At 44.2% G+C, this 47,262-nt stretch carries 41 protein-coding genes and 1 riboswitch; of the genes, 16 read left to right on the forward strand and 25 right to left on the reverse strand.

All coding sequences use genetic code 11. From position 1 onward, the window contains the following. Positions 1-838, reverse strand: an 838-nt coding sequence (pta, locus tag VK080_RS06190; protein WP_324223899.1) for a phosphate acetyltransferase, incomplete at its 3' end; no start/stop codon positions are given. 276 nt (positions 839-1,114) lie between these two features. Here pta and hemQ point away from each other — a divergent pair. Next, positions 1,115-1,855 (forward strand): hydrogen peroxide-dependent heme synthase, encoded by a 741-nt coding sequence (gene hemQ / locus VK080_RS06195; RefSeq protein ID WP_324223900.1) that lies wholly within the window; start codon positions 1,115-1,117, stop codon positions 1,853-1,855. Between the two features lie 136 nt (positions 1,856-1,991). On the opposite strand, the gene VK080_RS06200 is transcribed toward hemQ, so the two are convergent. Further along, the gene (locus VK080_RS06200) at positions 1,992-2,255 is read right to left on the reverse strand and encodes a hypothetical protein (RefSeq protein ID WP_324223901.1); all 264 of its coding nucleotides are present in this window, start codon (positions 2,253-2,255) and stop codon (positions 1,992-1,994) included. Between the two features lie 309 nt (positions 2,256-2,564). Here VK080_RS06200 and VK080_RS06205 point away from each other — a divergent pair, with 309 nt between their 5' ends. The 3 genes from VK080_RS06205 to VK080_RS06215 all read left to right on the forward strand — a co-directional run bounded on the left by VK080_RS06205 (position 2,565) and on the right by VK080_RS06215 (position 3,934). Next, positions 2,565-2,987: a cell wall hydrolase gene (locus VK080_RS06205; RefSeq protein ID WP_324223902.1), complete on the forward strand. Its 423-nt coding sequence runs from the start codon at positions 2,565-2,567 to the stop codon at positions 2,985-2,987. 18 nt (positions 2,988-3,005) lie between these two features. Continuing rightward, positions 3,006-3,461 carry a spore coat protein GerQ gene (gerQ, locus tag VK080_RS06210; protein ID WP_324223903.1) on the forward strand — a complete coding sequence of 152 codons (456 nt, stop codon included), beginning with the start codon at positions 3,006-3,008 and terminating at the stop codon, positions 3,459-3,461. A gap of 221 nt (positions 3,462-3,682) precedes the next feature. Then, a complete protein-coding gene (locus tag VK080_RS06215) occupies positions 3,683-3,934 on the forward strand; it encodes a hypothetical protein (protein ID WP_324223904.1) in 252 nt (83 codons plus the stop codon). Between the two features lie 3 nt (positions 3,935-3,937). On the opposite strand, the gene VK080_RS06220 is transcribed toward VK080_RS06215, so the two are convergent. From VK080_RS06220 to VK080_RS06240, 5 genes are all read right to left on the reverse strand, one after another. After that, positions 3,938-4,306 (reverse strand): DUF423 domain-containing protein, encoded by a 369-nt coding sequence (locus tag VK080_RS06220; protein WP_324223905.1) that lies wholly within the window; start codon positions 4,304-4,306, stop codon positions 3,938-3,940. A 178-nt stretch (positions 4,307-4,484) separates the two neighbouring features. Further along, positions 4,485-5,651, reverse strand: coding sequence for a transposase (locus VK080_RS06225; protein WP_324223906.1), 1,167 nt, complete (start codon positions 5,649-5,651; stop codon positions 4,485-4,487). A gap of 149 nt (positions 5,652-5,800) precedes the next feature. Next, positions 5,801-6,091: a DUF5327 family protein gene (locus tag VK080_RS06230; protein ID WP_324223907.1), complete on the reverse strand. Its 291-nt coding sequence runs from the start codon at positions 6,089-6,091 to the stop codon at positions 5,801-5,803. A gap of 296 nt (positions 6,092-6,387) precedes the next feature. Next, the gene (locus tag VK080_RS06235) at positions 6,388-6,522 is read right to left on the reverse strand and encodes a hypothetical protein (RefSeq protein ID WP_324223908.1); all 135 of its coding nucleotides are present in this window, start codon (positions 6,520-6,522) and stop codon (positions 6,388-6,390) included. Positions 6,523-6,650: 128 nt separating this feature from the next. Continuing rightward, positions 6,651-6,965, reverse strand: a complete 315-nt coding sequence (locus tag VK080_RS06240; protein WP_324223909.1) for a hypothetical protein — start codon at positions 6,963-6,965, stop codon at positions 6,651-6,653. Between the two features lie 317 nt (positions 6,966-7,282). On the opposite strand from VK080_RS06240, the gene VK080_RS06245 reads away from it, so the two are divergent. Continuing rightward, entirely contained in the window at positions 7,283-8,632 is a 1,350-nt protein-coding gene (locus VK080_RS06245) for a YjiH family protein (RefSeq protein ID WP_324223910.1), read from the forward strand. Positions 8,633-8,966: 334 nt separating this feature from the next. Here VK080_RS06245 and VK080_RS06250 read toward each other — a convergent pair whose 3' ends face one another. Continuing rightward, positions 8,967-9,989, reverse strand: coding sequence for an acyltransferase family protein (locus VK080_RS06250; RefSeq protein ID WP_324223911.1), 1,023 nt, complete (start codon positions 9,987-9,989; stop codon positions 8,967-8,969). 124 nt (positions 9,990-10,113) lie between these two features. Beyond that, entirely contained in the window at positions 10,114-10,956 is an 843-nt protein-coding gene (locus VK080_RS06255; protein WP_324223912.1) for a Ku protein, read from the reverse strand. 104 nt (positions 10,957-11,060) lie between these two features. Here VK080_RS06255 and VK080_RS06260 point away from each other — a divergent pair, with 104 nt between their 5' ends. Then, a complete protein-coding gene (locus VK080_RS06260) occupies positions 11,061-12,854 on the forward strand; it encodes a DNA ligase D (protein WP_324223939.1) in 1,794 nt (597 codons plus the stop codon). Between the two features lie 146 nt (positions 12,855-13,000). Here VK080_RS06260 and VK080_RS06265 read toward each other — a convergent pair whose 3' ends face one another. Continuing rightward, positions 13,001-14,395, reverse strand: a complete 1,395-nt coding sequence (locus VK080_RS06265) for an L-cystine transporter (RefSeq protein ID WP_324223913.1) — start codon at positions 14,393-14,395, stop codon at positions 13,001-13,003. A gap of 249 nt (positions 14,396-14,644) precedes the next feature. On the opposite strand from VK080_RS06265, the gene VK080_RS06270 reads away from it, so the two are divergent. Next, positions 14,645-15,208 carry a helix-turn-helix domain-containing protein gene (locus VK080_RS06270; RefSeq protein WP_324223914.1) on the forward strand — a complete coding sequence of 188 codons (564 nt, stop codon included), beginning with the start codon at positions 14,645-14,647 and terminating at the stop codon, positions 15,206-15,208. A gap of 87 nt (positions 15,209-15,295) precedes the next feature. On the opposite strand, the gene VK080_RS06275 is transcribed toward VK080_RS06270, so the two are convergent. The 6 genes from VK080_RS06275 to VK080_RS06300 form a co-directional block, all read right to left on the reverse strand. Continuing rightward, positions 15,296-16,510 (reverse strand): MFS transporter, encoded by a 1,215-nt coding sequence (locus VK080_RS06275; RefSeq protein WP_324223915.1) that lies wholly within the window; start codon positions 16,508-16,510, stop codon positions 15,296-15,298. Between the two features lie 177 nt (positions 16,511-16,687). Next, positions 16,688-17,128, reverse strand: coding sequence for an OsmC family protein (locus tag VK080_RS06280; RefSeq protein ID WP_324223916.1), 441 nt, complete (start codon positions 17,126-17,128; stop codon positions 16,688-16,690). 13 nt (positions 17,129-17,141) lie between these two features. Next, positions 17,142-18,320, reverse strand: coding sequence for a chromate efflux transporter (gene chrA, locus VK080_RS06285; RefSeq protein ID WP_324223917.1), 1,179 nt, complete (start codon positions 18,318-18,320; stop codon positions 17,142-17,144). A 262-nt stretch (positions 18,321-18,582) separates the two neighbouring features. After that, positions 18,583-18,942, reverse strand: coding sequence for a DUF488 domain-containing protein (locus tag VK080_RS06290; RefSeq protein ID WP_324223918.1), 360 nt, complete (start codon positions 18,940-18,942; stop codon positions 18,583-18,585). 48 nt (positions 18,943-18,990) lie between these two features. Next, positions 18,991-19,779, reverse strand: a complete 789-nt coding sequence (locus tag VK080_RS06295; RefSeq protein ID WP_324223919.1) for a TerC family protein — start codon at positions 19,777-19,779, stop codon at positions 18,991-18,993. A gap of 348 nt (positions 19,780-20,127) precedes the next feature. Continuing rightward, positions 20,128-21,855, reverse strand: a complete 1,728-nt coding sequence (locus VK080_RS06300; protein WP_324223920.1) for a phospho-sugar mutase — start codon at positions 21,853-21,855, stop codon at positions 20,128-20,130. A gap of 188 nt (positions 21,856-22,043) precedes the next feature. Here VK080_RS06300 and VK080_RS06305 point away from each other — a divergent pair, with 188 nt between their 5' ends. Both VK080_RS06305 and VK080_RS06310 read left to right on the forward strand, forming a co-directional pair. Beyond that, a complete protein-coding gene (locus VK080_RS06305; protein ID WP_414672221.1) occupies positions 22,044-23,123 on the forward strand; it encodes an AI-2E family transporter in 1,080 nt (359 codons plus the stop codon). A 353-nt stretch (positions 23,124-23,476) separates the two neighbouring features. Continuing rightward, positions 23,477-23,662 carry an SE1832 family protein gene (locus VK080_RS06310; RefSeq protein ID WP_324223922.1) on the forward strand — a complete coding sequence of 62 codons (186 nt, stop codon included), beginning with the start codon at positions 23,477-23,479 and terminating at the stop codon, positions 23,660-23,662. A 288-nt stretch (positions 23,663-23,950) separates the two neighbouring features. Here VK080_RS06310 and VK080_RS06315 read toward each other — a convergent pair whose 3' ends face one another. Continuing rightward, positions 23,951-25,813, reverse strand: coding sequence for a sodium:proton antiporter (locus VK080_RS06315; RefSeq protein WP_324223923.1), 1,863 nt, complete (start codon positions 25,811-25,813; stop codon positions 23,951-23,953). Positions 25,814-26,246: 433 nt separating this feature from the next. Between VK080_RS06315 and brnQ the strand changes: the two genes are divergently transcribed. Then, complete coding sequence (brnQ, locus tag VK080_RS06320) at positions 26,247-27,536, forward strand: branched-chain amino acid transport system II carrier protein (protein WP_324223924.1); 1,290 nt, start codon at positions 26,247-26,249, stop codon at positions 27,534-27,536. Positions 27,537-27,600: 64 nt separating this feature from the next. Next, complete coding sequence (gene recQ / locus VK080_RS06325) at positions 27,601-29,748, forward strand: DNA helicase RecQ (protein ID WP_324223925.1); 2,148 nt, start codon at positions 27,601-27,603, stop codon at positions 29,746-29,748. A gap of 225 nt (positions 29,749-29,973) precedes the next feature. Here the strand turns inward: recQ and VK080_RS06330 are convergent, their stop codons facing one another. Further along, complete coding sequence (locus tag VK080_RS06330; protein ID WP_324223926.1) at positions 29,974-31,218, reverse strand: aminopeptidase; 1,245 nt, start codon at positions 31,216-31,218, stop codon at positions 29,974-29,976. A 317-nt stretch (positions 31,219-31,535) separates the two neighbouring features. On the opposite strand from VK080_RS06330, the gene VK080_RS06335 reads away from it, so the two are divergent. Beyond that, positions 31,536-31,865, forward strand: coding sequence for a helix-turn-helix domain-containing protein (locus tag VK080_RS06335; RefSeq protein ID WP_324223927.1), 330 nt, complete (start codon positions 31,536-31,538; stop codon positions 31,863-31,865). Positions 31,866-32,172: 307 nt separating this feature from the next. On the opposite strand, the gene VK080_RS06340 is transcribed toward VK080_RS06335, so the two are convergent. The 3 genes from VK080_RS06340 to megL form a co-directional block, all read right to left on the reverse strand. After that, positions 32,173-32,685, reverse strand: coding sequence for an acyl-CoA thioesterase (locus VK080_RS06340; RefSeq protein WP_324223928.1), 513 nt, complete (start codon positions 32,683-32,685; stop codon positions 32,173-32,175). A 111-nt stretch (positions 32,686-32,796) separates the two neighbouring features. Next, on the reverse strand, positions 32,797-34,239 hold the full coding sequence (cls, locus tag VK080_RS06345) for a cardiolipin synthase (RefSeq protein WP_324223929.1): 1,443 nt from the start codon (positions 34,237-34,239) through the stop codon (positions 32,797-32,799). Positions 34,240-34,539: 300 nt separating this feature from the next. Then, positions 34,540-35,724, reverse strand: a complete 1,185-nt coding sequence (gene megL, locus VK080_RS06350) for a methionine gamma-lyase (protein ID WP_324223930.1) — start codon at positions 35,722-35,724, stop codon at positions 34,540-34,542. A gap of 425 nt (positions 35,725-36,149) precedes the next feature. Next, positions 36,150-36,268, forward strand: a riboswitch (SAM riboswitch). A gap of 123 nt (positions 36,269-36,391) precedes the next feature. On the opposite strand from megL, the gene VK080_RS06355 reads away from it, so the two are divergent. From VK080_RS06355 to VK080_RS06365, 3 genes are all read left to right on the forward strand, one after another. Further along, positions 36,392-38,158, forward strand: coding sequence for a PLP-dependent aspartate aminotransferase family protein (locus VK080_RS06355; RefSeq protein ID WP_324223931.1), 1,767 nt, complete (start codon positions 36,392-36,394; stop codon positions 38,156-38,158). Positions 38,159-38,682: 524 nt separating this feature from the next. Beyond that, positions 38,683-39,597 carry an SGNH/GDSL hydrolase family protein gene (locus VK080_RS06360; RefSeq protein WP_324223932.1) on the forward strand — a complete coding sequence of 305 codons (915 nt, stop codon included), beginning with the start codon at positions 38,683-38,685 and terminating at the stop codon, positions 39,595-39,597. Positions 39,598-39,609: 12 nt separating this feature from the next. Then, positions 39,610-40,233 carry a YpmS family protein gene (locus VK080_RS06365; protein WP_324223933.1) on the forward strand — a complete coding sequence of 208 codons (624 nt, stop codon included), beginning with the start codon at positions 39,610-39,612 and terminating at the stop codon, positions 40,231-40,233. Positions 40,234-40,675: 442 nt separating this feature from the next. Here the strand turns inward: VK080_RS06365 and VK080_RS06370 are convergent, their stop codons facing one another. After that, positions 40,676-41,662 (reverse strand): WYL domain-containing protein, encoded by a 987-nt coding sequence (locus tag VK080_RS06370; protein WP_324223934.1) that lies wholly within the window; start codon positions 41,660-41,662, stop codon positions 40,676-40,678. Between the two features lie 53 nt (positions 41,663-41,715). Further along, positions 41,716-42,543 (reverse strand): hypothetical protein, encoded by an 828-nt coding sequence (locus tag VK080_RS06375; protein ID WP_324223935.1) that lies wholly within the window; start codon positions 42,541-42,543, stop codon positions 41,716-41,718. Between the two features lie 196 nt (positions 42,544-42,739). Here VK080_RS06375 and VK080_RS06380 point away from each other — a divergent pair, with 196 nt between their 5' ends. Then, a complete protein-coding gene (locus VK080_RS06380; protein ID WP_324223936.1) occupies positions 42,740-44,362 on the forward strand; it encodes an ABC-F family ATP-binding cassette domain-containing protein in 1,623 nt (540 codons plus the stop codon). A 307-nt stretch (positions 44,363-44,669) separates the two neighbouring features. Here VK080_RS06380 and VK080_RS06385 read toward each other — a convergent pair whose 3' ends face one another. Then, complete coding sequence (locus VK080_RS06385; RefSeq protein ID WP_324223937.1) at positions 44,670-45,602, reverse strand: L-threonine 3-dehydrogenase; 933 nt, start codon at positions 45,600-45,602, stop codon at positions 44,670-44,672. Positions 45,603-45,802: 200 nt separating this feature from the next. Beyond that, the gene (locus VK080_RS06390) at positions 45,803-46,993 is read right to left on the reverse strand and encodes a glycine C-acetyltransferase (RefSeq protein WP_324223938.1); all 1,191 of its coding nucleotides are present in this window, start codon (positions 46,991-46,993) and stop codon (positions 45,803-45,805) included. Positions 46,994-47,262: the final 269 nt, after the last annotated feature.

Here is a 47,262-nt window from a genome sequence, read left to right on the forward strand (position 1 = left end):
GGGCAATTTTATAACCGATATTCCCTGCTTCAAGACTTGGGAAAATAAAGACATTTGCATCACCTTGAATCTCTGAATCCGGTGCTTTTTTCGCGGCAACACTCGGCACAAATGCTGCATCAAACTGAAATTCACCATCGATTACAAGTGACGGATTCTTTTCCTTCGCCAATTTCAGTGCTTCGACAACTTTCTCAGTCTCCTCTGATTGGGCTGAGCCCTTGGTGGAAAAGCTGAGCATCGCAATTCGTGGATCGACATCGAACAGTTTAGCCGTATTGGCGCTCTCGACCGCGATTTCAGCCAAATCCTGACTGTCGGGATTCATATTGATCGCACAATCAGCAAATACATATTTTTCATCATTGCGAACCATGATAAACACACCGGACGTTTTCTGAATATCGTCCTTCGTTTTAATGATTTGCAATGCCGGGCGAACAGTATCCGCAGTCGAATGAGCTGCACCACTGACAAGCCCGTCCGCCTTATCCAAGTAAACGAGCATCGTCCCGAAATAATTTTCATCCAGCAGTGTTTGTCGTGCCTGATCAGTGGTCACCTTCCCTTTGCGCCGTTCAACAAAAGCATTAACCGCCGTATCAAACTCCGAAAAATCACGTGGATCCATCAATTCGCATGCAGAAACGTCCACACCAACAGCTTCCGCCTTTTGCCTGATTTCCTGTTCGTCACCAATTAATATCGGCGTCACAATTTCGGCAGCAGACAACTGACTGGCAGCTGTCAAAATCCGTTCATCGTGCCCCTCGGGAAAAACGATTTTTTTATGTGTATGTTGTAAACGATCTTGGATTTGTTCAAAAAGATGACTCATTACGAACACCTCCTATAACATAGGATACCGTGAACCGTGTTATCTTGAAAACAAAGACATTCAATTGTCATTCTTTTTTTGACAGAAACATGACAAGCATCCTATTCCCATGCTTAACATACCCTAAATATGATATAGTTAATACACATGGGAATAAAAGGCTGATCATTCGGCATCATTTCATTTGGGATCTTGTCGTCGAATAAGTCAGTACTGATAAGCAATCAAAGATTCATTTTGATAAATATAGTAAAAGAAATGAAGGAGCGATTTCATATGGCAGCTGAAGCAGTAAAAACACTAGACGGCTGGTATTGTCTGCATGACATGCGCACCATCGATTGGACATCATGGAAATTGGCATCGGCGGATGAACGCCAACAAGCTATTGATGAATTCAAAAACCTGCTGACAAAGTGGGAAGACGTTGAAGCTGCAGAAAATGGCAGTCACGTTCTCTACCAAGTTGTTGGCCAAAAAGCGGACTTGATGTTCATGTTTTTGCGCCCGACAATGAACGAATTGACCGATATTGAAACAGAATTCAACAAATCAAAATTTGCCGAGTTTCTACGTCCGGCTCACTCATATGTCTCCGTTGTGGAAATTTCGCAATACAGCGGCAACAGCTCAGCGGATGATCCAAAGATACGGGAGCGGCTCTATCCGACCTTGCCAAAATGGGAGCATATGTGCTTCTACCCGATGGATAAACGGCGTGCGGGAGACGAGAACTGGTACTCGCTTGATTTCAAAGAACGGACAAGACTGCTTTATGAACATTCAAAAACCGGCCGTCAATATGCCGGGGAAGTGAAACAAATCATTACCGGATCATTCGGCTTCGATGACTGGGAATGGGGCGTCACCCTGTTTGCCCATGATGCGCTGCAGCTGAAAAAAATCGTCTACGAAATGCGCTTTGACGAAGTGAGCGCCCTCTATGGTGAATTCGGCGAGTTTTTCGTCGGGAATCACCTGGCAAAAGCGGATATTGATGATTACTTGGAAGTTTAAACAGAAGGCAAACGTCAGTTTTTTAAGACGAATCGGTGGACAAGCCTAACGGGCTCCGTTAATGCATCTTATTTAATAAGCAAAACAGTTAAAAGGACCACACAGATGAGACATATCTAAATGTGTGGTCCTTATTTTAATCTGACTTGGCGTTGATTGTTTTTAGCGCCTTGCTTTCATCGTGTTTCTTAACATAAATTTTATAAACTTTTCCCAAGTCACTGTGAGGCCCACCACGTGTTGCGCTGTTATTGGCAGTGGTTATAGATACTCTATACTTCATGCGAACCGCTTCTAAACGAGAAATAATCTTATAATAATCTTGTTGTTTTACCGCCGTATAAACAAGTGTTTTTTTACTTGACAATAAGTATTCAATTATATTTATAAAGAATTGCAAAGTTTATCCCCCAACAACTACTGTTCCGGTAAATATACGAATAACCTCTTAAGGATGCTTCAATAAATTCATTTTTTAACTTAAGTGCTGTCATCATGACTCATATCTTTATTTTAATAATATTATGGTTCTTTGAATCCAAATATACCTGATAACGTTACAATATGAAAGAGCAACAACATTAGCTCAAAAATTGTCGTAAAACTATCAGCAGTTTTTTCTCCGCATCTGTCATCATTTCCACCCGTCTCACATACATATAACGAGAGACCAAAACAGCTTGAGCTTCACAGAAATGAGGTATTCCGTTTGGCAGTTATCCCAGTTACCGAAAAAGGCGTTAAATTACTGGCACGATTAATGCGTGCAGAGGCTGAAGGTGATGGTAGACTCGGTATGCTGATGGTCGGCAATACCGGTGTTAACCGTGTCCGTGCCGATTGTCTCGATTTTACAAACATCAATAATCTCAATGACATGGTTTTCCAAAGCCCGGGCGGATTTGAAGCTACACAAAAAGGCTATTTTTACCAGCGTGCACGCCAGCAGGATATACGGCTTGCCCGGAGAGTCATAAATGGTGAGCGATTCCATCCGGCAACCAATTCATTGTGGTTTTTCCGGCCTGAAGGAAGCTGTCCGGCACAATGGTTCGGGCAATGGAATGCCGGCAGATATAAAGCCCACTGTTTTTATGCACCTTTATCGTCTGAATGTCCAAAAGTTTATTAAATTACAGGAGGTTTTTTCATGAGTGAGAAGGATAACAACGCAAATTACCCGTACGCAGACTACTATCAGCCATATCCCTATTACTATTATCCGCCGTCATCCCCGGCGTACTATCCTGTTTACGACCCGCGGCAAGTTCCGCAAAACCAGCAGCAACAGCCACAGCAGCAGACTCCCGGTCAGGGTATGCTACCGATGGAACAATCATACATTGAAAACATTCTGCGGTTAAACGAAGGAAAACGTGCGACGGTTTACATGACGTTTGAAAATAATGAGGAATGGAATGCTAAAATATTTCGGGGTGTTATCGAAGCAGCCGGCCGGGATCACATTATTTTGCGTGACCCGCAGACAGGCAGAAGATACTTGCTCTTAATGATTTATCTGGATTATGTCACTTTTGATGAAGAATTAAACTATGAATATCCATATGGCAATGACGGACAAATGTCACAATACCCGCCGAGATAATGCGGAAAGATTTTCACCGCTAACGCTACTTGAACGAGCCGGACTTCTTACGGGCACTGATCCTCACTACTTATCTGGTATCTGTTATATCTTGAAGTGAGGATCTTATTCCCATGAAAATAAATATTTTCAAGATGGTTGAATACTCATACCTGGTTGATAAAGCGTCCGGTATTAATTCGGGCGCTTAAGTTTGTTCTGGACACAAAGGGGCTATTCTTATGCACAACCCATATGAAAAATACATACGCATGGAATTACTGAGTCTGGCATTTGCTGTCATCATCGGAGTGATTGCTGTCGTGCAAGGCTATGTAATCATCATGCTGTTTTGTGTGTATCTGCTGGCTTTCAGCATTGTTTGCGAAGGGTTTCTTCACCTTAATTCCAATCATACTGCTGACGGCTTCAAACAATTTGTCAAAGCCGGGATGCTGATGCTGCTGGCGACGATCCTCTTTTTCTCGTTATAGCACTCACAAATATTTAATAACCGCATATCCGAGCAATACCCAGCCAATCAAAAAGGCAACGCCGCCAAATGGCGTAATCATGGCGAATATTTTGATTCCACTGGTTGAATAAATATACAGACTGCCGGCAAACAGAACAATACCGATAAAGAACATCCAGCCGGCCCAGACCAAACCGGCGCTTTGCAATTTCGCCAGCAGCAGGCCGGTAACCAATAAAGCCATTGTATGGAACATTTGATAATTGACAGCTTTCTCCCATGTCCCCAGAGCTTTTTCAGTCAATTTCCCTTCAAGTCCATGTGCTCCAAATGCGCCTAAAGCAACTGCCAAAAAACCGTTAATCGCTCCCAGTACCAGAAATAACTTCATATCTTAACACCTCTCATCGTGCAACTGGTGAACCTCTCCACCTAAATCAAAGATTTTGATGGAGCTTCCCTGTTCATGGACGTTCGCTTTGTTCTAAAGAACCAAGTCTTACATCATCTCCAAGGGCTTTGTTTTATACTGATCGGACAGGACCTTGCCCTACAGTTAGAACAATCGATTATGCAGTTGAAAGCAGACCCAAGGAAGCCAGTCCAGCTTTTTCAATATTGATGGCCGCATTATGGTCACGGTTAAGAATGGTTCCGCATGACTTACATACATGAGTTCTGACAGACAGTGACTTTTGTACACGTGCCTCACAGCCGGAACAGTCCTGACTGGTATAATGTGGTTTAATTTTTTCGAGCTTTCCGCCTTTATTGTTACATTTGTATGCGAGCATATTAGTAAAAGCATCCCAGCCAGCGTCATAAATCGCCTTTGCCAAATGACGATTTTTCACCATATTTCGGATTATCAGGTCTTCCACAAAAACAAATTTATAAGTCTTCGAAACACGGTAACTTAATTTATGGAGAAAGTCACGACGCTGGTTTGCAACTTTCATGTGTATATGCTGCACCTTTTGAAGTTGTTTCTTCCAATTATTTGAGCCTTTTTTCATACGGGAAAGTTTCTTTTGCGCTCGATTCAATTTCTTTTCTTCTTTCAAGAGGAACTTTGGCTTTTCGACTGTCGTCCCATCGGATAAGACGGCAAACTTTTGAATACCCACATCAATACCTGTTGATTGAACAGGGAAATCAACCGTTTCGTTTACGTGTCTTTCGACGCTAAATATCGCAAACCAACGGCTGCCCTGACGTTTAATGGTGACTTGTTTCACTTTGCCTTCTAATGGACGTTGAAAGTTTACATACACTGCGCCGAGCTTTGAAATCAGTAGATAATTGTTGTCGTCTAACGAAGCAGCGTAACGCACATCACGTACTTTGACTTTACCGGTTTTCTTGTCCTTTCTCTTTTGTTTATCAATCCCGAATTGTGTAAATGTCAGTGAATTATAATCTTTGTATTTCTTGATTTTCGGATAACGTGCACGCCCTTTAAAGAAGTTTTTGTAAGCCCGTTCCAAACGGAAGAAAACCTCCTGCAAAGGCTGTGATGGTATCGTTTTTAGAAGTGGGACCCTTTGTTTATCCGCTTTTTGCTGTTTTTGTAATTGAGTTCGGGATAATCCCGTCTTGTTCTTTTGGTAAAAACGCTGTTTGTCCAAAAGAGCGGAATTGTACTGCTGTCGGCAAATGGATAGCCACCTATCCAATGTTTGCATCTGTTCCTCGTTTGGAAACATTTCATATTTATAATTCATGCGTTCCAGCATTTGTTGTCACCGCCCGAACATTAGCTTTATCATCATTATATCAAACGTATGTTCGCTTGTCTAGTACTTTATAATTTTTTGTAAAAAAAAAGCACCGATTCATCCCCCACTAAATCACAGATTTTGAAGGGGACTTCTCGGCAAAGATGTTAAAAATCAAAAATGGATGCTCCGTTTGCCCCGTCATGATCAATTGTGTCATGTTTTGATTTCGGTTCGTGTACAGCCGCTTCCGCTTTATCTCCCATCATCGCTTTCATCTCACAAGCTGTCATATCACGTTCAGTACCGGGGGCAGACTGTTCTTCCAATAATAATTCACAAAGAAGCTGGATATTGGCAATGTGTTTCTTCATGGCAGCTTCATCTGCTGACATCTGCTGTGCTTCTGTCAATTCCCGCTTCATTTTATTCAGAATCGTATCCGTTGCCACTGCCATCATGACCTCTCCTTTGTCACTTTGACTACTATGTCTAAAACTGATACACACAGTATAACACGAACTGATTTATGGCCATATAAAAAGCCTTGGTTGATTCCAAGACTTTTTCGGTTTCTTTTTTTATCCCGCCATCCACAGCAATATATGGCAGAAGACAATTAAAATTGCTGGGGAGAGCAACTGCCAGTAAAGGTTCAATTCACGCCACAGGTTACAAAGACGTTGCAACAGGGTGCCCGGGAACTTAGCCTTTGTTCCTTATCGCTGTGGAGAAAATACACGCCACTTTATGATCAACTGGTGTTCATCTGCTGCTGCTCTTCTGTATAGCCCTCATAAACCCATTGGAGAAAAGCAAGCTCCTTTTCCCGAAGTTCCCTGCCAAGCTGCTCTTCCGTACTCTTTTTTATCTGCAAAAAGCTCTTCATAACGCTATAATCCCCCCAGAAAATACAACGCAGATAATTTATTATTCATTGTACTGGTAAAATTCAAGTGAATCAATACTAAAACTCAAATATACAAAATATACAGATAACTGGCAGATTTCAACAATTTACTGTTCCAGATGTTTTTGTGCTTCCAATTGGTTTTCCAATTCAGAAATCCGTTCACGCAATTCATTGATGTCTTCCTTTGTCGCAAGGCCGAGGTCTTTGGCCAGCTGTTGTGTCTGCTCATATTGTTTGGCGTTCCATTCATCCGTTTTCATTTCACCTTTATCGATAAAATTGCGCATAACCGTTCTTGCCTGTTCCTGCGTCAATTCATTTTTCTTAACCATTTCCTGCAGTTTGTTATCCAATTTTTCTTTTCCGGAAACAGCTGCACCAAGTCCCAGCAGAAATCCTTTTTTTAAGAAATCACTCATGATCAGCACTCCTTCTTTTATATGTCTTTCCGTTTTTCTGTGGGTCACTGCCCATTAAATCGAGATAAACTCTTAATGTTAAACCTAACATAACGGTAATTGTCAGCAAAAGCAAGCTGATCAACCCGATGGCCGAAAATAGTCAGTACCTTATAACTATTCCCGTCATCCAAAACCCCAAAACATAGAATCTCTACTATATGTTATATTTTTATCTTGTTTCAAATATGAATAGCAATAACCTTCCAAATTTATCTGGTTATCATCCGCCGCTTCCTATATAATGAAGACAAGGCAATTTGATGAGGGGGGAGAATATGGAGAAAAAATCATATAAACCCGGTGATCATTTAAAATTTATTATTCCGTCACTAATTGGCGTATTCCTATTTATGACACCTGTGAGCTCCGGGGATGGTCTCACCATTCCGATTGCGGTTTTAGCCGGCTGGGTTCAGGAAGCTTTGGCGGGACAACTTTCCGCTATTATGATGATAATCATTGTACTGACAGCTGTGATGACCGTTATCGCCAGAATGAAAGGCCCGGATGCTTTTCAGAAAACACCTTTCTTTCAAGGACTGTTTTATACAAGTATCTTTTGGACCATCACCCGGGTTGCAGCAGCTGTTTTTGCAGTCATGGTGTTCTTCCGGCTGGGGCCCGAAGCCATTCACAGTGAGGTTACCGGTCAGATGCTTTTAGGGGACTTATTGCATGTCCTGTTTGCTGTTTTTTTATTTGCCGGACTGTTCTTGCCGCTGTTGATGAATTTCGGTTTACTGGAATTATTCGGCACCTTGATGACAAAAATCATGCGGCCATTATTTAAACTGCCAGGAAGGGCGTCAATTGATTCATTGGCATCATGGATTGGTGATGGCACCATCGGGGTTCTGCTGACGAGCAAGCAGTATGAAGAAGGCTACTACACCAAACGTGAGGCTGCTATCATCGGGACAACTTTCTCTGTTGTGTCCATCACGTTTACGCTTGTGATTATCAGTGAAGTGGGACTTGGACATATGTTTATACCATTCTATCTGACTGTTATTGCCGCCGGGTTCATTGCAGCACTCATCATGCCCCGCATTCCGCCATTGTCGCGGAAAGCGAACACTTATATCAACGAAGCTGCAGACGGTATTGAAGAAAAAATTCCTGAAGGCCATACCATTTTTACATTTGGTTATCAAAAAGCTTTGGATAGAGCCAAAAAAGAAACTAGTGTCTATAAATTTTTTAAAGAAGGCGGACAGAATATCCTTGATATGTGGATGGGTGTAGCGCCAATTGTCATGGCATTCGGTCTGATTGCTTTGATGATTGCTGAATTCACACCGGTGTTCACCTGGCTCGGGCTTCCGTTCATCCCGCTTTTGGAACTGATGCAGGTGCCATATGCACAGGAAGCATCCGAAACGATGTTAATCGGTTTTGCCGACATGTTTCTGCCGGCTGTTATTGGTGCGTCGATTGAAGCGGAAATCACCCGTTTCATCATTGGGGCCTTATCCGTCACCCAATTAATTTATATGTCTGAAGTCGGGGGTCTTTTGCTCGGTTCCAAAGTGCCGGTTTCACTGAAGGATCTGTTTATCATATTCCTGCTGCGCACTATTATCACTCTGCCGATCATTACACTGATTGCGCATATGATATTTTAAAAACTGAATTCATTTGTTAATGAAAACCCCCGTGCCATTCTTGAAAGGCCGGGGGTTTTATCTATGATGATAAAGGAGGTATCATCTACCATACGTATTCAACGGAACTTTTGATTCACGACACATGTTTATCCATGCTCAATGCGGTATTATTTGGCATTTCCTCATCAGCCTTGCCTGTTCGGCCTCCTTTTCAAGAGATCCCAAGACCCTTTACTGTATCCATTCTTAAATGCTATAACTTTAGCCGCGGGTTCCAGACATATCCTTGAGACATCTGTATCCGGTCTTTTTCAATCATGAATAGCTGAAGAATCGATTGCTCCAATTACTTTCACGCGTTTTCACCGTATTGCTGCTCCTGTTTGCGGCTATGCATGAATTTATTTTTCAAAATGGACATTCTTCCTTCAATGAGCGGCTGCCAGATACCCTGGATTGGTCTGCTGGATAAAACTAACACAATCAATGCCGACATGACGGCAAGGCCAAGCAGATCAATCACATGGTTGACGGCAAACAAATCGGCTTCCCGGAAAAACTGAACAAAAAAGCCATGCAATAAATAGACGTAAAGTGTTCTGGTTCCCAAAACGGTCAGTCTGCTGCGCTTTTCCGGTATCCAGGCTAAGACACTGGCCATCATGAGTACCGATGTGACATAAACAAGCAGCCTGGCAATAATACCGTACTCAGGAAGTCCTAAAGTGCTGTACGATTTAGAGGCCAGCAGCCAGCCTGTGTTGAAATCAGGCGCGAAGTAGATGCCAACAGCTACAGCCATCATCACCACAACTGCCGCGGCCTTGAGCTGTATTTGTTTCAGCCACATAACCTGATTTTGCGTCAACCAATACCCCATAAGGAAGAATGGAAAAAAGACAAAGGTGCGCGATAAGCTGAATGTGTGGCCGACTTCGCCAAAATAGCCGACGATCAGCCCGATACCCACCGATATGGCCAGACCCATGGCAGCCGGTATTTTTTTGAACCAAATCAGGAGTATGTGCCAGCTAAATAAGCTGAATAAAAACCATAATGACCAATGTGGATAGAACATCTCCAGCTGCCAGCCATCTTTCCCGATCAGAAAATAATAGCCGGTATAGATAAGCTGGAAAATCATATATGGGAATAACAATTTTTGCGCTAATTTCGTTATATATTTTCGATTCCCCGAACCTTTTGCAAAAAAACCAGACAGAAAGATAAATGCCGGCATGTGGAATGTATAAATCCAGAGATACAGGGTATTCATGCCCTGGGATCCATCAACAAAAGGCTGGATAACGTGACCAAACACGACAAGGAAAATTAACATCAATTTGGCGTTATCAAAATAAGCATTCCGTTCCACTTTCCTCATCCCTTTACGTTTATAATCCTTTAGTTCCCACTACCACTATACCCGATGTGAAACAAAAATACGTCAGGCAAGCGTCATTTGTTATTGAAATGTAAATGGAACGAAATGAATGACATTATTTTGCCACTTTCTTCTTTTCTTTTGGTGAAACGGCTGTTTTTCGTTTTGTTTTTGATTTTTTATCTTTTTGGGCACGGTCAAGCGATTCCTGAAGAGCATCCATCAGATTGGTAACATTATCCGGTTTTGGTTTTTCCTCAGCTGTTGTCACCTCATTACCGTCTTTCTTCGCTTCAATCAGGTCCATTAAAGCTGTCCGATATTCATCCTTATATTTTTCCGGGTCAAACTCAGCCGACATCTGATCAATCAGCATTTTCGCCGTTTCCAGCTCTTTTTCTTCGTTATTGGTTTCTGCCGGAACGTTCGGGACATCCTTGACATCTCGCACTTCATCCGGATAATGAATTGTTTCCACAACGAGCGTATTTTGATAAATTCGGATGACCGCCAGCTGTTCTTTTGAGCGGATCATTATTTTGGCAACACCAATCTTGCCGGTTTCTTCAAGGGCCGAGCGCAGCAGCCCATATGATTTGGACCCGCCTTCATTTGGTGATAGATAATAGCTTTTTTCAAAATAAATCGGATCTATTTCGTCCAAATCGACAAAGTCCATGATCTCCACAGCTTTGTCCCCTTGCTCCTTTTTTAAATTCTCCAGCTCCTCATCATCGAGCACGACAAATTTATTTTTGGCATATTCATACGCCTTGACAATCTCATCATTTTCCACTTCACGGTCACAGTTCGGGCATACTTTCTGATATTTGACCGGCGTTTGGCATTCCTTATGCAGGTTGCGCAGTTTGATATCTTTGTTTTCCGTGGCAGCATGCATTTTCACCGGAATGTTGACAAGCCCGAAACTGATCGTCCCTTTCCACATCGTATGCATGAAAAAAACAACTCCTTTTTTCGTTTAGTTTGGCATTTGGTGCGTGAATTTATCCGGTTGTTGTGAGGCATTTTATAAAGAGAGGTGTTTTGATTGTGAAATTAATGAAGCCGATTGCCAGTGAGGATATACCTGCGGGTGCGGATTGGGTGTACGAGGTGAAATATGATGGTTTCCGCTGTGTGCTCGATTGGGAGACAGATTCAGTACGGTTAATCAGCCGCAACGGGATCGATTTAAGCAGCAATTTTCCCGAGATTGTGGAGACGTGTCTGGAGCAGGTGTCGCTGGTTGAGGATTATTTGCCCCTGAAAATGGACGGTGAGCTGGTCGTGCTGAATAACGCTTATCAGGCGAATTTTGGGTTGATTCAGAAACGTGGCCGGTTGAAAAAACGAGATCTCATTAAGAAGCAGGCAGCTGCACGTCCGGTCAGCTTTATGGCCTTTGATCTGTTGGCGTGTGAGGGCGCTGCGTGTGTTGAACAAACGTTTGATCAACGGAAAAAGAAATTGGCGGATGTTTTTGCTGGCGAGTCTGAACTTGGAAAGCGGGTACATTATGTTGATTTTGCCGAAAATGCAGATAAAATGTGGGACGAGATTTTTGTTCACAAAGGAGAAGGGGTGGTTGCTAAGCGCAAAAACAGCCGCTACCAGCCTGAGAAAAAACATCACGACTGGGTTAAAACCAAAAACTGGCGGACGATTGAAGGGTTTTTGACGTTTTACGATCCGAAAAATGACTATTTTACTGTTTCGGTTTACCGGGATGATGTGGTGCAGGAACTTGGCAAATGCAAGCACGGCCTTGATGAAGAAGCTTTTGCTGTGTTGCGGGATTTGTTTTTATCAAAAGGTACGAAAGAAAAGGATGGTTATCGTCTCCCGCCGGCCATATGTGCTGAGATACATACACTGGATTTGTTGAAGGGCGAGCTGAGGGAACCCGAATTCAGCCGCCTTGTTCCGGATCGTGAGGCTGGGGGTTGTACATGGAAAAAACTGCAGCTGGACCTCGCCATGCTGCCTGAAAAAATTGAGGTTTCGAACACCGATAAAATGTTCTGGCCGTTACCTGGTCTGAAGAAAGGCGATTTGCTCGTCTATATGCGGGAGATTGCCCCATATATGCTGCCATTTTTAAACGAGCGGCTGCTTACGATTATCCGCTGCCCGGATGGTGTAGATGGTGAATCTTTTTTTCAGAAACATCTGCCGGATTATGCACCGGATTTTATGGGCGGTGTGGAGGGCGACGGCGAGATGCATTTTGTCTGCAATGATCTCGATTCGCTCATCTGGTTTGCCAATCACGGGACGCTGGAATACCATATTCCGTTTCAGACGGTGGGAAGTGAAAACCCGTGTGAAATCGTCTTTGACCTGGACCCGCCAGACAGGAAGCGATTTTCACTTGCGGTCAAGGCAGCGAGGTTATTGAAACAACTATTGGATGATCTCCGGCTCGTATCGTTTGTCAAAACATCCGGCGGCAAAGGACTGCAGGTGCATATTCCCCTGCCTGATGATAGGATGACCTATGAAGAGACGGGGGTATTAACGCAAGCGATTGCCTGGACACTGGAAAAAAGCCATCCGGACTTATTTACGACGGAGCGGTTTAAGAATAAGCGCGGCGATCGGCTCTATATCGATTACTTGCAGCACGGGGAAGGTAAAACGCTGGTGGCCCCTTATTCCCCACGGAAGCGGGAAGATGCCACGGTTGCCGCGCCATTGTTTTGGGATGAGGTTGATGACGCTTTGCAGCCCGATATGTTCCGGATCGATAATGTAGTTGAGCGTGTGCAAAAGACCGGGTGCCCGTTTGACGGATATTTTAAAACGGGTAAACAACAAGTGCTGGACGACGTTTTAGCGATGATTCGAAGTTGATGATTTTCGGCGGAGGCCGAAAATCAGCCGGTTGAGGTTTGGGTGCGGTGTCGCGCGATTTGATGTTTTTGCGCCTTCGTAAACTCGGCGCAAAAACACCAAAATTAAACAGCCACCCCGAGTTGGAGCGGCTGCTCAACATTCCATTAAACAGCTGTTTCCTGTTCAATGGCTGTTTGGTCATTATACGTTTTTAAGTTCAATTTTTTCATGATCCGGGCTGTCAACGTACCTGTCAGCATCGCATCGTTAACATTCAATGCGGTACGGCCCATATCAATTAATGCTTCAATCGATATCAAAAGACCCGCCAATGCGACAGGCAGCCCCATCGATGAGAGCACAATCAATGCTGCAAACGTTGCACCGCCGCCGACACCTGCTACACCAAACGAGCTGATGCCGATAATCAGAACAAGCTGAATGATAAATTCCGGTGTAAGTGGATTGATGTCGACTGATGGTGCGATCATCACGGCAAGCATCGCCGGATAAATACCCGCACAGCCGTTTTGCCCGATGGTTGCCCCAAAGGATGCTGACATATTGGCAATTCCCTGATCAACACCAAGCGAATTTTTCTGTGCCTGGATATTTAACGGAATCGTTCCGGCGCTTGAACGTGACGTGAACGCAAAAGATAGTACCGGAAGCACTTTTTTCAAATAGGTCATTGGATTCAAGCCGAACACGCCAACCAGTACGAGATGGATGATAAACATCACTATCAGGGCAACATAGGATGCGATCACAAATTTACCAAGTTCCAGAATGCCCGCGACATCCGTTGTGGCGACAGTGTTTGCCATCAAAGCCAGTATACCGAATGGCGTCAGACGAAGGATCAACGTCACAATCCGCATTACCACTGCAAACACAGCGTTGACACCTTTCGTAAATAGTGCTGCTTCATCCGGTTTTTTCCGGCGCAGTCCCAATACGGCAATCCCGACGATCATTGAGAAAATAACAATCGCAATGACTGATGTCGGCCGGTCCTGGGTCATATCCTGAAAAATATTGGATGGGATAAAACTCAAAATCTGCTCAGGTATGGTCATCCCCTCGACATCACCCAGCTGTGATTCCATAGCTGAACCCCGTTCCTGTTCTTCCTGACCAGCTTCAATTTCACTCGCGTTCAAATCAAATAATGCCGCACTGCCGATACCGACCAGCGCTGCGACCATGGCAGTTGATACGAGCAGCCCGATAATCCAGGCGGACATCTTGCCAAGATCGGATGATTTTTCCAAATTGATAATTGATTGAATGATCGATACCATAACAAGTGGAATGACAATCATCATCAATAACCGAATATAGCCGCTTCCGACAATATCATACCAGGCAGTTGTCTGTGTCATTACCTCTGAATCCACACCATACAATGCCTGTAAAGTCGCGCCCAACACGATACCAAGTCCAAGCCCGGTAAAGACACGCTTCGTAAACGAATAATGCTTTTGCTGCATGCGGATTAAAAGTCCTATCAGTGCAACCAAAACAGCAACATTCAGAACAATAAAGAATGTATCCATACGCGTTTCCCCCTCTTGCTGTTAATTAATTAGTTTATGCGGAAGCCATCAAAATGCCACATTCTACTGAACCTCTTCCCGGAATATTATATATAATTCCGATAAAAATAGTCTACTTTAGATACTATACAAGCGGACGTTAATTTATGTCAACTATAATCTGTTGTTCTTTTTTACCTGTATCTTTGCGGCCACACCACCAAGTGGTAAAATGGATGTAAAGGATCATATGAAAGGAACGGTTTCCACATGAAGGACATTTATTATGTGAAGGACCTGGAACAATTAAAAATATTAAGCGATCCACTACGAGTCAAAATCTTATGGGAACTGGATCATGGTGCCCAAACTGGAAAGATGCTGTCAGTCAAGCTCGATTTGCCCGCTTCCAAAATGCGTTACCATCTGACGGCTCTTGAAAAAGCCGGTCTGGTTAAAATCGAACGGACAGAAGTGATCAATGGCATTGTGCAAAAATTTTACCGGCCAATTGCCAAAGAGATTTCACTTGAGAAAGTGTCCCCGCTTATTAACAAACATGACAATCCCTTCAAAGACAATACACTGACGGAAAATGCACTTGAAAGTTTAAAGCGAACGCAATATATGTTAAAAAAACAGGGTAAGGACAACCTGAATACAGAAGAGTTGATCCAGGAATTTATGACAACTTCCTTAACTGAAGATGATTTTTTAGTCGTTAAAGAAAAACTGGCCGAAATTGCTTTATATGTGAAGGAACATGAACAACAATCTGATACCGCTCAAACGTATCACTTTAACATAATCGGTTTCCCGGCCAATGAGGGGTAAAGTGATACATCAGCGGGGTATTTTTCCCCGCTGATAAAAAAGAACAGCGGCGCAATTGATGAGCACCGCCTTAAATGCGGAGATAATCTAGGCGTTTACCTGCTGAGTGGCTTCCACATAATAAGCTTTTCTTGAAGAACGCATGACCATCACCAGGAGAACAAGGCTAATGATGAACGTTATGAGTGAAGCGCTGATTATGGTGTACCTGAGCGGGATGATTTCACCTGTAAAGCCAATCAAAAGGATAAACATAATCTGACATGCACTTTGCAGCGTCCCGAAAATGCCATATATCCGCCCGATCATATCCCCCGGAACGTTATTTTGGAAGAATGTCATAAAACCGGCATTGGAAAATGAATTAAAAAAACCGATGATGATGAACCCAGCAGCAACTGACCAGAATGAAAAGGAAAAAGCATAAATCAAATAACCAACGGCCGTCAACATAAAACCCATCCCGATCAAAAATCGCAGTGAAAGCTTTTTGGACAACGCGGATAAAATCAAAGCACCGACAATCGACCCAATCCCCGTTATACTCACCAGCAATCCGTAATCACTTTCAGACAGCCCCAACGTCTGCTGGATAAACACCACTTCCTGTGCATCCATGCCTATGGAGATAACCATCAACATATAAATCAATACGATAATCATCAGAATATAAGGGAAACTGCGGCTGAACTGGTAAACGGCCTTCCAGTCATTTTTAAAGGTTGCCCAATTAAATGCCGTTGTCCGCTCGGATGTATAACCGGGCAAAAACAGCATAATCACTACCGAAACGAGAAATGCTGCAGCTGTCAGCCAGATCGTAGCACCCGCTGAGATGATAACAAGAAGTGCGCCGGCAATAGCAGGGCCAACAATAAAAGCACCCGCCACAACAAGACTGGAATACGAATTATATGCCCTCCGATCCTCCTTAGGAATCAGCTTGGTAATGTACGTTACCGATGCAGGGTCAAAAAAAGCCTTTGCCACTGATAGAAGAAATAAACATCCGTAAATTACCGGAATCGACGAAACAAGTGGAATGATAGCCATAATACAAGCTCTGAATAAAACAGTATATATCATCATTTTCTTTTGATCCAGACGGTCAATCAATGTCCCGGCCCAAAACTTGGTCAAAAGGGCAGCCAGTGGTCCCATAATCCAAAGTCCGGCAACCGCAGCTGGTGAATTTGTTAACTTGAGTATCAGAACATTGATCGCAATAAGGTAGATAAAATCTCCGAGACGGGAAATGCCTACTCCCGATAACAGAAGCAGCGGCATTTTCCATTTTGTCATGAATGCACTCCAGGACTGTCGCAAATTGAACATCTCTCCCCTTAGAATAAATAAATCATTCGTATTATTTATTTATATCGTATTAAAATATTAATATGATTATACCATTTAGACGGAAAAGGGACAACCTTAATTAAAAAAAGCCTGGGACAAAGGGTCTGACCCCATGTCCCAAGCTCACTGGATATCTGCCTGCATTTCGATCGCCACATTTCCTTGAACAGCCCTGGAGATCATGCAGCTGGATTCAGCTTTTTCGACCAATTTCCGCAACATTTTATAGTCCTTTTCTTCAGCATTGTCCTTCAGTGCCACATGTGGTTTGTGAATGATTTTTTCATACGTGAAGACACCCTTCGTGACATCGACAATTCCTTCCGATTCGAGCGCCATTTCTTTCAATGGAAGATCCGCCCTTTCAATCATCGCCGCGAGCGTGATCAAATAACACGTTGCGGCAGCTCCCAAAAACATTTCATCCGGATTTGTCCCCACACCTGGGCCATCCATTTCCGGCGGGATCGATATTTTTGTCTGCAGATTCCCGGCGTTGATATAGCCTGTGCTGTTTCTGCCGCCCGGCCAATCCGCTTTCAAATGAAAATGATGCTGTGCCACTTAATCACCCCTGTCAAAAAATATAGTGCATTCCTGTACCAAGCATAACACCAATAATCACAACGAGCCATGCAGGTGTTTTCCAGAAATGCAGCAGTCCGAACAGAACGACTGCCAGTGCGAAATCAGCACCATTCGCAACAGAACTTGTAAAGACCGGATCATATAACGCCGCAACTAAAATACCAACAACACTTGCATTCACGCCCGTCAGAATGCCTTGAAAGCTGGAGCGCTGACGCAGTTCGCTCAAGAATGGCAATGCCCCGACAATCAGAAGAAACGACGGCAGGAAGATGGCAATGGTAGCAATCATCGCACCTGTTACTCCGCTAATCATCGTCCCCAAATAACTGGCAAACGTGAACAAAGGTCCCGGAACGGCTTGTGCCATCCCGTATCCGGCCAGAAATTCACCACCGGTAAGCATGCCATTCGGCACCACTTCCTGTTCCAATAACGGCAGCACAACATGCCCGCCGCCGAAGACAATCGAGCCAACACGAAAAAAGATGTCAAAAATGGTGACATATGTATTTGAAACAGCCTGCGAAACAAGCGGCAGACCAACCAAAAGGACAGCTAAAATGACCAGTGAGGTGATCCCCTGCTTTTTGGTGATGGACACCGAAAATGGCTGAACATTTGATTCCGTCTTATCAGAAAACACAAAATAGCCAAGAATCGCAGCACCGATTATGACACCGATTTGCACGGCAGCAGACGGGAAAAGCAGCATAATCGCAGCCGCAATCAGAGCTAACGCAATCCGCGGTTTATCCGTTGTCAGTTTTTTGCCAAGTCCGATGACCGCATGCGCAACGACTGCCACCGCCACAATTTTCAGACTGGCGATCCAAGGGGCATCTGCCAAAGCAATTGACTGGTATAACAGCGCAAATAATACAAGTACGATGACTGATGGCACCGTAAAACCGAACCAAGACACGAGACCGCCCAGAAAGCCACCCCGCAGCATACCGATCGAAATCCCAACCTGACTGCTCGCCGGCCCGGGCAAAAACTGACACAATGCGATGATATCCGCATATGTCTTGTCATCAAGCCATTTCCGTTTATCGATGTATTCATCTTTAAAATAACCGAGGTGGGCAACCGGCCCGCCAAATGAAGTCAACCCCAGCTTGAGCGATGCCCCGAATATTTCCGTCAATGAATGCTTTCGTGCCATAACGAACCTCCCCTGCTCTTTCATACAAAAATAACATACTTTTGTTCGGTAGCCGACACGATTTACAAAAACTTAACATTCGACATGCTGAAGTTCACAGGAAATCTGATAATGTTCACAGACAAAATGCTAAAGTTCACAGTGAATCTGCTAAAGTTCACAAAATTTTTGATGAAGTTCACAATTAGCAGGGAAAAATTCATTCCACCCAAATGGCAATGAAAAACCCCCGCTTGCTTCCAGTGCAGTGGGGGTTACGCCTTCACAATTGCCTGTCCAATATTTCCTTCAGTACCCTGGCCTGATTATGTTCCTCATCTTTTGCCGAAAATAATAGCGTCAGTTTATCATGTTCCTTGGTCAGATCTTTTAATTTCTGCAGTTCTTCCTGTTGTTTGCCTTCCGCAAGCTCTTCCTTATAGTTTCGCTTAAATTCATCGTACTTATCAGGATCGTGGCCAAACCACTTACGCAATTCATTGGACGGACCGATTTCCTTCAGCCAATGATCCAATTGTGCCTTATCTTTGGACACGCCTCTTGGCCATACCCGATCAACCAAAATCCGAACACCATCAGTTTGTTCCGCTTGATCATAAATCCGTTTCAAATTAACGGGCATTCATTTATCACTCCTCAAGGCATTTTTCTTCCCAATTTATGGTTGGCTTTACGAATTGTCATGCTGCGGTGTTTTTTCCGCAATCTTATCGGATGAAAACCAGCCAATAACAGCGATAGCGACCAGCACGCTGTAGAAGATGAGTTTCCACGTTGTTGAATGTGGAAAGGCATGTGGAATCAAACCGATCTCGTCATGTGCCAGGACAAGCATCGTTAATTTGACCCCGACCCAGCCGACAATGGCAAAGGCCGCAACTTCCAGACCAGGCCGTTTCTGTAATAATTCCACAAATATATTCGCTGCAAACCGCATAATGATGACGCCGATCATACCGCCGGCAAATACAACAGCAAATTGCCCCCCGTCAAGGCTGCCGATTTGCGGTAATGCGGTTTCAGGCAAGGCAACAGCCAGGGCGACAGCAGCCAAAATAGAATCAACCGCAAACGCCAAATCAGCAAACTCCACTTTGACGACTGTCATCCAGAACCCGCTCCCGTTCTTGGCTTCTTTCGAGTTGGCATCAGCTTCTTCACCAGTTTCCCCAATTTTAAATTTTTCATATAAATTTTTTCCGGAAATACCGAGCAGATAAAGCGCTCCAAGGGCTTGTACCTGCCAAACATCTACAAGAAATGAAATGATGAATAACGAGCCGAATCTTAGGATGAACGCCCCTGCCAAACCGTAAAACAGAGCCTTTTTTCGTTGTTTCTCCGGAAGGTGCTTGACCATAATCGCCAATACCAGTGCATTATCGGCAGCCAGCAGCCCTTCCAGGCCAACCAGTACGACAAGGACCCATAAATATTCGACCAATAACTGAGCTTCCATGTTGATCTCTCCTTTTTTACAAGACTGCCTGGGCCCTTTAAAGATGTTCAATCATTTTAACCAAAAAATGGCCCCAGCCAGCAGGCAAGGACCATGAAAAAAGACCCTTACCGTGATGGTAAAGGTCTCGCTAACAACGTTTGTTGCCAACCAAGCCGGGGATATCCATCCCGAAATGACGACTTGAATTGTACAGCTACTCCCCTTCGAATGTTTCATTTTCCTGATTCCTATTAAACCGTTTATATGTGAAATTGTCAACTATTATCGGGACATGGGGAGGTCCAGAGCACATATCCCCCTTTGCACATATCGCAAGACTTACGGCACATCGCCTGCTGTCGTTGCTTAAATCTGATTGATAACATGTTCCATATGTGCTTTTAAATCAGCCAGCCGGTTTTTGCTCGTCTGCTCATTTGCTTCACACACGCCGAAATAACATTTGATTTTCGGCTCGGTACCGGAGGGGCGTAAACAAATCCAGCTGCCTTGATCCAGAATGTATTTCACGACATTTTCTTTTGGCAGGTCTATCGATTCTACTCTGGTGCTTCCAGCCTCTTTCCGCTCACTTGTCAGGTAATCCTCAACATATTTCACCTGTAAACCGCCTGCTTCCGTTAATGGTTTGTTCCGGATTGTTTCCATAATGGCAGCTATTTTTTCCGAACCTTCTTTTCCTTTTAACGTCAGCGATGACATGTCCTCCAGATAATAACCGTACTTTTCATATAGATCCTGAAGTACACCAAAGAGGGTCTTGCCCTGTTTTTTCCAGTAATAAGCCATTTCACAGGCAAGAATAGCTGCCTGGACAGCGTCTTTATCCCGGGTAAAGTCACTAGCCAAATAACCGTAGCTTTCCTCATACCCAAAAATGAATGTTTCACCTGTTGATTCAAATTGCCGGATTTTCTCACCGATATATTTAAAGCCTGTCAGTGTATCGATTGTTTCAACATCGTAATTTTCTGCTATTTTCCGTCCCAATTCGGATGTGACGATTGTCTTCAGCATCCGGGCATTTTCCAGTGAAGCAGCGTCACTATGCAACAGAATATAATCAAGCATTAAAGCTCCCAGCTGATTTCCAGTCAACACCGAATACGCCCCGGCTGAATCTTTAACAGCTGCTCCCAGCCGGTCGGCGTCAGGGTCAGTGCCGATTAAAATATCCGCATTTGTCTGTTCACCCAATTGAATGGCTTTCGTAAATGCCTGGTGTTCTTCCGGATTTGGTGATTCGACCGTGGAAAATTCCGGATCCGCTGCAGCCTGTTCTTCCACCACATCCACCTGATGAAATTTCAGCTGGTCCAATCCTTTCAGCACCAAATCATGGGCTGTTCCATGTAACGGTGTAAAGACAATCTGTAAGTCCTTATCCTGTTGCTGTTCCTCGGCATCGAGTTTCGACATGCCTGCCAGCTTCTCTAAATAGGCATGATCAATCTCCTGTCCAATCCAGTCAAGCAAACCCTGCTCTTCCAATTTGTCTTTTTCGAGATATGGCACCGTCAATTCATCTTCCGTTTCGTTGATATAGCCAATGATGTTACTTGCTTCATCAGGTGTAATCTGACCGCCATCTTCATTATAAACTTTGAACCCATTGTATTCCGGCGGGTTATGACTGGCTGTTATCATGACACCGGCGGCCGTTCCCAAATAACGGACAGCAAACGAAAGGAGCGGCGTCGGGTGTAATGCATCAAAAACATACGCCTTAATGCCATGGGCCCCAAGCACTTTGGCCGTTTCGAGCGCAAATTCTTTTGACATATACCTGGAATCATATGAAACAGCAACACCGCGTTCATCGGCATTTGCAACATGAACCTTCAGATAATTGGCAAGCCCATTAACAGCCTTTCTGACAGTGTATATGTTCATCCTGTTGATCCCCGGTCCGAGCACGCCGCGCATTCCCCCGGTTCCAAAGGTCAGTTCAGTGTAAAATGCATCCTCCAATGCCTCTTTTTGATCCGTCATCATATCCAATTCCTGTTTTAAATCCGGATCCAGCTGTTCAAACGAACGCCATTTCTCATAAACATATTCCCATTGATTCACGACAATCTCACCTTTCTCGCCAACAATCTATTGCAGAAATTCTATCATACTTTTGACCTGTATTCTATTTTTCTCGGTTTATCTGTTTGTCATACAGGTAAAGATAGAAGAATAGACTTTTTCTTATAAGCTGGAGCGGTTAAAATAGATTAAAACAAATATTAATTAGAAAGTTGTGATCACAGTTGATGCAAAAACGCTGGTTCCAGACGCTGATTGTTCTAATTCTCGTTTTTCTGCTGATTTTGCTTGTGTCAGCCACCGACTTCATTTTTGACCCGTTCTTTAAATACGTTGGCGCCGTGGCATTTCCGGTTATCGGGGCAGGTTTGCTGTTTTACATAACCAGACCGCTGATGCATCTCTTGGAAAAACTGAAACTGCATCGCGTCGTAGCCATAATTGGCGTATTCCTGATTTTAATAGCCGCCCTGTTCATCGTCTCCCGATATATTTTGCCGATTCTGGAAAACCAATTTTCAAATCTGATCAATAATATTCCAGGGTGGATCTCAACCGCAGAAAACCTTATTGACTACTGGCAGGCAAATCAAAACGTGATTCCGGATGAAGTGAATGAGACCATCAATAATATCACATCGAATCTGCAAACCTATATTGAAACAGCCATGTCTTTCATTTTTGGGTTTATCGGCGAGTTTATCAGTATTTTGTTTGCTTTGATCCTGATACCGTTTTTCCTGTTTTTCATGTTAAAAGACGGGGAAAAATTTGTCCCGTTCATCACACAGTTTTTTGAAAAAAAGAAAGCGGACAATATCCGTTCACTTTTATATAAAATCGATGATACGCTGACGTCTTATATTCAGGGGCAGATGATTGTCGCCCTTTGCATCGGTGTCCTGCTGTATATTGGCTATTCGATTATCGGATTGAACTATGCCATGACGCTGGCAATCTTCGGAATGGTCATTTGTGTCATCCCATTTATCGGACCATATTTAGCTGTCACACCAGCTATCATTGTCGGATTTTTCCAGGATCCGCTCATGCCGGTGTGGGTCGCAATCGTTATGATTGTCGCCCAGCAGATTGAAGGCAACCTCGTTTCGCCGAACGTGATGGGCAAAGCGCTGCATCTGCACCCATTAACGGTCATTACAATTGTCCTGGCTGCCGGCAGTATCGCAGGCTTTCTCGGCATGCTGTTTGCCATCCCAATCTATGCAGTGGTCAAAACGATTATCAGCCACTTTTACCATACCTATCAGGATGCGCAAAAAGATGAGAAAGATGCGTTGATCTGACAGCATCTGGAATGTGAAAAGCAGTGACGGTCTGGCTCCGTTACTGCTTTTTAAATGAGTTATACACAATCGACGATCCAACCTCATAATCGTAATAGCCGATTTTTTTGTAGATTCTATTTTCAGGTGGGATTTGTGGCATCCGTATAAAACTGCAAAAATTGAAATCCGTCCTGCAGCAATTTTTCGATAAATGCTTCGGCAGGAATACCCATACGTTCCCCTGATATTAGTTTCTGCGGCAATTTGTAAAGGGCAATTTTTACAAGTTGATGTTCTTTGAGGGGGATTTAACACATTCTCTTGTTTTGTAAAGGGTATTTCCGCTAAACTGTTATGTGGGAGTGATGTTCATGACAAAAGAACAAATTGAAGCAGAAATGGCGGAACTGAAATCGGATTATGTGCGGATTCAGGGGGACGTGGAAAAAGCAACCTCGTTTGGCGTCAACACCTCGACCGGTGAAAAAAAGATGATCGAAATCGAGGAGCGCATGAAAGAACTGAATCAAAAATTAGAAGCGTTTGAACGATATTGACGGGGCACCTGTATTAGGCGGCCCTGTTTTTTTGTGTGAAAAAGGGATAAGAAGGTGATATTTTCACTTTTTTGCTGATATATTCATCTCCCGTTGATATTTCTGTTCTTGTATCGATATTCTACTTCGACCGTTGATATTTGCGCTGTTCTGTCGATATTTTCTTTCTTACGTTGATACTCCCGTTATTCTGCTGATATTTCAGTTATGTGACCAACACACCAGCCTTTCCAGGCAGCTGCTCCTGGCAAAAAAGAAGACTGCCATCCCGGACAGTCTTCACTTGCATTAACTGCTTTTTCCATTACCGTTATTGCTCCGCTGATTCTCCAGACGCTTGCGTATCTTTTCTTTTTCTTTAACCGGTGGCGTAAGACTTACCACCTTGTCACCAGGCTCAGGTGTCACGCGCATTTCCTCCGAGTAATACTTCATCCTGCCTGATGGCTTTATAATATAAAGCAATACGGTATCATCATCTTTCTCATTCAGGTACTGTTTATACGTATATTGGTTGGTAATCGTCGTCTGCCGGAATATATAGTGCTCTTTAGTCTTCCGGTTCAGATCATCAAGGGACAAGTCCTGCCTGAATAAAATCCTGCCGCCGACTTTATTGACCATATCACCCATGCCATTAAGGTCATGACGATACGGACTTACCTTAAACACATTTGTGCGGCCATACTCCGGCATAAAGGTCGTGCAGACCAGAGCATTATATGAGTTATACTCGGTTGCGGCAATCATGTACTCATAAGGGATTGTGTCCAGTTGATATTCTGTCTGCTCCGACAGCATCTCCCCGTGATAGAATGGAACACCTGCTTCACGAGCCGTCCGTAACCTTTCCCACGAGGAATCGACAATAATAACCGGTGCCTTCGCTTTTTGCAGTGACTTGGCGAGATTAACTGTGAAATTATTACTACCTACAATCAATGTGCCTGGTCTGCCTTCTTTGGAAAGGTGCAGCTTTTTGGCAAGCCAGCCAAGTGAAAATCCATTGGCAACTACAGTCGTAAACACGAGTGCGAAGGTGATGGTCGTTATGAGCGTTGCATCCGCATAGCCGGATTCACTCAGTATCGAGGCAAAATACCCTGACACTGTCAACGCGACAATACCTCTTGGTGCAATCCAGCTCAGTAGAACTTTTTCGTTCAGTGCAAGATCCGTTCCGAGTGTTGACAAGAAAATGGACAACGGACGGACGATGAACATCATTAACAGTACATAGAGCAAAATATTCGGATCAAACACTTTCAACAGTGTATCCAGTTCCAATGATGCCGTCAGCATGATAAATATTGCTGAAATCAGTAGAATCGATACGTTTTCCTTAAAATGGCGCATGTCTGCAACGGAACTAATGCCCATATTGGCAAGGGTCATTCCCATCGCGGTGACAGCCAGCAGTCCTGTCTCGTGCACGATTTCGTCTGCAAACGTAAAACAGGCAATAACTACAATAAATACGGCGGGCGATTTCAGGAACTCCGGTATATGACCCGTCTCAAACATCCAGCCCATCCCCCGGCCGCAAGCCCAGCCCAATATAACTGCAAAAATGGACGCTGCAAAGAATATGAGCAACTTTGAACCGTCCGGGTTATCTGCCGTCAGGAACGTGATGATCTCAAAAGCAAAAACAGCAAGCAGTGCGCCGATCGGGTCAACAATAATGCCTTCCCATTTAAGGATTTTGGCAGGGCGCGGCTGCAGTTTAGACTGACGCAAAAGCGGCATGATTACAGTCGGGCCTGTCACAATAAACAGCCCGCCAATGACAAAGGCAGCAGCCCAGTTCAAACCGGCAATATAGTGAGCAGTCAGCGATCCAAGGATCCATGCTATAAATGCGCCGATCGTTGAAATCCGGAAAACCGGGCGGCCAAGACCACGGATTTCCTTGAAACTCAAGTTTAAGCTGCCTTCAAACAGGATGATGGCAACTGCGACTGATATAATTGGGTTATATAATTCACCAAAGTCGTCCTCAGGATTTATAAGCCCCAAGATTGGTCCGGCGAGCAAACCGATAATGGACATGACAACAATTGCCGGCATCCGGTAGCGCCAGGCAACCCATTGTGAACCTATTCCCAAAAGTCCGACCAGCATGACTTCAAATAAAAGAGATGGAACCATAATTGTCCCCCCTTTAAAAGTATGTTTTCCATAGAGAGTCAAATTAATCAAGCATTTCAGCATGCATACAGGCACTGGCGGTTACATGTAAAAACTTAGCCTGCCGCGAACAGAACACCGCGTTATACACAAGACAAGGTAAAAAACGCCATTCAGTGGAGCGTCGTCCTATTATCACTGATTGTTAGTTGGATAAAGACATTTTAAATGGGTAACACGTATATGTAAACAATTTAACTTGAAAAAATTAATCATTTGCTTTAAAAATCATCACAAAAAAGTCATAAATACCTTTAAAAAACACATTGACAAGTCCTCATCTTCCTTGATAAGCTATGTTTGTTTTACGACATTTTTCAATATTTTTAAATATAATTTTCTGATTATTTTGTTTTCATTGTCTTTTTTAGAACACTGAAAGGAACATCATCAAATGAAAAAAGATACTATTATTATCGGCTTCATGTTATTCGCATTATTTTTTGGTGCAGGGAATTTGATCTATCCTCCGACTTTGGGTATCGAATCCGGATCGTCCTATTGGGCAGCAATCGCAGGGTTTGTGATAACTGGTGTCGGGCTGCCCATATTGGCTGTTGCGTCTGTTTCCTATGTCAAAAACGACGCAAGAGAATTGGCTGATCGTGTGCATCCGTTGTTTGGGCTTGTTTTTACGTCATTGGTTTATCTGGCTATTGGTCCATTTTTCGGCATTCCACGTGCGGCCACCGTGGCGTTTGAGATGAGCATCGAACCGTTCACCAATGCAACGTCTATTTTGTTATTCATATTTACGACGGTCTTTTTTCTGTTTGTTTATATCGTCAGTGTCAACCCTTCCAAAATGGTTGACCGGGTTGGGCAATATTTAACACCTATTTTACTGCTTGCCATCATTGTACTTTGTATTGGCGGATTCCTGATGCTGGATAGTGTGTCGGTCAACCCGGCTGACAAATATGCGGAAACACCTTTATTTACCGGCTTTGTGGAAGGGTATCTGACGATGGATGCGATTGCTGCTCTGGCCTTTGGGATTATCGTTGTGAATGCATTTAAAGATCGGGGCATTTCAACGCAGAAAGGTTTGATTCAATCAACCCTTAAAGCCGGATTGGTTGCAGGAATCGGCCTGACAGCTGTCTATACGTCGATGGGATGGATTGGCTCAAAAATGGCATCTGCGGGCAGTTTCTCCAACGGTGGCGCTATTTTATCGGGTGCAGCAGATCAGATGTTTGGAAGTTTTGGTGCGCTACTGCTGGGAATTATTGTAACGTTGGCTTGTTTTACAACGTCGGTCGGACTGGTCGTAGCTTGCGGACAGTTTTTCCACAAACTGAATGGCATCTCGTATAAATGGATCATTACGATCGTTACACTTGTCAGTTATTTGATTGCCAATCAGGGGCTGAACACGATTGTAAGCGTTTCAGTACCGGTTCTGACGTTTATTTACCCAATTGCCATTGTATTGATTATCCTGACCTTTCTAAACAAATGGTTTGACGGTTCCCAGGCTGTTTACCGGGGAGGCATCCTTCTAACGGTTGTTGTGGCCTTGTATGATGGCATTACTGCATTTGGATTCGAAATGCCGGTTGTCACATCAGCCATGCAAAACCTGCCATTTTTCTCGCTTGGTCTAGGCTGGATCGTCCCGGCAATTATTGGCGGAATGATTGGCTATCTTACTAGGGGGGCCTGTCCCTCATCACGTTAATGTGATGAGGGACAGGCCCCCCAAAATATGTTAAGATGGAAAAGGGCAAAGGAGAATCGTAACCATGACAGAAAAAGCTGAACACATCCTGCAAACCTATTTTGGCTATCATACATTCCGCGCCGGACAGAAGCAGACGATTGACAATATTACAAGCGGACATAACACACTGGCAGTAATGCCAACGGGCGGGGGCAAGTCACTATGCTATCAGATTCCCGGGTTAACGCTTGACGGCACCGCAATTATCATATCACCGCTCATTTCACTCATGAAAGACCAGGTCGATGCACTTCAGGCTTTAGGGATTCCGGCAACCTACATAAACAGCTCACTGTCAACCGCCGAACAGCAGTCACGTCTTCACGATATCGAAACCGGGTCCTATAAATTCGTTTATGTCGCACCGGAACGATTTGAATCCGGACGATTTATTACAGCGATGAAACAGATCGAAATCGCCCTTGTAGCGTTCGATGAAGCCCACTGCATCTCCCAATGGGGACATGATTTTCGGCCAAGTTATCGCTCTATCATCCCCAACTTGAAGCAGCTCCCGAACATTCCCGTCACCGTCGCTTTAACGGCGACTGCTACAACGGAAGTCATAGCGGACATCCAAACGTTATTACATATTGATAATAATTCCATTGTGAAGACCGGTTTTGAACGGGAAAACCTGTCCTTTCATGTGGTCAAAGGAAAAGATAAACCGACTTACATCCGCACGTTTATGAAGGAACACCAGGATGAATCCGGCATTATTTATACGGCAACGCGCAAGCAGGCAGACACACTGCATGAACAGTTAACCCGGCGGGGGTTCCCGGCAACCAAATACCATGCCGGATTGACGGAAAACGAACGGAAACAGGCCCAGGCTGCCTTTATTCACGATGAAAAAACCGTCATGATTGCAACGAATGCGTTTGGCATGGGCATCGATAAAAGCAACGTCAGATTTATTATCCATTATGCCATGCCGATGACAATCGAGGCATACTATCAGGAAGCCGGAAGAGCGGGACGAGACGGAGAACATAGTGACTGCATTCTGTTATTTTCACCAAAGGACGTACAGCTGCAGAAATTTTTGATTGAACAATCGCTGATGGATGATGAGGCCAAACAGAACGAATACCGCAAACTGCAGACGATGATCAACTATTGCCACACACATGGCTGCCTGACCTCCTATATTCTTGATTACTTTAATGACGCGTCAGCGGCTGGGGGCACGTGCGGGCGCTGCAGTAACTGTCTCCACCGTCAGAACCGGGTGGATATCACGGAAGAAGCACAAATGATTTTGTCATGTGTCAAACGGATGGACGAGCGTTTCGGCGTCAGCATGACCGCTAAAGTGCTGAAAGGATCCAAGGACAGCCGGCTGCGTCAATTCCGTCTGGATAGGCTTTCAACCTATGGGATTCTGTCTGCCTATACGGAAAAAGAACTTATGGAGCGGATTCAATTTTTAGTCGCCGAACAATTATTGACAACGCAGGACGGCAAATTTCCGACATTACAGCTGAACCAAAATTCAGTCGACGTGCTGAAAGGGAGGCGGACTGTTTATATGTACACAGCCCCCATCCCAGAAGGCGAGCAAGCTGATTACCATGAAGATTTATTTGCTTCATTGCGCGAACTGCGGAAAAAAATGGCGGATGAACAGGGCGTCCCCCCCTATATCTTGTTCTCCGATGCTACATTAAAAGAACTCAGTCGTTACATACCGGAAACAAAGGAAGATATGCTGGCGATTAAAGGTATCGGAGAAAAGAAATATGACCAATACGGGGAAGCATTTCTCAAAGCCGTTCAGGAGTGGCGCGATCACAATCCCGATGTTTCTCAGCCAGTGAAAATAGCTGGCAGCGGGATAATTCCCAAAAAAGCAAAACAGGCCGACGACCGCCCAAGCCACCTGATAAGTTACACGATGTTTCAGTCAGGCAAATCAATCAAAGATATTGCCGTCATGCGTGATCTGGCATCGCAAACCATTGAGGGCCATATTTTTAAGGCTTTTAAAGATGGGCATCCGATTGCATGGGACATATTTTTTAATCAGGATGAAGAAGCAGCCGTCTTAGCTGCACGGAACGAATTGGAAGAACCGAAACTTAAACCTTTGAAAGAATCTCTGCCAGAAGCGTATAGTTATACAAAGATTAAAGCCGTACTAGTGAAGAATGGTTTGATGTAGCTATCCCAATAATTGATTTTGAAACGTAAAAGGTGTCATGCTATCTTTTAAAATAGATGACACCTTTTTTGCTGCGATTCGATGATTATGATAACGTGACGCTCCCGTGAATTGATGTTGCTGTCACCGTTTCAGCCTCATTCTCGCACGTTTTGATGAGGCTGTCGCACGTTTCGGCCTCGTTCTCGCACGATTCATCTCACTATCCCACTTATCACAAATCGGTTAGTCCCCTTGCACATTCAGAGCCCATGTACCATTACGGAATACGGCTTCAGTCGAGCCATCTTCCAGAACGCCGTCAATATCCAGTTTTTCCGAACCGATCATGAAATCAACATGGGTTAAGCTATCATTGACACCATGTTTATCAAGCGCTTCATCGTCCATTTCCGTGCCGCCTTCAAGATTGGTTGGGTAGGCTTTTCCCAACGCAATATGGCACGATGCGTTTTCATCAAAAAGCGTATTGTAAAAAATCAATCCTGATTGGGATACGGGGGATTCATGTGGTACGAGTGCCACTTCACCCAAACGACTTGCACCTTCATCCGTTTCCAGCAGGTGTTTCAGCGTCTCTTCGCCTTGTTCAGCTTTAAAATCGACCACTTTCCCGTCTTTGAACGTCAGGCTGAAATTGTCAATCAGACTGCCACCATAGTTGAGTGGCTTTGTACTCGATACTGTTCCATTGACACGATACTTATGCGGCAGCGAGAATACCTCTTCTGTCGGCATATTCGGATTGAATGTCGTTCCCTCTTCTGAAACGGCCGAACCGCCTTTCCAGATATGACCTTCCGGAAGTCCGATTTCAAGATTAGTACCCGGTGCTTTGAATACAAGCTTGGTATACTTTTTACGATTCAAAATTTCGCGAGCGGTTTTTAATGTTTTATTATGGACATCCCACGCTGCAATGGGATTGTCATGATCAACACGGACAATTTTGACAATGGCATCCCATAAACTTTCGACAGCATCCTCACGCGATTTATCAGGAAAAACTTTCTGTGCCCAATCACCAGTCGGGATAGAAATGATTGACCAGGTAATCCGGTCATTCATCGTATAATGGCGAAAATTTTTCATGGCTTGTGCTGACGCCTTATTCGCCAAAGCCACCCGGGATGAATCAATATCTTTCAACAGATCCGGGTTGGTTGACCGGATTGACAGCACAGCTGCCCCGTCCTCAGCAAACGTATCATGCAGGTTGACCTTCCATTCCGGAACATTGCCGATGACTTCATCTGGTGCATTTTCATATTTCAACAGGGTTAATTCATCGTCCGACCAGTTAATATGTACGTCTTTTGCTCCCATTTCATACGCCTTCCGCGCAACGATTCTGGTAAAATCCGCTCCTTCAATGGGTGCATTGACCATCAGCGCCTGATTTTTTTGTAAATTAACTCCAGTCCTTAATGCAAGCTCAGCATATTTTTCCTTCGTTTGTTGATCTGCCATACAGTTACCTCCAAAATAGTTGTTTTTCCACTGCCATTATTTCACAAATGCAAAAAATCACCAAATGATAAAGCGAAACTTCATTCAGTGGGCGCTTTCCCCCACTGAATGTTAGTTGAGCAGAATCGGGCATTCAGGAGCAGTTGCAGCCGTTTATAGCTTCGTAAGATTCACTGTAAACTTAAAGAAGTAGTCCGTTATATAGGGGAACAAAATAATTTACAAGATTGAATTTACCCTACGAAATTATTGTGTTATAATCGTATTAGGTTACTTTTAGTAATTATATTATCATTAATCAGAGAGAGGTGATTTTGATGACTGATTTATGTCCACGTTTTGAAGGTGCAATGGAAATTATCAGTAAACGCTGGGTAGGTTTGATACTGTTTGAGCTTCTGGATGGTACCAAACGTTTTTCCGAAATGGAAAAAGATTTGCCTATAAGTGGACGATTGCTCTCTGATCGACTTAAAATGCTGGAAAAGGAAGGTATCGTTGTACGCAATATATACTCTGAATTTCCAGTACGCATTGAATACTCTCTATCTGACAAAGGAAAAGCGCTTGAGCCGGTCATTCAGGAAATTCAAAATTGGGCTAATGACTGGGTGTCATCTGAACAAGCTGAAAAAACCAACACGTGAATAAAGAGCCTGTATGAAGGGCTCTTTTTTTTGACCTCTGTCATTTGCCGGTGGGATGATGGTTCATGACTAAGCTGATGGCTTTCGCTTGTTCCGTTGATATTCTCATGCTTCTGTCGATTCGTGTGCTCTCCTATTGATATTCTCGTTCTCTGTCGATTCCAGCGCTTTTCTATTAATATTTCCACTATATAGGGACCTTGCACATAGTTCAAATCACCATTTCGGCCGGTCTCACCTGGCAGGCAGCTATTGATTCCACTGGATGTCTGTAGGTTAAAGCCGGACAGCATCTACCTTACTCCGTTCAATTCCACGGATAATCGGTGCCGAACGTTGCGGCCACTTCTTTGGAATGTTCCCGCCGCTTTTTACGCTGAGCCGCACGTTCAGGCGCTGACTCGTTGAGTTGCTTCTCCTGAGCCGAAACAGGATAAACTTGGGGAACAGCAATCGGCTTCCCGTCAGCATCAACCGCCACAAAAGTTAAAAACGCTGTCGTGCACACTTTTCGGTGACCGGTTAACAAATCCTCGGTTACCACCTTCACAAATACTTCCATAGAGGTGTGATGTGTCCAGGTAACAAATGCCTCAACACAGACGGAATCACCTTCTCTGACTGGTGCCAGAAAATCAACTGAATCTGTTGAAGCTGTTACGACTGGTTTTCTCGCATGTCTTACGGCCGCGATTGCAGCAATATCATCAATATGGGCCATTAGCTTTCCCCCGAATAGCGTCCCGTGATTATTGGTATCCGGCGGCAGGACATGAGAGGTCTTAACGGCAAACGAATCTCTGCAAGGTTTCTTATCCATATCAGTTCCTCCGTTTCATCGTTTTGCTAGCATTTTCCCCATTATCATTAATTTTACCCATCATGGAGGAATTTCAAAAAGTCTGGTTTATCCTGCTTTCTTAACAAGCACTTACAGAATCGGTGAAATCAGTCTCGAAATGGACTCTTTAAAGCGTATACCAAGCGACCGTTCCTTGTATAATTTTTGTGTCATCTGGGTTGATTGGGCAACATCTTCTTTAAACGCATCCAGCAGCCTTTCCGACAGCCCCTTGTCATAAAGGAAAGCATTGACTTCAAAATTCAGGCGGAAACTGCGCACGTCAATGTTGGCGGTACCGACCGAGGCAATTTTTCCATCGACGATAATGGTTTTCGCATGTAAAAAACCTTTCTGATAAATATAAACTTCCGCCCCCGCATTCAGAAGATCACCAATATAGGATAATGTTGCCCAGTAGACGAATGGATGATCCGGCTTATTAGGAATCATGATTTTAACGTCCACACCTGATAGCGTTGCAATCCTCAAGATGTCCTGCAAACTATCATCCGGGATGAAATATGGTGTCTGGATGTAAACATATTCCTTTGCCGACATAATCATCTTGATATAGCCGTTCTTGATCTGTTCCCAATCGGAATCCGGGCCGCTCGAGACAATTTGCACGCCGACATCGCCGCGTGGTTCGGCAGCGTAATAACGTTCATCATACACAATATCGTTTCGTGATGCCTGGTTCCAGTCCAGAATAAACCGTGTCTGCATGTTTGCGACTGCTTCCCCGGCAATCCGTAAATGGGTATCCCGCCAATAGCCAAATTTTTTACTGTGACCAAGATATTCATCACCGATATTAAACCCGCCGATATATCCGACTTTGCCGTCAATGATGGCTAACTTCCGATGGTTGCGGTAATTGATTTTGAAATTGACTTTCGGAATCTTTGGTGGAAAAAAGGATTCAATTTCAACACCCGCTTTTCGCAGGCGATGAATAAACTTTCTACTGATTCTCCTTGACCCCATGTCGTCATACAGCACTCGTACCTCTACACCTTGCCTGGCTTTTCTTGTCAATACATCCGCAGTCCGTTGACCGAGCTTGTCATGGCGAAGGATATAATATAATAAATGGATATGATCTTTTGCCTGCTCCATATCCTGAATGAGTGCATCAAACTTCTCTTTGCCATCTGTGAAAATCTTCACGCTGTTATCCTGTGTCAAAATGGCATCATCATTGCGCAGATGTAAATAATACAAATCTTTATATTCAGCCAAACTTTCATTTTTATAATGGAAGTTATCATTTTCCAGGGCACGCAGTTGTTCCTGAACAGCAAATTTAACACCTAACTTTGCTTTCGTATCCCAGGTGAATATACGCTGTCCGCTGATCCGCCGGCCGAAAATCAGATACAGGACGAACCCCAGGATTGGTATGAACAGCAATACCATCAGCCATGCCCAAGTGGCAGAAGCATCTTTACGTTCCAGGAAAATGATGGTAAAAGCCAGCGCAATATTAAAAACAATAATGAATCCTAAAAATATCGTAAACAAACTCACAGATAAGCCCTCTCCTTACCAAACATACCATAGTATTAATGATAGCATAATTTCCCATCTTGCGTTAGTCTGCCATTAAATCACGTAGAGGATGCGGCATATTTTGCTGGAAAAGAATATTCTCGTTACAGTCCGCTTAGTATGCTGAAAAAAAGACACACCCATACCGGAAAACTGTCTGTACAGGCGTGTCTATCCAATATATTTGGAAAATAACCACTCAAGAAGGCTGACCCCGCGATTAAATCGAATAACGACGAGACGGTTTTGGACCCTTAGCCGTCGAATCAGCACCCAGGATTAAATTCGATCAAGCGCTTGCTCCAGATCTGACCAGATATCATCCCATTCTTCAAGTCCGACCGATAACCGGATGAGCTGGTCTGTTATCCCCATTTCCAGCCGGGATGCTTCCGGAACGACCGCATGTGTCATCGTGGCCGGATGCTGAATCAATGTTTCAGCATCGCCCAGGCTGACGGCCATTTTAATGAAACCGAGATTGTTCAGCATTTTTTGGGCGTCTTTTTTTGTCCCCTTTATCTCGAAGGAAATAAGACCGCCACCGCGCTTCATTTGCTTTTCACGGATATGATGGTCAGGATGGTTTGCATCATCCGGGTAATGAACACGGCTGACGTTTGGATGGCTGTTTAGCTTTGTAAAAATTTTTTCAGCATTGTCACAGTGCCGGTCAACTCTGATCGGCAATGTTTTCAGTCCCCTGATCAAGAGCCATGCATCAAGCGGTGATATAATGCCGCCCATATCTTTCAGCGTCGTCATCTGCACCCCATCCAAAAAGTCTTTTTTCCCGACAGCTACACCAGCAATGACATCTCCATGCCCACCGATATATTTGGTTGCACTGTGAATGACTACATCACAGCCAAGCTCAAGCGGGCGCTGCAGGTACGGTGAAGCAAACGTGTTATCGACCACAACCGGAATGTCATGTTCGTGGGCCACTTCCGCCACCATTTGCAGATCGATCAGTTTCATTGTCGGGTTAATCGGCGTTTCCACGTAAATGCAAGCTGTTTCCGGTCTGATTAACGCACGCACCTCATCTTTTGTTTCCATCACTGAAAAGTCATGATCGATATTGTATTTTTCTTTCATCATACGCAACAAACCAAATGTACAGCCATATAAACCCGAGGAGCATAGTATATGGTCATTTGCTTTTGTCAAGGCAACGAGGATCGCTGAAACTGCTGCCATCCCGGACGCAAATGCAAGTCCCCGTTCCCCTTTTTCCAAGGCGGCCATTTTTTCCTCCAGCACGCTGACAGTAGGATTGCCAAGCCGTGAATACATGTAGCCATCTTCCTCACCGGCAAAACGACGCTCACCCTGCTCTGCGGTTTCGAATGTAAAAGTCGATGTCTGAAACAGCGGCGCAGCGAGACTTCCCAGCATGTCAGCAGGATCGTAGCCACCATGGACAGCCGATGTCTCAAACCGTTTGTGATCTTTTGTCATGTATAATCCCCCTCTGGTAAACACTTATACTATTATTTTATGGCATTTGTGTTATTTTTGAAAGCGTTTTCCCGAAATTGATGGTGCTAACTAACTTGCGTTGCAGATTATTAACGTGATTATTTACATAACGCAAATTTTTACGGTTAAATAGCGGATTGCGCGATTTGATGGGGTTATTGCGCGAAATTACGGGCTTGCCGCGCGATTTGGCGGGATTGTTGCGCGAATTGGCGGGGTTGCTGCGCGAAATTGTGGGGTTATTGCGCGAAATCGAGGATATTGCGCGATATTCCAGGATATTATGATCCCTATGGCTTCCGTCCATCCTGAACCATCACACCTGCAGGGAAAAATAAAAAAATCAGCTTGACGAAATCACTGAAGTATGTATATAATGTTCATTAAATTAATAACATTTGCATCTCTTATCAAGAGTGGTGGAGGGACTAGGCCCTGTGAAGCCCGGCAACCATTAAGGCAAGTCGATTTGCCTTGAAAGGTGCTAAATCCTACAGATCAAGCGGAATCTGGAAGATAAGAGGAGGACCGGTTACATAAACAACCCTCTTCTCTTATGAAGGGGGTTTTGTTTTTCCCCTTTATCCATCCGCTCCATCCGCTTTGTAAGAGCAGAACATCACTAACTTTTAAGGAGGAATTTTTCATGACCAATTTTCATCTGCCAAGCCAGGAAACACAACTCTTGCACGGAGGCCAGGAGCCGGATCCGACAACCGGTTCCCGCGCGGTGCCGATCTATCAGACGACTTCCTATGTGTTCAGGGACACCGAGCACGCACAGAATCTTTTCGGATTGGCGGAACCGGGCAATATCTACAGCCGTATCATGAACCCGACCATCGATGCCTTTGAAACTCGGATAGCCCTGCTTGAAGATGGGGTTGCAGCTGTTGCCACGTCATCCGGCATGTCCGCGATCACGTTAACCATTTTAAACCTTGCTGAAAGCGGTGACGAGATTATCGCTGATAGCAATCTGTACGGCGGCACATACAACCTGTTTGCCAACACGCTCCCCCGATATGGGATAGATGTCAAGCTTGTTGATGGGACAGATCATAAAAGCATCGAAAACGCTATTACAGATAAGACAAAAGCGATTTTTGGCGAGATCATCACAAACCCAAGTCTGAACGTATTGGATCTGGAAGCTATTGCCGGGATCGCCCACGACCATGATATCCCGCTTATTATTGACAACACATTTGCTACACCATACGTTACCAAACCGCTTGCATGGGGTGCGGACATTGTTGTTCATTCGGCCACTAAATGGATTGGTGGTCATGGTACAACGATTGCCGGTGTTGTCGTTGATGGCGGTCGATTCAACTGGGGTAATGGCAAATTCCCGGGATTTACTGAACCGGATGAAAGTTATAACGGTTTGCGCTATATCGATGTCGGTCCGGATGCATTTGCCACAAAACTGCGCGTACAGCTTTTGCGCGATATCGGGGCCGCCCTGAGTCCGCAAAATGCATTCCTGCTGCTGCAAGGTCTGGAAACACTGCACTTAAGGGTTGAGCGTCACAACCAAAATGCCGAAGAAGTAGCGGCATATCTAAAAAATCATCCGTCAGTTGAATGGGTCAATTATCCAGGACTAAAAGAGCATCCTTCACATGACTTGGCCGGTAAATACTTGCAGAATGGCTACGGGTCGATTATTACATTTGGCATCAAAGGCGGTCGCGATGCCGGGAGAAAATTAATCGACAATATTACCCTTTGGTCACACGTTGCCAACGTCGGGGACGCTAAATCATTGATAATCCACCCTGCGTCCACCACCCACCAGCAGCTTGATGCAGAAGGTCTGGAAAAAAGTGGTGTAACGGAGGAATTGGTCCGGCTTTCTGTCGGTCTGGAGTCAACCAAAGACACATTGGCTGATTTAGATCAGGCAATTGCCAAAGCAACCGGTGAAGCACCAACCATTGAGCCGACTGAGGAAGATGTCATCAATTGGCTGCTTGCTTCGCCATTTGACCGTACGAATGGGAACATACGCCAAAAAGCAATCGCTGTTTTTGGACTGGATTCAGCGGACAGTTCCATTTATCGAAGTGCTAAACAGCTGCAGCAGCTTGGATTTCAAATTGTCCCAATCAATTCAACTGAAAAGGCGGTTTTAAATAACCTAACGTTTGATCAATTAAACCATGTTCCATTCACCATTGATGCCGTTTTGACACATGATCAGCCACTAACTCCGGAAATAGCCGTACAGTTGCATGAGAAAGGCGGCAACATCATATGGGCGGAAAATCCTGCTGCAGCAAATCAAACCCTGAAAAGCGCTCAAGATGCCGGTATAACCGTCATTTCAGGCAAAAATGCATACGAGGAAGCGATTCACATCCGGGAAAATGGCACCCGTAAGCCAGCTGCACCAGCCGAGATTTAATGCTCATTTCTCAATCAATAGCACCCGTAAAATTCGTCTTCACCAGAAGGCGAATTTTTACGTTTAAATACGAACCTCGTTGGGGATTAGTCAAGCATAAACATGATATAATAAAGTGAACTACATTCAACAGGGCGTTTTATCCCTGTTGAATGTTAGTTGAACCGAATCGGGCATTTACGGTCAGTTAACCGCCGTTTTTTGGCGGGGTACTGACCGTTACATGCGGGGAAAAGTGAAACGACATTCAGTGGAGCGGTTTTCTCCCTGTTGAAGAAGAGGAACAAAGGCTAAGAACTCGGGCGTCGTGTTGCAACGCCTTTGTGACCTGAATCGTGCAGGCCCGAACAGAATCGGGGGGATTTACACTTCCCATATGGATTCCAAGATTCACCATTATATGTCTTACTACCTGTTAAGACGGGATTAAATGGACACGAATGCTTATACTTGCAAAATAAACCGTCACATATATATGATGAACCCAGTCAGCACCACAAGAAAACGACAATAGGTGGAAAATCATGAAGAGAAGATACATGCTCATTATTTTGGGTATACTGCTTATAGGTATAACGGTCTTTCTCACTGTGCAACTCAGCCAACCGGAAAGTGCCAAAAAGGAAACAACAACTGATAACATTGAACAGCAACAACAGGAAAAACAACCCGGGTACACTGCCAATGAACAGGAAGAAACTCCTGAGGAAGAATACGCTAAACCTCAAGAAACAAACGGAGAGCCAATCACACAACTGCGGGAAATTTTCAGTGAAGCCGTCCAGCGCACCATTGACTTTTTCGCCAATCGGGAAGCAAACGTGACAGCACTTGGCGACTCACTGACTCAGGGTGTTGGGGATAACGTTGTGGAAGGCGGTTATGTCAGCATTCTGGATAACACAATCAATGAAAACCATCAACTAGTTGCCTTTGATAATTACGGCAAACGCGGCCACCGCTCCGACCAGCTTCTGAAATGGCTCGATACCCCCGAGGTCGAACAATCCGTCGAAAGTGCCGACATCGTCCTGATTACCATTGGTGCCAATGATATTATGCAAGTCGTTAAAGAGAATTTCACCAACTTAAATATGAACGATTTCACACAGGCGAGAGAAACTTACGAAGAGCACTTACAGCAGATTTTCGATAAAATCAATGATTTGAATGAGGATGCTAAGATCTATTTGATTGGCATATACAATCCTTTTTTGAATTATTTCCCGGACATAAGAGAATTGAGTATGATTGTAGATGATTGGAATGAAACTAGCCGGGATGTCGTGGAACAATATGATAATGCAACATTCATACCAGTTGCGGACTTATTCGCAAGCGGAGAAAAGCATTTGTTCGCAGACGATCATTTCCATCCCAGCCATCAAGGATATCAGCTTTTTGCAAGAAGGATATTGGACTATTTGACAGACCAATAGGAGGCGGATGCTATGCCGAAACATGAAAGGAAAAAAAATAGGTGGAAATGGCTGTTTTTCTGGCTCCTTGGTGTTAATGTACTGACAGTCCTATGCATCATAGCATTGATTTTCTGGCCCGTATCCCACACGGAAACACCAACACCATCGGAAGAGACTACACAGCGCAGTTCGGCGTTTACGGTGCGTACCACGAAGCAAAATGTAAATGATTTGGTAAATGCCTATATTGATAAACTGCTAGTTGGAAGCAGCCATCAATACAGTGTTTCACTGGATAATGATGTCGAACTGGTCGGGGAACTTCCTGTTTTTTCTTCAACTGTTCCGGTATCTGTTCATCTGGAGCCGTTTGTTCAGGAAAATGGTGATGTCATCCTGAAGCAAAAGTCGATTGCAATTGGACAGCTGGCACTGCCCAATAAAAAGATTATGGAATACCTGGAAGCGTATCTGCCAATGCCTAAGTGGGTGACGATTAATCCGGCAAACGAAGAGATCTATGTAGCGGTCACCGATATGGAGATTAAAAGTAACTTAAACGTCAGTGTCAAAAACTTTGACTTGGAAGCCAACAATCTGGCATTTAATATCGAAGTGCCCTACAAAACGCTGGGAATCGAATTGAGTGATTAGAAAAAACATGGCTTTCACCAGATGATTATGGTGAAGCCTTAGTATGTCTATAAGGCCATATGCTTTCTGACATTGTTAAAAAAGAATCGGGCATCCGGAAAACGGGTTTTGTCACCTATTACAAACATACCTCGATTTTCAAGGTATTCTTACACCAAAATAATATAGAGATTGTAAACGATTATGCTTAAAGTGCGTGTTCATAAAGGATCGGTATGCTAAGTACTCAGGCGACAATTGGCAGACATGAGCGCGTCACGCTGAACATGTTCCCAAGCTACCCGGGCGCGCAGGCATCGGCATACCTTCCTCGCTCCAGAGTATCCATTGAGCTGTTTTTTCGCAGAAGTTCGCCTAGTCCCACTGCATCGTTAATCCGCCTTTTTTCCCAAAAGAACAACTTCTACACATAACACCAGACATTTAGATACCCGTGCCTAAATTAATCGTGCGCGTACACGTCGTTCATTTGCCTGATCTGCTCTTTAATCCGCTCTACTAAATGTTCCGGTGACAGGACCTTTGCACGATTCCCCCACGTCAGGATCCAATTGATCAGCCCGTCCGACAGCTTTGCTTTCGTTGACAGTACAAAATGCTCATCATCCAGCACCCTGATATCCGCATCCTGGCCGAACCGGTCGAGCACCACGTTGACAAGGCTGTTGTGGAAGCGGATTTTGATCCACATTTCTTCACCGGCAAACATATGAAAACTTTGATCGACATATTCCTGCAAATTAAAGTCCCGCTTTTTGAACGATTCGTCGCTGACACTGATGTTACGGATGCGGTCAAGCCGGTAGTGCCGGAGTTCATTCGTATCCTGAAAAATCCCGATCAAATAATAGAAATCGTTTTGCCAGATTAGTGCATACGGTTCCACATGGTAACGGCTGCCCTCCCGATGATAGACAAATTCCTTATTCACATTGAATTTGCCGTACTGGTATGTCAGGACTTTCCCCTCTGAAATCGCACGATGTACACTGTCGATATTCAGTTTAACCAGTTCGTAATCAATGTTGGCCGACTGACTGAACACAATTGGCTCCGGCAGTGTCTTGGCAATATGCTTGCTCGTAAGGTTCTTCACTTTTTTAATCAATTTTTCCTTTTCATTCGTTGTGATAAAACGTGCTGACAAAATCGCATCGATAATCAGCCTTAGCTGGTACGTTTCAAACAACCGAGTCTGGTGACTGTAAAGCACCTTGCCATAAGGTCCCTGATTACGGACAATTTCAAAGTCCATGTCATCCAATGTTTGAAGATCCCGCTTGATTGTCCGTTTATCAAATGTTGCATCACCAGTCTCGGCACGCAATTTTTCAATCAGCTGATCTATCCCGAGATCATGATATTCGTCCGTCTCATTAAACAAAATCTCCTGCAGCTGCAGCAGGCGGTAATTACTCCCCCGTTCCATCAAAAAATCCCCCTTACTTTATAAGACCCTTTACATTTACTGTAAAGGGCCATTCATCTGATGACAAGCCTTTTCACTTTTTCAGTAAGGATAGATATAACTGATCGCCTTGCCTCATTCGACATAATTTGTCGTCCTGCTGCTTCCGGCTGATAGTTTTCCAGTCTTCCACGGTAGATGAGTTCCATCCCTTTATGATTACGGATATCAGCAGGTGTTACGAAACAAGCAGGCTTATGAAAGCTCACTGTCTCGACATCACTTAGAACCGTCGCCACAAACTGTGAGCAGAACAACGCATCATCCCGATTCAATTCAACATGCAGAAGAAGACCGAATAACCCGAGAAAGTTATACTTATAATTCTGTTTGCGCAGTTCAATTTCCGCAATCCGTTCCCTTACCCTCCTGCATTCTGTTTCCGTCAGCTTGTATGTGTAAATCGCGCAGTTTGAACCCTTAAGAAAATCACTCCGGACATCTTCTTTGACAAAACCGCCGATAAATGGATTGCGTGGTCGTTTCCGGCCAAAACTGTATACTTCCGTCAAGGCGGGATCAAATGCAATGGAAACATGGTTTAAAGACTGCTTTGTCACAAAGTTGATCAGACGGTTCAAATATGTTCCTGTATCAGTAAAGAGAAAATAAAGTGAAACCTCATTCAGTGGGGTGCTTTTCCCATGTACTGATGAAAAGGAACAAAGGCTAAATTCGCAACGTCGTGTTGCAACGCCTTTGTTACCTGCATCATGCAGCCCCGAACGAATCGGACCTTTACGGGCAGCTGCCCTCCCAATATGCTTTTTTAATTTCTCATGTAACCTTGAAGCGGGGGACTTACTGCCCATTAAGACGGGATAAACGGTCTTCCCTTCCATACCCTTCCCCTCCGTCATGGTGCCAATTTCCGTTTAATGTTCGTTCCTATATTGTATTGTTGCATAAATCACTTTGAAAATACAGTCTTTTTTTAAGTTTTATGAATGTATGAAACTGCAGAATCCATTTACATTGACGAATCGGCTCAAATCCCTTAAGCTAACGGTGATTCTATTTATTGGAGGATGTTTAGGCATGATAACTGTTAATAATGTAGGTTTGCGATATGGCGATAAAAAATTGTTCGAGGATGTCAATCTGAAGTTCACTCCGGGAAACTGCTATGGCGTCATTGGTGCGAATGGCGCCGGTAAATCAACTTTTCTGAAAATCCTGTCAGGTGACGTAGAACCGCAGACAGGCAATGTTTCCACATCCCCCAATGAACGGATAGCTGTCTTGGAACAGGATCACTTTGCTTTTGAAGAATACAATGTGCTGGAAACGGTTTTGGTAGGACATAAACGTTTATATGACGTCAAACAGGAAAAAGATGCCATTTATATGAAGCCTGATTTTTCCGAGGAAGATGGTATGCGTGCAGCAGAACTCGAGGCTGAATTTGCTGAAATGAACGGCTGGGAAGCGGAGTCCGATGCAGCCGTTCTGTTAAAAGGACTCGGTATTCATGAATCCATTCATTCAGCAAAAATGGCGGAATTGCCCGAAGACCAGAAAGTCAAGGTATTACTTGCACAAGCACTCTTTGGAAATCCGGATGTTTTGCTTCTGGACGAACCAACAAACGGTTTGGACATTCACGCCATTCAGTGGCTGGAAGAATTTCTGATCGACTTTGAAAACACAGTGATCGTTGTTTCTCATGACCGCCACTTTCTAAATAAGGTATGCACACACATTGCAGATGTTGACTACGGAAAAATTGAAATTTACGTCGGTAATTATGATTTCTGGTATGAATCCAGTCAGCTGGCGAAAAAAATGGCGCAGGAAGAGAACAAGAAAAAGGAAGAAAAAATTAAGGAACTCAAGGCATTCATTGAACGCTTCAGTGCCAATGCATCGAAATCACGGCAGGCCACATCACGGAAAAAGCTGCTCGACAGCATTACCCTGGATGATATTAAACCGTCTTCACGCCGATATCCGTATATTAACTTTACCCCGGACCGAGAAATCGGCAATGACCTTCTCTTTGTGGAAGGCTTGACGAAAACGATTAATGGCCGAAAAGTGCTGGATAATGTCAGTTTTACCGTGAATAAGGATGATAAAATAGCGTTTGTCGGTAAAGACGATGTAGCCAAAACAACGCTGTTCGAGATTTTGATGGGCAACATGGAACCAGATGAAGGGTCATATAAATGGGGTGTGACAACATCTCAATCTTATTTTCCACGGGATAATGCAGCCTATTTTGACGGGATCGATTTGCCGCTCGTCGACTGGCTCCGGCAATATTCCCCGGAAGACGAAACAGAAACATTTTTGCGTGGATTTCTGGGGCGCATGCTCTTCTCAGGTGATCAGGCATTGAAGAAAGCAAATGTGCTGTCCGGTGGTGAACGGGTCCGCTGTATGCTGTCGAAAATGATGCTCTCAGGCGCCAATGTGCTAATTATGGATGAGCCGACAAACCACTTGGATTTGGAGTCGATCACATCGCTGAACAATGGATTGAAGAAATTTAAAGGCTCGATTTTGTTCACATCACACGATCACGAGTTTATCCAGACGATTGCTAACCGACTGATTGAAATCACGCCACAAGGTATTGTTGATAAAGACATGACCTATGATGATTACATTGCGGACAAAGAATTGCAGGCAAAAGTTGAAGCCATGTATGCGAGCTGATAGTATCGATCGGGTGTATACAACCCGATCGATTTATTGTGGTGTTTGATCGTTTTGGATGTGGTTCGATCGATTTGACATGACTGCGCACAATTTGAGCTGCTTATCGCACGTTTGGGGATTGTTCTCGCTCGAGTTGGGATTGCGCCCGCACGAGTTGGAGCTGTTCCCGCTCGAGTTTCAGACTTCCTCACTCGAGTTTGAGCTGCCTCCGCACGAGTCCCAGACCCTTTCGCCCGAGTTGACACTTCACTCGCACGCTACAAAAAAACGTTCCCCAACCTAAGTAAGGGAACGTTTTTTCATCCTATTCCATCCGAAGTTTCGCCAGTATATCCGCTGTCATGCGATCAATATCATATTCCGATACAAAGCCCCATTCTTCCTCTGCTGCAGATGAATCAATATGATCCGGCCAGCTTTCAGCAATCTGCTGACGGACGGGATCAACATCATAAGTCAGCTCAAATTCCGGAATGTGTTTCCTTATCTCATTGGCAAAATCTTCCGGCGCTGCAGATATGGCTGAAATATTATAAGCATTGCGATGGACTAATCTTTCAGGATTTGCCTCCATCAGCTTAATGATCGCATTCAGTGCATCTGGCATATACATCATATCCATATAGGTGCCCGCAGCAATATATGACGTGTATTGCTTGTTCTTCACCGCTTCATAATAAATTTCCACCGCATAATCGGTTGTCCCCCCGCCTGGTGGTGTCACATAGGAAATCAGGCCGGGATAGCGGACACCGCGCGTATCCACGCCATAGCGGTAATAATAATAATCACAAAGCAATTCACCGGCCACTTTATTGACACCATACATCGTCGTCGGCCGCATAACCGTATCCTGTGGTGTACTCCGTTTTGGCGTTGTCGGCCCGAATGCGCCAATCGAACTCGGTGTGAAAAATTGCAAATCAAGTTCCCGGGCCACTTCCAGCGCATTCATCAGACCACCCATATTTAAATCCCATGCCAATCTTGGTGCAGCTTCCGCTTTAGCTGATAATAATGCCGCCAAATGCATGATCGTATCAACGTTATGTTTTTTGGCGGCCTCATAAATGGCTTTTTCATCAGTCACGTCAACAATCTCAAACGGGCCTTCTTCCGTATCCTTTTGCCAGAGATCAGACCCGATGACATTGGAAGTTCCGTATTGTTCTCGTAATGTACTGACAAGCTCTGAACCGATTTGGCCCATAGCTCCTGTCACCAGAATTTTTTTCATGTTCGTTTCCCCCAGCTAATCCTTCAATTAATGGTGTTGTTTCGTGGAGTAGTGAAAATGGCTGGCTTACGTTTCTTTTACAATTTATCCCGTTCTGTCATGAAAAAACGGTAAAAAATTCAAGCGTACCTTCTTATTTTCACAATTCAGAAGCAGGAAGTCAGATTTGGGGAAATCGGCGAACCAGCCGATTTCCAGCATTAAATAATCTTCAGCTCTTTTCCGATTTTTTCATAGGCCTTGAGGGCATCATCCAGCATGTCCTTCGTATGGGCTGCTGTCGGCATATTCCGCACACGCCCTGTTCCCCGTGGTACAGTTGGGAAGACGATCGATTTCGCGTAAACGCCTTCTTCATATAACCGCTTGCTGAATGTCTGGGTGTCTTTTTCATCGCCTATGATACATGGTGTAATCGGTGTTTCACTGCTGCCGATGTCGAAACCGAGCTTCTTCAGACCGTCTTTCAGATAATGACTGTTTGCCCACAGCTTTTCATTTAAATCCGTCGATTCCATCAGAAGCTCTACTGCCTTTGTACTTGCTGCTGCGTCTGCCGGCGAAACAGCTGTCGAGAACAAGAATGGCCGGGAGCGGACTTTCAGCCAGTCAATTAGTTCGGCTTTGCCGGCAACATAGCCACCGATGACACCGATGGCTTTGGATAATGTCCCCATCTGAAAATCGATCTTTTTTTCCAGGCCAAAATGTTTGACGGTGCCAGCGCCTTTGCCCAAGACACCTGACCCATGCGCATCATCCACATAAGTGATGAGGTCAAACTCCTCGGCAATGTCCACAATTTCCGGCAGTTTGGCAATATCCCCGTCCATGGAAAAAACGCCATCAGTAATGACCATGACTTTATTGTATTGCCCTGACTCCACCGCTTCCTTGGCTTTCGCACGCAAATCGTCCATATCAGAGTGGTTGAAACGGATAATCTTGGCCCGCGACAGCCTGCAGCCATCAATGATTGATGCGTGGTTCAATTCATCAGAAAGAATCGCATCATGCTTATCCATCACAGCTGAAATAGCTGCCATATTGCAGTTGAAACCGGACTGGTAGGAAATGACTGCTTCCGTTCCTTTAAATTCAGCTAATCTTTTCTCCAGCTCAAGATGCAGATCGAGTGTGCCGTTAATCGTACGGACCGCCCCGGCACCAACACCGTGCGAATCAACCGCATCCTTGGCAACATCCTTCAGACGGGAGTCCGTTGCAAGTCCCAGATAATTATTGGACGAAAGATTAATCATCTTTTTACCGTCAATATGAATGACTGGACCGTTTGCACCCTGGACCGGATCGATTTCATTATACAGACCACGCTCTTTTAAATCAGCAATGTTCTCCTCCAGAAAAGATTGCAGCACCTTACTTGACATTTCGTGTCCTCCTTTATATGTAAGCGTTTTAATTGTTACCCATTTAAAAAACTAACATATTCCATTATAAAGTTTAACACATGATGATATTATTTGGTATTTGAAATTAATCCTTTGCTTTTTCATAGTAAGATTTACCTATTAATTTTTAGAAATATCCATGGTATCTTCGCTTATTTTTTATTATAATTGATATAGAAGATAATAGAGAGGAAAAAGAGTCATGAAGCAAGTTTTGATGTCCCTGTTTTTCGTATTGATTCTCAGTT

This window comes from Lentibacillus sp. (genome assembly GCF_035301925.1).
Taxonomy (GTDB): domain Bacteria; phylum Bacillota; class Bacilli; order Bacillales; family Amphibacillaceae; genus Lentibacillus.

Coding starts and splice junctions, on each gene's coding strand:
- gerQ (WP_324223903.1), top strand. CDS start 3,006: ATGAGTGAGAAGGATAACAACGCAAATTACCCGTACGCAGACTACTAT.
- VK080_RS06235 (WP_324223908.1), bottom strand. CDS start 6,522: ATGAAGAGCTTTTTGCAGATAAAAAAGAGTACGGAAGAGCAGCTTGGC.
- VK080_RS06375 (WP_324223935.1), bottom strand. CDS start 42,543: ATGGAAGGGAAGACCGTTTATCCCGTCTTAATGGGCAGTAAGTCCCCC.
- VK080_RS06365 (WP_324223933.1), top strand. CDS start 39,610: ATGCCGAAACATGAAAGGAAAAAAAATAGGTGGAAATGGCTGTTTTTC.
- VK080_RS06265 (WP_324223913.1), bottom strand. CDS start 14,395: ATGGATACATTCTTTATTGTTCTGAATGTTGCTGTTTTGGTTGCACTG.
- VK080_RS06330 (WP_324223926.1), bottom strand. CDS start 31,218: ATGGCAGATCAACAAACGAAGGAAAAATATGCTGAGCTTGCATTAAGG.
- brnQ (WP_324223924.1), top strand. CDS start 26,247: ATGAAAAAAGATACTATTATTATCGGCTTCATGTTATTCGCATTATTT.
- VK080_RS06220 (WP_324223905.1), bottom strand. CDS start 4,306: ATGAAGTTATTTCTGGTACTGGGAGCGATTAACGGTTTTTTGGCAGTT.
- VK080_RS06270 (WP_324223914.1), top strand. CDS start 14,645: ATGAAGGACATTTATTATGTGAAGGACCTGGAACAATTAAAAATATTA.
- VK080_RS06275 (WP_324223915.1), bottom strand. CDS start 16,510: ATGACAAAATGGAAAATGCCGCTGCTTCTGTTATCGGGAGTAGGCATT.
- hemQ (WP_324223900.1), top strand. CDS start 1,115: ATGGCAGCTGAAGCAGTAAAAACACTAGACGGCTGGTATTGTCTGCAT.
- VK080_RS06340 (WP_324223928.1), bottom strand. CDS start 32,685: ATGGATAAGAAACCTTGCAGAGATTCGTTTGCCGTTAAGACCTCTCAT.
- VK080_RS06355 (WP_324223931.1), top strand. CDS start 36,392: ATGACCAATTTTCATCTGCCAAGCCAGGAAACACAACTCTTGCACGGA.
- VK080_RS06255 (WP_324223912.1), bottom strand. CDS start 10,956: ATGCATACGATGTGGAAAGGGACGATCAGTTTCGGGCTTGTCAACATT.
- VK080_RS06305 (WP_414672221.1), top strand. CDS start 22,044: ATGCAAAAACGCTGGTTCCAGACGCTGATTGTTCTAATTCTCGTTTTT.
- VK080_RS06310 (WP_324223922.1), top strand. CDS start 23,477: ATGACAAAAGAACAAATTGAAGCAGAAATGGCGGAACTGAAATCGGAT.
- VK080_RS06390 (WP_324223938.1), bottom strand. CDS start 46,993: ATGTCAAGTAAGGTGCTGCAATCTTTTCTGGAGGAGAACATTGCTGAT.
- VK080_RS06215 (WP_324223904.1), top strand. CDS start 3,683: ATGCACAACCCATATGAAAAATACATACGCATGGAATTACTGAGTCTG.
- recQ (WP_324223925.1), top strand. CDS start 27,601: ATGACAGAAAAAGCTGAACACATCCTGCAAACCTATTTTGGCTATCAT.
- megL (WP_324223930.1), bottom strand. CDS start 35,724: ATGACAAAAGATCACAAACGGTTTGAGACATCGGCTGTCCATGGTGGC.
- VK080_RS06380 (WP_324223936.1), top strand. CDS start 42,740: ATGATAACTGTTAATAATGTAGGTTTGCGATATGGCGATAAAAAATTG.
- VK080_RS06335 (WP_324223927.1), top strand. CDS start 31,536: ATGACTGATTTATGTCCACGTTTTGAAGGTGCAATGGAAATTATCAGT.
- VK080_RS06260 (WP_324223939.1), top strand. CDS start 11,061: ATGAAGCCGATTGCCAGTGAGGATATACCTGCGGGTGCGGATTGGGTG.
- VK080_RS06230 (WP_324223907.1), bottom strand. CDS start 6,091: ATGGCAGTGGCAACGGATACGATTCTGAATAAAATGAAGCGGGAATTG.
- VK080_RS06295 (WP_324223919.1), bottom strand. CDS start 19,779: ATGGAAGCTCAGTTATTGGTCGAATATTTATGGGTCCTTGTCGTACTG.
- VK080_RS06315 (WP_324223923.1), bottom strand. CDS start 25,813: ATGGTTCCATCTCTTTTATTTGAAGTCATGCTGGTCGGACTTTTGGGA.
- chrA (WP_324223917.1), bottom strand. CDS start 18,320: ATGGCACGAAAGCATTCATTGACGGAAATATTCGGGGCATCGCTCAAG.
- VK080_RS06385 (WP_324223937.1), bottom strand. CDS start 45,602: ATGAAAAAAATTCTGGTGACAGGAGCTATGGGCCAAATCGGTTCAGAG.
- VK080_RS06290 (WP_324223918.1), bottom strand. CDS start 18,942: ATGCCCGTTAATTTGAAACGGATTTATGATCAAGCGGAACAAACTGAT.
- VK080_RS06360 (WP_324223932.1), top strand. CDS start 38,683: ATGAAGAGAAGATACATGCTCATTATTTTGGGTATACTGCTTATAGGT.
- VK080_RS06240 (WP_324223909.1), bottom strand. CDS start 6,965: ATGAGTGATTTCTTAAAAAAAGGATTTCTGCTGGGACTTGGTGCAGCT.
- VK080_RS06245 (WP_324223910.1), top strand. CDS start 7,283: ATGGAGAAAAAATCATATAAACCCGGTGATCATTTAAAATTTATTATT.
- VK080_RS06370 (WP_324223934.1), bottom strand. CDS start 41,662: ATGGAACGGGGGAGTAATTACCGCCTGCTGCAGCTGCAGGAGATTTTG.
- VK080_RS06225 (WP_324223906.1), bottom strand. CDS start 5,651: ATGCTGGAACGCATGAATTATAAATATGAAATGTTTCCAAACGAGGAA.